48 protein-coding genes and 1 riboswitch are annotated in these 54,736 nt (G+C 59.8%); of the genes, 28 read left to right on the top strand and 20 right to left on the bottom strand.

Translation table 11 applies throughout. From position 1 onward, the window contains the following. A partial coding sequence (locus L972_RS10330; protein ID WP_231560913.1) for a metallopeptidase TldD-related protein occupies positions 1–340 on the top strand: 340 nt, incomplete at its 5' end. 84 nt (positions 341–424) lie between these two features. Here the strand turns inward: L972_RS10330 and L972_RS10335 are convergent. After that, positions 425–919 (bottom strand): zinc ribbon-containing protein, encoded by a 495-nt coding sequence (locus L972_RS10335; protein ID WP_005335155.1) that lies wholly within the window; start codon positions 917–919, stop codon positions 425–427. Positions 920–1,064: 145 nt separating this feature from the next. On the opposite strand from L972_RS10335, the gene leuS reads away from it, so the two are divergent. The 14 genes from leuS to lipA all read left to right on the top strand — a co-directional run bounded on the left by leuS (position 1,065) and on the right by lipA (position 15,527). After that, positions 1,065–3,641 (top strand): leucine--tRNA ligase, encoded by a 2,577-nt coding sequence (gene leuS, locus L972_RS10340; RefSeq protein ID WP_047438049.1) that lies wholly within the window; start codon positions 1,065–1,067, stop codon positions 3,639–3,641. A gap of 113 nt (positions 3,642–3,754) precedes the next feature. Then, on the top strand, positions 3,755–4,237 hold the full coding sequence (locus L972_RS10345) for an LPS-assembly lipoprotein LptE (protein ID WP_005335160.1): 483 nt from the start codon (positions 3,755–3,757) through the stop codon (positions 4,235–4,237). Next, positions 4,237–5,274: a DNA polymerase III subunit delta gene (gene holA / locus L972_RS10350; protein WP_047438052.1), complete on the top strand. Its 1,038-nt coding sequence runs from the start codon at positions 4,237–4,239 to the stop codon at positions 5,272–5,274. The genes L972_RS10345 and holA overlap by 1 nt, the downstream gene beginning before the upstream one ends. Continuing rightward, positions 5,268–5,918 (top strand): nicotinate-nucleotide adenylyltransferase, encoded by a 651-nt coding sequence (gene nadD / locus L972_RS10355; RefSeq protein ID WP_047438054.1) that lies wholly within the window; start codon positions 5,268–5,270, stop codon positions 5,916–5,918. Before holA ends, nadD begins: the two co-directional genes overlap by 7 nt. 103 nt (positions 5,919–6,021) lie before the next feature. Then, complete coding sequence (gene rsfS, locus L972_RS10360) at positions 6,022–6,363, top strand: ribosome silencing factor (RefSeq protein ID WP_005335165.1); 342 nt, start codon at positions 6,022–6,024, stop codon at positions 6,361–6,363. Between the two features lie 19 nt (positions 6,364–6,382). Continuing rightward, a complete protein-coding gene (gene rlmH / locus L972_RS10365; protein ID WP_005335166.1) occupies positions 6,383–6,850 on the top strand; it encodes a 23S rRNA (pseudouridine(1915)-N(3))-methyltransferase RlmH in 468 nt (155 codons plus the stop codon). Positions 6,851–6,953: 103 nt separating this feature from the next. Continuing rightward, positions 6,954–8,870 (top strand): penicillin-binding protein 2, encoded by a 1,917-nt coding sequence (gene mrdA / locus L972_RS10370; RefSeq protein ID WP_040066816.1) that lies wholly within the window; start codon positions 6,954–6,956, stop codon positions 8,868–8,870. Further along, positions 8,863–9,966, top strand: coding sequence for a rod shape-determining protein RodA (gene rodA / locus L972_RS10375; protein ID WP_005335170.1), 1,104 nt, complete (start codon positions 8,863–8,865; stop codon positions 9,964–9,966). Before mrdA ends, rodA begins: the two co-directional genes overlap by 8 nt. After that, a complete protein-coding gene (gene mltB / locus L972_RS10380; RefSeq protein ID WP_047438059.1) occupies positions 9,966–10,964 on the top strand; it encodes a lytic murein transglycosylase B in 999 nt (332 codons plus the stop codon). The genes rodA and mltB overlap by 1 nt, the downstream gene beginning before the upstream one ends. Further along, entirely contained in the window at positions 10,906–11,886 is a 981-nt protein-coding gene (locus L972_RS10385; protein WP_047438061.1) for a septal ring lytic transglycosylase RlpA family protein, read from the top strand. The genes mltB and L972_RS10385 overlap by 59 nt, the downstream gene beginning before the upstream one ends. 186 nt (positions 11,887–12,072) lie before the next feature. Further along, complete coding sequence (locus L972_RS10390; protein WP_005335176.1) at positions 12,073–13,269, top strand: D-alanyl-D-alanine carboxypeptidase family protein; 1,197 nt, start codon at positions 12,073–12,075, stop codon at positions 13,267–13,269. Between the two features lie 292 nt (positions 13,270–13,561). After that, complete coding sequence (ybeD, locus tag L972_RS10395) at positions 13,562–13,825, top strand: DUF493 family protein YbeD (RefSeq protein ID WP_005335178.1); 264 nt, start codon at positions 13,562–13,564, stop codon at positions 13,823–13,825. 62 nt (positions 13,826–13,887) lie between these two features. Then, complete coding sequence (gene lipB / locus L972_RS10400; protein ID WP_047438063.1) at positions 13,888–14,565, top strand: lipoyl(octanoyl) transferase LipB; 678 nt, start codon at positions 13,888–13,890, stop codon at positions 14,563–14,565. Then, the gene (lipA, locus tag L972_RS10405) at positions 14,562–15,527 is read left to right on the top strand and encodes a lipoyl synthase (protein ID WP_005335190.1); all 966 of its coding nucleotides are present in this window, start codon (positions 14,562–14,564) and stop codon (positions 15,525–15,527) included. Before lipB ends, lipA begins: the two co-directional genes overlap by 4 nt. A gap of 107 nt (positions 15,528–15,634) precedes the next feature. Here the strand turns inward: lipA and L972_RS10410 are convergent, their stop codons facing one another. Further along, positions 15,635–16,195, bottom strand: a complete 561-nt coding sequence (locus L972_RS10410) for an NUDIX domain-containing protein (protein ID WP_043822183.1) — start codon at positions 16,193–16,195, stop codon at positions 15,635–15,637. Positions 16,196–16,202: 7 nt separating this feature from the next. Next, complete coding sequence (locus tag L972_RS10415) at positions 16,203–17,003, bottom strand: DUF2989 domain-containing protein (protein ID WP_047438067.1); 801 nt, start codon at positions 17,001–17,003, stop codon at positions 16,203–16,205. A gap of 211 nt (positions 17,004–17,214) precedes the next feature. On the opposite strand from L972_RS10415, the gene L972_RS10420 reads away from it, so the two are divergent. Continuing rightward, the gene (locus L972_RS10420; protein WP_021229728.1) at positions 17,215–18,648 is read left to right on the top strand and encodes a glyceraldehyde-3-phosphate dehydrogenase; all 1,434 of its coding nucleotides are present in this window, start codon (positions 17,215–17,217) and stop codon (positions 18,646–18,648) included. Positions 18,649–18,711: 63 nt separating this feature from the next. Further along, positions 18,712–19,005: a YeaC family protein gene (locus tag L972_RS10425; RefSeq protein ID WP_005354139.1), complete on the top strand. Its 294-nt coding sequence runs from the start codon at positions 18,712–18,714 to the stop codon at positions 19,003–19,005. Positions 19,006–19,240: 235 nt separating this feature from the next. Here L972_RS10425 and ansA read toward each other — a convergent pair whose 3' ends face one another. After that, a complete protein-coding gene (gene ansA, locus L972_RS10430) occupies positions 19,241–20,248 on the bottom strand; it encodes an asparaginase (protein WP_005354141.1) in 1,008 nt (335 codons plus the stop codon). Between the two features lie 446 nt (positions 20,249–20,694). Between ansA and gltS the strand changes: the two genes are divergently transcribed. Further along, positions 20,695–21,894: a sodium/glutamate symporter gene (gene gltS / locus L972_RS10435; protein WP_005348115.1), complete on the top strand. Its 1,200-nt coding sequence runs from the start codon at positions 20,695–20,697 to the stop codon at positions 21,892–21,894. A 241-nt stretch (positions 21,895–22,135) separates the two neighbouring features. Here the strand turns inward: gltS and L972_RS10440 are convergent, their stop codons facing one another. After that, positions 22,136–24,007 (bottom strand): methyl-accepting chemotaxis protein, encoded by a 1,872-nt coding sequence (locus tag L972_RS10440; RefSeq protein WP_047438069.1) that lies wholly within the window; start codon positions 24,005–24,007, stop codon positions 22,136–22,138. A 256-nt stretch (positions 24,008–24,263) separates the two neighbouring features. Between L972_RS10440 and prfB the strand changes: the two genes are divergently transcribed. The 5 genes from prfB (at position 24,264) to L972_RS10465 (ending at position 31,412) form a co-directional block, all read left to right on the top strand. Further along, a protein-coding gene (gene prfB, locus L972_RS10445) for a peptide chain release factor 2 (protein WP_100645262.1) occupies positions 24,264–25,362 on the top strand; the annotation gives its coding sequence in 2 pieces (ribosomal slippage) (positions 24,264–24,338 and positions 24,340–25,362; 1,098 coding nt in all). A 16-nt stretch (positions 25,363–25,378) separates the two neighbouring features. Then, positions 25,379–26,914 carry a lysine--tRNA ligase gene (gene lysS / locus L972_RS10450; RefSeq protein ID WP_047438071.1) on the top strand — a complete coding sequence of 512 codons (1,536 nt, stop codon included), beginning with the start codon at positions 25,379–25,381 and terminating at the stop codon, positions 26,912–26,914. A 211-nt stretch (positions 26,915–27,125) separates the two neighbouring features. Continuing rightward, complete coding sequence (locus L972_RS10455) at positions 27,126–28,916, top strand: assimilatory sulfite reductase (NADPH) flavoprotein subunit (RefSeq protein WP_047438072.1); 1,791 nt, start codon at positions 27,126–27,128, stop codon at positions 28,914–28,916. Next, complete coding sequence (gene cysI, locus L972_RS10460) at positions 28,916–30,640, top strand: assimilatory sulfite reductase (NADPH) hemoprotein subunit (protein WP_047438074.1); 1,725 nt, start codon at positions 28,916–28,918, stop codon at positions 30,638–30,640. The genes L972_RS10455 and cysI overlap by 1 nt, the downstream gene beginning before the upstream one ends. Beyond that, complete coding sequence (locus tag L972_RS10465) at positions 30,630–31,412, top strand: phosphoadenylyl-sulfate reductase (protein ID WP_047438077.1); 783 nt, start codon at positions 30,630–30,632, stop codon at positions 31,410–31,412. The genes cysI and L972_RS10465 overlap by 11 nt, the downstream gene beginning before the upstream one ends. Positions 31,413–31,491: 79 nt before the next feature. On the opposite strand, the gene folA is transcribed toward L972_RS10465, so the two are convergent. The 4 genes from folA to L972_RS10485 form a co-directional block, all read right to left on the bottom strand. Then, positions 31,492–31,983 (bottom strand): type 3 dihydrofolate reductase, encoded by a 492-nt coding sequence (folA, locus tag L972_RS10470; RefSeq protein WP_047438078.1) that lies wholly within the window; start codon positions 31,981–31,983, stop codon positions 31,492–31,494. Positions 31,984–32,001: 18 nt separating this feature from the next. Further along, entirely contained in the window at positions 32,002–32,469 is a 468-nt protein-coding gene (locus L972_RS10475) for a threonine/serine exporter family protein (protein WP_026035076.1), read from the bottom strand. Then, positions 32,466–33,263: a threonine/serine exporter family protein gene (locus L972_RS10480; RefSeq protein ID WP_005348133.1), complete on the bottom strand. Its 798-nt coding sequence runs from the start codon at positions 33,261–33,263 to the stop codon at positions 32,466–32,468. Before L972_RS10480 ends, L972_RS10475 begins: the two co-directional genes overlap by 4 nt. A 235-nt stretch (positions 33,264–33,498) precedes the next feature. Next, positions 33,499–33,834 carry a DUF3135 domain-containing protein gene (locus L972_RS10485; RefSeq protein WP_047438081.1) on the bottom strand — a complete coding sequence of 112 codons (336 nt, stop codon included), beginning with the start codon at positions 33,832–33,834 and terminating at the stop codon, positions 33,499–33,501. A 393-nt stretch (positions 33,835–34,227) separates the two neighbouring features. Here L972_RS10485 and mog point away from each other — a divergent pair, with 393 nt between their 5' ends. Beyond that, on the top strand, positions 34,228–34,758 hold the full coding sequence (gene mog, locus L972_RS10490) for a molybdopterin adenylyltransferase (RefSeq protein WP_005348144.1): 531 nt from the start codon (positions 34,228–34,230) through the stop codon (positions 34,756–34,758). A gap of 83 nt (positions 34,759–34,841) precedes the next feature. Here the strand turns inward: mog and L972_RS10495 are convergent, their stop codons facing one another. The 6 genes from L972_RS10495 to trmB form a co-directional block, all read right to left on the bottom strand. Continuing rightward, on the bottom strand, positions 34,842–35,243 hold the full coding sequence (locus L972_RS10495) for a DUF2541 family protein (protein WP_047438083.1): 402 nt from the start codon (positions 35,241–35,243) through the stop codon (positions 34,842–34,844). Positions 35,244–35,410: 167 nt separating this feature from the next. After that, positions 35,411–35,620: a YgdI/YgdR family lipoprotein gene (locus L972_RS10500; protein ID WP_005335219.1), complete on the bottom strand. Its 210-nt coding sequence runs from the start codon at positions 35,618–35,620 to the stop codon at positions 35,411–35,413. Between the two features lie 203 nt (positions 35,621–35,823). Further along, positions 35,824–37,119, bottom strand: a complete 1,296-nt coding sequence (locus tag L972_RS10505; protein ID WP_047438085.1) for a sulfurtransferase — start codon at positions 37,117–37,119, stop codon at positions 35,824–35,826. Between the two features lie 29 nt (positions 37,120–37,148). Then, positions 37,149–38,069: a glutaminase B gene (gene glsB / locus L972_RS10510; protein ID WP_047438087.1), complete on the bottom strand. Its 921-nt coding sequence runs from the start codon at positions 38,067–38,069 to the stop codon at positions 37,149–37,151. Between the two features lie 122 nt (positions 38,070–38,191). Further along, a complete protein-coding gene (locus tag L972_RS10515; RefSeq protein ID WP_005348158.1) occupies positions 38,192–38,524 on the bottom strand; it encodes a YggL family protein in 333 nt (110 codons plus the stop codon). Positions 38,525–38,572: 48 nt separating this feature from the next. After that, complete coding sequence (gene trmB / locus L972_RS10520) at positions 38,573–39,286, bottom strand: tRNA (guanosine(46)-N7)-methyltransferase TrmB (protein WP_005335228.1); 714 nt, start codon at positions 39,284–39,286, stop codon at positions 38,573–38,575. 352 nt (positions 39,287–39,638) lie between these two features. Here trmB and L972_RS10525 point away from each other — a divergent pair, with 352 nt between their 5' ends. Beyond that, positions 39,639–40,820, top strand: a complete 1,182-nt coding sequence (locus tag L972_RS10525) for an aminotransferase-like domain-containing protein (RefSeq protein WP_047438089.1) — start codon at positions 39,639–39,641, stop codon at positions 40,818–40,820. 73 nt (positions 40,821–40,893) lie between these two features. On the opposite strand, the gene L972_RS10530 is transcribed toward L972_RS10525, so the two are convergent. Continuing rightward, positions 40,894–42,423, bottom strand: coding sequence for an EAL domain-containing protein (locus L972_RS10530; RefSeq protein WP_047438208.1), 1,530 nt, complete (start codon positions 42,421–42,423; stop codon positions 40,894–40,896). A gap of 252 nt (positions 42,424–42,675) precedes the next feature. Here L972_RS10530 and L972_RS10535 point away from each other — a divergent pair, with 252 nt between their 5' ends. After that, positions 42,676–43,581, top strand: coding sequence for a TIGR01777 family oxidoreductase (locus L972_RS10535; RefSeq protein ID WP_047438091.1), 906 nt, complete (start codon positions 42,676–42,678; stop codon positions 43,579–43,581). A 127-nt stretch (positions 43,582–43,708) separates the two neighbouring features. On the opposite strand, the gene L972_RS10540 is transcribed toward L972_RS10535, so the two are convergent. Further along, entirely contained in the window at positions 43,709–46,156 is a 2,448-nt protein-coding gene (locus L972_RS10540) for an ABC transporter permease (protein WP_047438093.1), read from the bottom strand. A 36-nt stretch (positions 46,157–46,192) separates the two neighbouring features. Then, positions 46,193–46,888: an ABC transporter ATP-binding protein gene (locus L972_RS10545; RefSeq protein WP_047438095.1), complete on the bottom strand. Its 696-nt coding sequence runs from the start codon at positions 46,886–46,888 to the stop codon at positions 46,193–46,195. 56 nt (positions 46,889–46,944) lie between these two features. On the opposite strand from L972_RS10545, the gene L972_RS10550 reads away from it, so the two are divergent. Further along, positions 46,945–47,556 carry an arylesterase gene (locus tag L972_RS10550; protein WP_047438097.1) on the top strand — a complete coding sequence of 204 codons (612 nt, stop codon included), beginning with the start codon at positions 46,945–46,947 and terminating at the stop codon, positions 47,554–47,556. A 182-nt stretch (positions 47,557–47,738) separates the two neighbouring features. On the opposite strand, the gene L972_RS10555 is transcribed toward L972_RS10550, so the two are convergent. Both L972_RS10555 and L972_RS10560 read right to left on the bottom strand, forming a co-directional pair. After that, positions 47,739–48,683 carry a chemotaxis protein CheV gene (locus L972_RS10555; protein ID WP_047438099.1) on the bottom strand — a complete coding sequence of 315 codons (945 nt, stop codon included), beginning with the start codon at positions 48,681–48,683 and terminating at the stop codon, positions 47,739–47,741. Between the two features lie 139 nt (positions 48,684–48,822). Next, positions 48,823–51,852, bottom strand: a complete 3,030-nt coding sequence (locus L972_RS10560; protein WP_052200047.1) for a glycosyl hydrolase family 18 protein — start codon at positions 51,850–51,852, stop codon at positions 48,823–48,825. Positions 51,853–51,967: 115 nt separating this feature from the next. Continuing rightward, positions 51,968–52,050, bottom strand: a riboswitch (cyclic di-GMP riboswitch). A 294-nt stretch (positions 52,051–52,344) separates the two neighbouring features. Here L972_RS10560 and L972_RS10565 point away from each other — a divergent pair. Beyond that, a complete protein-coding gene (locus L972_RS10565) occupies positions 52,345–54,528 on the top strand; it encodes an ExeM/NucH family extracellular endonuclease (protein WP_047438101.1) in 2,184 nt (727 codons plus the stop codon). Positions 54,529–54,736 lie beyond the last annotated feature (208 nt).

A 54,736-nucleotide genomic window follows, 5' to 3' on the forward strand; every position in this document is an offset into this window, starting at 1 on the left:
CCGCAGCGCCCTCGATGTGACCGCTCGCCATCTGGTGTTTGGCGCGGGCCCCCATAGCGAAGCGGAGGTGCAAAGCGGCGACTATCTGGAGCTGGTCAAGCTGGATGGCCTGCATTCGGGTGCCGATGCGGTGAGCGGCGACTTCTCCTTTGGCGCGTCGGGTTTCCTCTGCCGCGATGGGGTGCGACTGCAGCCGGTGCGCGGCATCACGGTAGCAGGCAACTTCTACCGCCTGCTGGGCGAGCTGGAAGCAGTCGGTGACACCCTGCATCACAACGACGGCAAGGGCTTCTACGCCCCGCAGATCCGTTTTGGCGGCCTCTCCGTCGCGGGCAAGTAAACGCCCCGACGAAACCTGCAAGCAAGAAAAAGGCGCCTGATGGCGCCTTTTTGCTCGTTATCTCGTCCGCCTTGATGGCATGACTCAGGGCGAGAGCGGCTCGCGATGATACTCGGCGCAGCCGCACTCGGGGCAAGTATCAAGCTGCTGGGGATGCAGCACGGTATGGCGCCAGCCACACTGGTCGCACACCATGACCCCGAGCCCTACCCAATCACCCGCTTCGTAAACACCCTTGTGCTCCAGCTCGTCGGCCAGCTCGCGCCACTCCACCTGGGCGCGGTCGGTCACATCCGCCAGCCAGGACCAGGCGGTGTCTTTGAGGGCCAGCATAAAGGCAGACTCTTCCACCTGTGCACTATCGTCATGGCGCCCCTCGTCATAGTTGCCCAGATCCCGCTTCACGTACTCGGCAATGAGCGCCAGTTCGTCCTGGGTCAGGTCGCTGGCAGCCTCCAGATAGGCCTGCACCTTGGCAATCATCCGGTTGAGGCGCTCCCCCTGGAACTCTTCAGTCTCTTGCCACTGTTTTTGCAGCTCGGCAATGAAGGCTTCGTACCCTTTTTGACGTTTGTCCATGGCTCTAACTCCTCTACTAAACCCTGATCTGGCCCGGCTTAAGGCCCAAGGGACGCTGGCGGTTGTTGCCGCCGCAGGATATGGGTATTCTATTGCGATTTCCCAGCTGATTTATCTATTCATTTCACAGATCCGGATGTCACCAATGCAAGAGCAATACGTTCCCCAATCAATCGAACCAGCAGTGCAAAAGCACTGGGATGCCAAGAAAACCTTCAAGGCCGTGGAGAAGGTAGACAAGGAGAAGTTCTACTGCCTGTCCATGTTCCCCTATCCGTCTGGTCGACTACACATGGGGCACGTTCGTAACTACACCATAGGTGATGTGATCTCCCGTTATCAACGCCTCAATGGCAAGAACGTGCTGCAACCCATAGGTTGGGATGCATTCGGTCTGCCGGCCGAGAACGCCGCGATCAAAAACAATACCGCACCGGCGCCCTGGACCTACGAAAACATCGAATACATGAAGAACCAGCTGAAGATGCTGGGTCTGGGTTATGACTGGGATCGTGAAGTCGCCACCTGCAAGCCGGATTACTACCGCTGGGAGCAGTGGTTCTTCACCAAGCTCTACGAGAAGGGTCTGGTCTACAAGAAGACCTCCTCCGTCAACTGGTGCCCGAACGACATGACAGTGCTGGCCAACGAGCAGGTGGTCGACAACTGCTGCTGGCGCTGTGATACCCCGGTGGAGCAGAAAGAGATCCCCCAGTGGTTCATCAAGATCACCGACTACGCTGAAGAGCTGCTCAACGACATCGACAATCTGGAAGGCTGGCCGGAGATGGTCAAGACCATGCAGCGCAACTGGATTGGCCGCTCCGAAGGGGTCAACATCAGCTTTGCCATCGAGGGTCAGGCTGAGCAGCTGGAGGTCTATACCACCCGTCCGGACACCTTCATGGGCGTCACCTATGTCGGTATCGCTGCCGGTCACCCGCTGGCGCTGCAAGCGGCCCAGAACAATCCGGAGCTGGCCGCCTTCATCGAAGAGTGCAAGAACACCAAGGTAGCCGAAGCTGAACTGGCCACCATGGAGAAGAAGGGCATGGCCACCGGCCTCTATGCCATTCACCCGCTGGATGGCCGCAAGGTACCGGTCTGGGTCGCCAACTTCGTGCTGATGAACTACGGCACCGGCGCCGTAATGGCGGTTCCGGCCCACGATCAGCGTGACTTCGAATTCGCCACCAAATATGGCCTCGACATCAAGGCGGTGATCAAGCCGGTTGATGGCGACGTCGACGTGAGCGAAGCGGCTTACACCGAGAAGGGCGTGCTGTTCAACTCCGGCGAGTTTGACGGTCTCGACTTCCAGGGCGCCTTCGATGCCATCGCCAGCAAGCTGGAAGGGCTGGGCAAGGGCAAGCGCACCGTCAACTACCGCCTGCGTGACTGGGGCGTCTCCCGTCAGCGTTACTGGGGCGCCCCCATCCCGATGCTGACCCTGGCTGACGGCACAGTGGTGCCGACACCGGAAGATCAGCTGCCGGTACTGTTGCCGGAAGATGTGGTGATGGATGGTATCCAGAGCCCGATCAAAGCTGATGCCGAGTGGGCCAAGACCACCTACAACGGTCAGGAAGCGTTCCGCGAGACCGATACCTTCGACACCTTTATGGAGTCCTCCTGGTACTACGCGCGCTACTGCTCCCCGGACTACGACAAGGGCATGCTGGATCCGGCTGCTGCCAACCACTGGCTGCCGGTGGATCAGTACATCGGCGGCATCGAGCACGCCTGTATGCACCTGCTCTACGCCCGCTTCTTCCACAAGCTGCTGCGTGACGCTGGCCTCGTGAACAGTGACGAACCGTTCAAGCGCCTGCTCTGTCAGGGCATGGTGCTGGCCGACGCCTTCTACTACAAAGACGAGAAGGGCGGCAACGTCTGGGTCAGCCCGACCGACGTCAAGGTAGAGCGTGACGAGAAGGGTCGTATCACCAAGGCCATCGACAACGAAGGCCGTGAGGTAATGCACTCCGGCATGACCAAGATGTCCAAGTCCAAGAACAACGGCATCGACCCGCAGCTGATGGTCGAGCGTTACGGCGCCGATACCGTCCGTCTGTTCATGATGTTCGCCTCTCCGGCCGAGATGACACTGGAGTGGTCCGACTCCGGCGTAGAGGGTGCCCAGCGCTTCCTGCGTCGCCTGTGGCGCGTCACCTTCGAACACGTCTCCGGTGGCGCCGTTGCCGCGCTGGATGTGGCTGCTCTCACCAACGAGCAGAAAGCGGTACGCCGTGAACTGCACAAGACCATCGCCAAGGTGAGCGATGACGTGGGTCGCCGTCAGACCTTCAACACCGCCATCGCCGCCATCATGGAGCTGATGAACAATCTGGCCAAGCTGGGCAACGACGAGCAGGACCGCGCCCTGATGCAGGAAGCGCTGGAAGCTGTCGTTGTTATGCTCTACCCCATCACCCCGCACATCGGCTTCGAGCTGTGGAAGATGCTGGGCAAGGGCGACGACATCGATCACGCAGCCTGGCCGGTGGCCGATGAAGCGGCCATGGTCGAGACCGAGAAGCTAGTGGTGGTGCAGATCAACGGCAAGATGCGCGGCAAGCTGACCGTGCCGGCCGAGATCAGCCAGGCCGACGTCGAGAAGCTGGCGATGGCCGATGCCTCGGTACAGAAGTTCACCGACGGTCTGACCGTGCGCAAGGTGATCTATGTACCTGGCAAGCTGCTCAATATTGTCGCTAACTAATTGGCTGCCAACTGATTGGTTACCAACTGATCATTGCCAATCTGTGACAGCAAACGGATGATAACGGCGGGCCCTGCGCCCGCCGCTTTCCCTTAATGCAAAGAGGATTTTCTATGGGCACCATCTTCACCCGCTGGATGGCCATCGTGCTGGCTGGTCTGCTGCTGCAAGGCTGCGGCTTTCACATGCGCGGCAACGGCATTCCGAGCGAGCTGATGACCATGAAGGTCGTGGGCGACAACAAGAGCGACTTCTACCGGATGGTTACCACCCGCCTGAAGGCCTCTGGCGTGACCCTGGCCGACAAGGAGGGCATTCCGGTGCTCACTCTGGGCGGCGTAGGCAGCACCAGTCAGGTCGCCTCGGTCAACGCGCTGGGGACGGACACCGAATATGTGCTGGGCTTTGGTACCCAGTTCACCATCTCGGTACCGGGCAAGCCGACTCAGGTCTTCCCCATCAACTTCAACCGCAGCTTCCTCAACAAGCCGGATGCAGCGCTCGCCTCCTCCCGTGAGCAGGAGCAGCTCAACCGCGAGATGCAGGAGCAGGCGGCCAATCAGGTGATCCGGCAGTTGAGTCAGGTCAGCTTCTGATGCGGATCTACCCGGAACAATTTGGTGACCACCTCAAAGCAGGGCTTCGGCCCTGCTATCTCGTTTTTGGCGACGAGCCCCTGCTGCGACTGGAGGCCATCGATGCCATCCGTCAGGTCGCCCGCAAGCAGGGTTTCGATGAGCGCCACACCTTCGTGGTGGAACAGGGGCTGGACTGGAATCAGGTCTACGATGCCTGTCAGGCCATGAGCCTCTTCTCCGCCCGCCAGATCATCGAGCTGGAACTGCCCGCCAAGGTGGACAAGGATCTCGCTGCCCGCATCAGCGAAATTGGCAAGCAGCTTCATCCCGACCTGCTGCTGGTGCTGAGCGGTGGGCGCCTCAACCAGACCCAGATGAAGGCAGCCTGGTTCGACAAGCTCTACCAAATTGGCACCTATGTGCCGGTCAACCATCCGGAACCCAAGTTCTTCCCGCGCTGGATGAGCGCCCGTTTTGCGCGTTTCGGCCTCAAGGCGCTGCCGGATGCCATCAACTTCATGTGCCACTCCTACGAGGGCAACCTGCTGGCCGCCAGTCAGGAGATCGAGAAGCTGACCCTGCTCTCGCCGCCCCAGCCCATCAGCGTCACCTATCTGCAAGAGACCATTATCCGCCACGCCCACTTCACCCCGTTCCAGCTGGTCGATACCCTGCTGGAGGGCAAGGTGAACCGGGCCCAACGCATTCTGGCCGCCCTGCGGGCCGAAGGCACCGAGCCGGGGATGCTGGCCTGGACCCTTTGCCGCGAGCTGGAGCAGCTGACCGAGCTGTCGTTGGCGATGCGCAACGGCCAGCCGCTGGGTGAGCACTTCAGCCGCCTGCGCATCTGGCAGAGCCGCCAGCAGCTCATTCAGCAAGCACTGACCCGTCTGCCGTTTGCCAAGTTGCAGCAACTGTGGCAACTGATGGCCCAGCTGGACGATGCCCAGCGCCGCTTCGATACCGAACAGGCGTGGCTGATGCTGCAGACCATTGCCCTCGGCTTTCGTGATGGCACCCAGCTGCCACTGGTGATGGAGAGCAGCCCGTGCTGAAGGCGCCCATTGGCCTGCTGGGGGGCACGTTCGATCCTATCCATATCGGCCATCTGCGCCCGGCCATCGAGGCGCGCGATGCCCTCGGGTTGGCCGAGATGCGGCTGATCCCGAACCATATCCCGCCCCACCGTGCCAATCCGTTCTGCTCCAGCGAACAGCGCCTTGCCATGGTCAAACTGGCGGCGGCGGAGAACCACCACTTTGTGGTAGATGAGCGGGAGCTGAGACGGGACAAGCCCTCTTACACCATCGATACCCTGATCGAGCTGCGTCGTGAACTGCCCGATACGCCGCTCTGTTTTCTGATGGGGATGGATTCCCTGCTGAGCCTGCCAAGCTGGCATCGCTGGCAGGAGCTGCTCGACCATGCCCATCTGGTGGTGAGCGTGCGGCCGGGCTGGCAACCGGAGTATCCGGCCGGGGTGGCGCAGCTGTTGGCGCGCCATCACACCACGGATGCCTACGCGCTGCATCAGCGTCTGGCCGGTCATATCTGGCTGGCGGACAACCAGCCCATCGAACTGTCAGCCACCCGACTGCGGGCCTTGCTGGATGCGGGGCAAGACACCCGCTACCTCTTGCCCGAGTCGGTTGCGCACTATATTGATCAACAGGGGCTCTACCGCGCCAACCGCCGCTAACCCCTGTCGTAATCCCGCCCCACCCGATGGGAAACGGGAGTGACCATGATATAATCCGCCGCCCTGACGCAAACGCTGCGCGCCGGAATACAGGAGAGACTCATTGCAAGGCCAAGAATTGCATGCCTTTATCATCGACAAGATCGATGACATGAAAGGCCGCGACATCATCACCCTCGATGTACGCGGCAAATCCAGCATTACTGACACCATGATCATCTGTTCCGGCAACTCCAGTCGTCACGTCAGCGCCATTGCCCACCATCTGGCCAGCGAGGCCCGCCACGCGGGTCTGGATCTGCTGAGCGTGGAAGGGCAACTGAGCGGTGAATGGGTGCTGGTAGATATGGGCTCGGTGATCGTGCATGTGATGCAGGATGAACACCGAGACTTCTACCAACTGGAAAAGCTGTGGAGCGGTGCCGCTCAAATGAATACGCAATAAGAGCACAAGTGTAACGACCATGAAGATCCAGTTGATTGCGGTGGGCACCAAGATGCCCGCCTGGGTAGAGCATGGCTTCGAAGAGTATCGTCGCCGCTTCCCCAAAGACATGCCGTTTGAACTCGTCGAGATCGGCGCAGGCAAACGGGGCAAAAATGCCGACATTCCCCGCATCCTGCAGAAGGAAGGGGAAGCCATGCTGGCGGCTGCGGGGCGCTCGCGCATCGTCACCCTCGACATTCCGGGCAAACCCTGGACCACGGAGCAGCTGGCGACCCAGCTGGAGGCTTGGAAACTCGATGGCCGCGATGTCGCGCTGCTGGTAGGCGGGCCGGAAGGCTTGTCACCCGAGTGCAAAGCTGCCGCCGAACAGAGCTGGTCACTGTCACCGCTCACCCTGCCCCATCCGCTGGTGCGGGTGCTGGTGGCAGAGAGCCTCTATCGGGCCTGGAGCATCACCACCAATCATCCGTATCATAGAGAGTGAGCCATGCGTCTCTGGAATCTCACCTCTCATATTCACCCCTATCACAGAGAGTGAACAATGCAGTTCCTGCTCTTATTGCCCCCAAGGGTCTTGAGGTAAAGGCATGCTGAAACAACGCATCGAAATGCGCGATCACAGTGCCGAGGGCAATCTGTTCTTCCGGCGCACCCTGGTAGCCTACATCGGTATCGTCGTGCTGATGCTGGTGCTGCTGGGCAATCTCTATTATCTGCAGGTCGAGTCCTACGACACCTACCAGACTCGCTCCAACTCCAACCGTATCCGCGTGGTACCGGTGGCGCCGCCACGGGGCCTCATCTATGACGCCAACGGCGTGCTGCTGGCGGAAAACCGCCCGGTCTACAGTCTGGAAATTGTGCCGGAAGAGACCAAGGATCTCGAAAAAACCGCCGACCAGCTGATCACCCTGCTGGGTCTGCCAGAGGGCACCAAGGAGAAGTTCCTCGCCGAAGTGAAGCGCCAGCGCCGCTTCAAGCCGGTCCCCCTCTACGAGAAACTGACCGAATATCAGGTAGCCCTCTTCTCGGTCAATCAGCATAACTACCCGGGCGCCAGCATCGAGGCCTACCTCAAGCGCTACTACCCGTTTGGTGACACTCTCACCCACGCTTTGGGCTATGTGGCCAAGATCAATACCCGTGACGTGGAGCGCCTCGAGAAGGAAGAAAAACTCGCCAACTACGCGGCCACCAAGGATATCGGCAAGCAGGGGGTGGAGAAGTATTACGAGGATGAGCTGCACGGTGTGGCGGGCTATCAGGAGGTCGAGGTGAACAACCGCGGCCGGATTGTCCGCACCCTCAAGTTCCAGCCGCCTATTCCCGGCAAGGATATCTACCTCAATATCGACGTGCGGATGCAGCTCAAGGCCCAGCAACTGCTGGCTGGCCAGCGCGGCGCCATCGTGATGATGGACCCGAGAACCGGCGCCATCATCGCCATGGAGTCGAGTCCGAGCTATGACCCCAACCTGTTCGTGACCGGCATCTCCAGCGCCAACTACTCGGCGCTCCTCAACGATCCGGCGCGGCCGCTGGTGAACCGCACCACTCAGGGCATTTATGCCCCCGCCTCCACCGTCAAACCCATGATGTCGGTAATGGGGCTCAACGAGGGGGCCATTACCCCGGGCTACCGCTATTTCGGCGGCCCGAGCTTCTCCATTCCCGGCACCACCAAGAAATTTCGCGACTGGCGTCGCTGGGGACACGGCTGGCTCGATGTCTATCGCGCCATCGAGGTCTCGGCAGATACCTACTTCTACGATCTCGCCTATCGGGTCGGCATCGACAAGATCCACAGCTACATGACCAAGTTCGGCTTCGGTCAGTACAGTGGCGTTGACCTCTATGAAGAGACCAAGGGGGTCATGCCATCCCGTGACTGGAAAATGGCCCGCTGGCGTCAGCCCTGGTATCAGGGGGACACCATCTCCATCGGTATCGGTCAGGGTTACTGGAGCGCCACGCCAATCCAGCTGGCCAAGGCGATCAGCATCCTGACCCAGAATGGTCACGATGTGACCCCGCACCTGCTCAAAAGCACCGCCTCCCAGGCGGGGGTGGTCGATGCACCGATCAACCCGAACATGGCGCTCAAAACCAAGAGTGACAGCTACTGGCAGGTGGCGCGTGAGGGGATGTGGCGAGTGATCAACGGCCACGAGGGTACCGGCCGTCGCGCTTTTGCCAACACCCCCTATGTGGCGGCAGGCAAGTCCGGCACCGCCCAGGTGGTCAACATGAAAGAGAATCAGGTCTACAACGCCAAAACCATGAAGGTAGAGCATCGCGACAATGCCCTGTTTGTCGCCTTTGCCCCCTATGAAACACCCAAGGCAGTCGTGGCGCTGGTGCTGGAGAACGCCGGTGGTGGCAGTACCAATGCGGCCCCCGTTGCTCGCCAGATGCTGGATGCCTATCTGCTACCCCCTGATCCGCAACTGCCACCGGCACCGGAAAAGCCGTCCCAACCGAGTGAGGTCGCTCCCAATGAGTAATTCTGCCCGCCAGCAGAGCATCTGGTACAAGCTGCATATCGACTTGCCCCTGCTGCTCGGTCTGCTGGCCGTGATGACCCTCTCCATGGTGGTGCTCTACTCCGCCTCCGGTCAGGATATGGACTCCATCGTGCGCCAGCTGGTGCGCGGCGGTCTCGCCTTTGCCCTGATGATCGGCCTGGCCCAGCTGCCCCCCTCCCTCTACGCTCGCTGGTCCGTGCCGCTGTTCGCCGTGGTGGTGCTGATGCTGATTGCGGTGGACGTGTTCGGCCACATCGGCAAGGGGGCCCAGCGCTGGCTCGATCTGGGCTTTATGAAGTTCCAGCCCTCCGAGGTGATGAAGCTTTCCATGCCGATCATGGTGGCCGCCTGGCTCAGTCGCCACTCGCTGCCCCCCAAGTTCAGCCATGTGGTGATCGCCCTCATCATGGTGCTGCTGCCCACCCTGCTGATCGCCGCCCAGCCTGACCTTGGCACCTCCATTCTGGTGGCCGCCTCCGGCTTCTTCGTCATCTTCCTGGCGGGGCTCAGCTGGTGGCTGATCGGCTTGGCGGTCCTGCTGATGCTGGCCTTTATGCCGGTGCTCTGGTTCTTCCTGATGCACGACTACCAGCGCCAGCGGGTGCTGATGCTGCTCGACCCGGAGAAAGACCCGCTCGGCCGCGGCTACCACATCATCCAGTCCAAGATTGCCATCGGCTCCGGCGGCGTCTTTGGCAAGGGGTGGCTGCAAGGGACCCAGTCCCAGCTTGAGTTTTTACCAGAACGGCATACCGACTTTATCTTCGCGGTATTTAGCGAGGAGTTCGGTCTGGTGGGGGTTGCCCTGCTGCTGGTGCTCTACCTCTACGTCATCAGCCGTTGCCTGTTTATCTCGATGCAGGCCCAGAACAGTTTCGAGCGACTGCTGGGTGGTGCTATCACCCTCACCTTCTTCGTCTATGTGTTCGTCAACATGGGCATGGTGAGCGGCATCTTGCCGGTGGTGGGGGTGCCCCTGCCGCTGGTGAGCTATGGCGGTACCTCCATGGTGACCCTGATGGCCGGATTCGGTATCCTGATGTCCATCCAGACTCATAGAAGACTGCTCGCCTGATGAGACGGGTTGGATTGCTGCTCTCGCTCGCCACCACGATGGCGACCGCCGCCGTGTCGCCGGATCGGTTGGCCCTGCTCGCCGAACAGCAGCAGGTGCCGCTGGCGGAGCTGCAGGCCGCCGTCGCCCGCGCCCAGTTGCGCCAAGAGGTGCTCGACACCATCAGCAAGCCGTGGGAGGCCAAACCCTGGCATCGCTACCGGCCGCTGTTCGTTACCCCGGATCGGATCCGTGATGGCCAGCAGTTCTGGCAACAACATGCCGAGACGCTGGCCCGCGCGGAGCAGACCTATCGGGTGCCCGCCTCGCTCATCGTGGCCATCATAGGGGTCGAGACCTTCTATGGCCGCCAGATGGGCCGTCATCCGGTGCTCGATAGCCTCTACACCCTGGGATTTCACTACCCGGAGCGCAGCGACTTCTTTGCCAAGGAGTTTGCCCAGCTGGTGGTGCTGGCCAAAGAGGAAGGGTGGCAACTCGATACCCTCAAGGGCTCCTATGCCGGCGCCATGGGGATGGGGCAGTTCATGCCCTCCAGCTATCGCCACTACGCCGTCGATTTTGACGGGGATGGCAAGCGGGATCTGTTTGCCAACCCGGTCGATGCCATCGGCAGCGTGGCCAACTATTTTGCCAGCCACCAGTGGCGCTGGGGCGAATCCGTGGTGGAACCTGCCCAGATCGGGTTGATGGCAGTCGACCCTCTACTCAGGCCTGAGCCCGAGCTAACACAACAGTGGTCAGAACTGGCGGCGGCAGGGATTGAGCTCGCCACGCCGCTGGCCCCACAGACGCCGGTCAAGTTGCTGGCGTTTGCCCAAGCCGATGGACCGGAATACTGGGTCGCACGGCATAACTTTTATGTGATCACCCGCTACAATCGCAGCCCACTCTATGCGATGGCGGTGTATCAACTTAGCCAAGCCATTCAGGAAGCGTATGCATCTTCGTCACAAACTCCTCCCGCTCAGCCTGAGCTTGTTGCTGGCCGCCTGTAGCAGCCAGCCGGAACAGAGCGTCCCCGTCGAGCCACAAGCACCGGTCAGCAAGCCACCCGTTATCGAGATCCCGCAAGCCACCGGCGCCATTCCGCGCCCCGAGCCCCTGAGTGCCAGCGGCAACCGGGACTACTGGATCGGCAAGCAGAAGCACGAGGTGTGGCGCGACATCAAACACTACAGCGAAGAGGGCACCGCCAGCTGGCTGTCGCCGGATCTGGACGGCCAGAAGACCGCCAACGGCGATGTGCTGGACAGCAAGCTGTTCAGTGCCGCCCACCGCAACCTGCCCATCCCGAGCTATGTGCGGGTCACCAATCTGGACAACGGGCTGGAGACCATAGTGCGGGTCAACGATCGCGGTCCCTTCAACAGCCCGCGCCTGATCGACCTCTCCTACGCAGCGGCCAAGCAGCTGGAGATGGTCGATAGCGGTGAGGCCCGAGTACGGCTGGAGCTGATCAGCGACACCCCGGACCAGATGGTGATCATGGAACCGATGAAGCCCATCGAAATGACTCCGACCACTCCGGCTGCGGCCTCCAACACGCTGTCGCAAGATGGCTTCCTGGGTGAACCAACCGCACTGGCGATGGCCACTCCCGCCGCCGAACCCGCCCCCGTCAAGGCGCCCGCGGCCACACCCGCCAAAGCGGCACCTGTCAAACCAGCGCCAGCCAAGGCTGCAGCGCCCGCCAGCAGTGGTGATGGCAAGATGATCCAGGTACTGGCCAGCGGCTCCCGGGATCGGGCCGAGGCGATGGGCAAGGTGATGACCCAGCGTTACGGCGTGCCTTATCGGATCGATGCTCATGGCGCCATTTTCCGGGTGCTGATTGGCCCGGTCGCCGCCGACCAGCAGGCAAGTGTGCTGGAAAAAGTACGTCAGGGCGGGCTGGAACAGGCCTTTATCGTGCCCTGATCGCCCCACTTTGCCGCGGATGTGACTAACCGCTTACTCACTGTCATCACGTCGTTTTATGGCGTGATGACAGTGAGTGATGGATAAAAAACCAGTTCTGATCGCCATCTCGGGCTATAACCTGCGGGCGCATCTGGTATAGTTAGGCCCGCATTTTATCCCCATCTGGCTCGCAGGAATTTCAAGATGTCCAAATTTGCCCGTTCAGTTCTTCTGGCCTCACTGATCAGCGTAACCGCCCAGGCCAATACGCCGGTGCCGACACCGACCCCGAATGCCATGCCCATGGTGGTTCCCGCCGCGCCGGAGATCTCCGCCAAGGCTCATATTCTGATCGACTACTACTCAGGTCAGGTGCTGGCCGAGCAGAACGCCGAAGAGCGTCTGCCGCCCGCCAGTCTGACCAAGATGATGACCTCCTACATCATCGGCCAGGAGCTGCTGAAGGGGAACATCAAGCGCACCGACATGGTAACCATCAGCCAGAACGCCTGGTCCAAGAACTACTCCGACTCTTCCAAGATGTTTATCGAGGTGGGCAAGCAGGTCTCCGTCGATGATCTCAACAAGGGCATCATCATCCAGTCCGGCAACGACGCCTGCGTCGCCATGGCCGAATTCCTGGCGGGCAGCACCGACTCCTTCGCCAGCCTGATGAACAGCTGGGCCGCCAAGCTTGGCATGAACGACAGCCACTTCATGAACCCGCACGGCCTGGATGCGGAAGGTCACTACAGTACCGCTCACGACATGGCCCGTCTGGGTCAGGCGCTGATCCGCGACCTGCCGGAGGAGTACAAGATCTACTCCCAGAAATCCTTCGTGTTCAACGGCATTACCCAGCACAACCGCAACCGCCTGCTGTGGGATCAATCCCTGCAAGTGGATGGCATCAAGACCGGCCACGTCAGCCAGGTCGGCTATAACCTGGTCTCCTCTGCCACCAACAACGAAGGCATGCGCCTGATCGCCGTGGTACTGGGCGCCAGCAGCGAAGCCTCCCGCGCCGCCGAGAGCAAAAAACTGCTCACCTATGGCTTCCGCTTCTTCCAGAGCCTGACCCCGTACAAGGCAGGCACCGAGCTGGTCACCCAGAAGATCTGGATGGGCGACAAACCGGAAGTGAAACTGGGCGTCGACAAAGATGTCTCCGTGCTGGTCACCCGCGGTCAGGGTAACAACCTGAAGGCTGACTTCCAGCTCGACAGCGAGCTGAAAGCGCCGCTGGCCAAGGGTCAGCGCGTCGGTACCGTGTTCCTGAAACAGGGTGACAAAGAGATCAAGCAGGTGCCGCTGGTCGCCCTGGAAGAGGTGCAGGAAGGTGGCTTGATGAGCCGTCTGTGGGACTATCTGGTACTGCTGGTCACCAGCTGGTTCAAGTAATCCAACGCACAATCCTCACCAAACAGCGGCGCCAACAGGCGCCGCTGCTGTCTGTGACCGGCAAAGGCAGTGAATAACCCTGTAAACTGCAGGTTCCGCCTTACCCTGATTTGTGGTAAAAAGCAGCACTTCCATCCTTGTCTGACCGATCCTGGCCTTGATCCCGGTCCGGGCTGCGCCCATATAGTTATGAGCCGTGCCCATATAGACTTGAAATGGCGGCCTCCACGGGCCATCGGCCACTAGCCATCCAAGATGAAGTCATCCCGGTGATGACGCAAAAGGTGAGTAAATGAATACCAAGTTTGATGAACTGCTGGAGTTTCCCTGCAAATTCCCGTTCAAGGTACTCGGCGTTGCCGACCCGGCACTGCCGGAAATGGTGGTTGAAGTGCTGCAGCAGCACGCCCCCGGCACTTACAGCCCGACAGTCCAGCCCAGCTCCAAGGGCAACTACCACTCGGTCCGCGTGACCGTGACCGCCCAGAGCAAAGAGCACATCGAAGCGATGTACCACGCCCTTGGCAAGATCGAGCTGGTGAAATACGTACTGTAATTTCTCTCTCGCCCCGTTCTGCGGGGCGACTGTTTTTGGCCGCAGCACGCCGCGAGGACGCCATGTCATCCCAGATCCCCGCCCAGTCCAGCCTGATTGTCAGGCAGCTGGGTCGCCGCCCCTACCAGTCGGTATGGGACGCCATGAAAGCCTTCACCGACAGCCGCACCAGCGACACCCCGGACGAGTTCTGGGTGGTCGAGCACGATCCCGTCTACACCCAGGGTCAGGCCGGCAAGGCCGAACACCTGCTCAATCCGGGCAATATCCCGGTGGTGCAGAGCGATCGAGGCGGTCAGGTGACCTATCACGGCCCGGGCCAGCTGGTACTCTACGTACTGGTGGATGTCCGCCGCTGCAAATTCTCGGTTCGCGAGCTGGTGACCGCGCTGGAGACAGCCATCATCAACACCCTCGCCAAAAGCGATATTCAGGCTTATGCCAAGGCCGATGCCCCCGGGGTCTATGTGAAAAATGACCTTGGCATGGAGGCAAAACTGGCCTCGCTGGGTCTGCGCATCCGCAAGGGGTGCTCGTTCCACGGGCTGGCCCTCAACATCAACATGGACATGACTCCCTTCCTGCACATCAATCCGTGCGGCTATGCGGGCATGGCCATGACCCAGACCAGCGCCCTGGGCGGCCCGCAGAGCGTGGCCGAGGCGCAATCCATTCTGGTGGCCGAACTGGCCCGCCTGATTGGCTACCAAACAATAACAAACACCGAGAGTGAATCATGAGCAAACCCGTTCGTATGGAGCCGGGCGTCAAGCTGCGCGATGGCGACAAGATGGCCCTGATCCCGGTGAAATTCATGCCGGATCCCAACGAGGAACTTCTTCGCAAGCCGGACTGGATGCGGATCAAGCTGCCTCCCTCCAGCCAGAAGATCGAGCACATCAAGAGCACCCTGCGCAAGAACAAGCTGCACTCGGTATGTGAAGAGGCCTCCTGCCCCAATCTGGCGGAGTGCTTCAACCATGGCACCGCCACCTTCATGATCATGGGCGCCATCTGCACCCGTCGCTGCCCCTTCTGCGATGTGGCCCACGGCCGCCCGCTGGCACTCGATCCGGAGGAGCCGAAGAAGCTGGCGCTGACCATCAAGGAGATGAACCTCAAGTATGTGGTGATCACCTCGGTGGACCGCGACGATCTGCGCGACGGCGGTGCTCAGCACTTCGCCGACTGCATCCGCGAGATCCGCGAGCACAGCCCGCAGACCCGCATCGAGATCCTGACCCCGGACTTCCGTGGCCGGATGGAGCAGGCACTGGAGGTGTTCCGCGAGACCCCGCCGGACGTCTTCAACCACAACCTGGAAACCGCGCCGCGCATGTATCGCGTCGCTCGCCCGGGTGCCGACTACAAGTGGTCGCTGGAGCTGCTGCGCCGCATCAAGGAGATGCACCCCCACGTACCGACCAAATCCGGTCTGATGATGGGCCTTGGCGAGACCAACGAAGAGATCGTTGAGGTGCTCAAGGATCTGCGCGCCCACGGCGTCAACATGCTGACCCTGGGTCAGTATCTGCAGCCGAGCCGCCACCACCTGCCGGTCAAGCGCTACGTGCCGCCAGCAGAGTTTGACGAGCTGAAAGATGTCGCCATGGAGCTGGGCTTTACCCACGCCGCCTGCGGTCCTTTCGTGCGCTCCTCCTACCATGCTGATCTGCAAGCCAAGGGCGAAGAGGTCAAATGATCTCGCACGACAGAGTGGCCAAGTAACCGCCACCCTCGCAATAAAAAAGAGCGCCTATTGGCGCTCTTTTTGTTGGTGTCACTGACCGTTGCGGCTTGATGTACTCATCAGCCATGGTCGAAGATCCCCTGCTGATGCCAGCGTTGCAGCTGGGCCAGTACCCGGGTCTCTCGCGCCGTCCACTGGGGACAGGGTCCCGCCAGCTGGGTCTTGTTGGTCTGCAGCGCCTCGTCGAGGGCAAACCAGCCGGGCACGAAGCCAAGGCGGATCTCGTAGGGCTGTGGCTGCGGGGCCACCAGCTGATCGCCAATCCGGCACAAGTAGTAGAGCGAACGGATGCAGTAAGCATCGAACCCCGGCTCGCGGGCGGCGCGGTATTCACGGGTCTCGCCAAGCAGGCCCCCCACTTCCCGCAGCTCGGCACCACACTCCTCCAGCAGCTCGCGAGCGAGCGCCACATGGTGGCTCTCCCCCGCTTCAATGCCGCCCCCGGGGAACATCAGATCGCCGTTGACCCGGGAGTGGACCAGCAGCAGCTCGTCGCCACGGGGCACCACGGCACGCACCGTGAGGCGCTCCAGAGTACGGCCATCGGTACGTACCTCGCCATGAACGAAAGAGAGATCGAACGGATTGGGCCAGCAGCTGGCCGGAGATAGCGTCGTCATCACTGCATCAGGGCCGGTAGTTGCCATGCTTTAGCTGCTCGACAATTTCGGCAGCCCGCACATCGTAACCATCCTGCTCTGTCTTGCTCAGGGTGTGGTAGATGCCAAAACGCTTGGCTGAGACCTCGGGGCTATCCTGAAACGACTCGCTCACCTTGCCCCACAGATAGGCCAACCCGTACTGTTTCTGACCCATATAGAGGGTGCTGAGGGAGGTGAACATGCGGCTGTTCACCTTGTCCCCCTCCTGATAGAGGGAGAGCCCGTGCTGCAGGGTGGCGATGGCCTTTTCCGGGTCGCTCTTGGCGTAGATACCGCCGAGCGCCAGTTGCAGCTCGGGTTCATCCAGCGCCTTGGTGCCTTCCAGCGCCATAAACTGCTGGCGAGCCAGCTCGTTGGTGTTGTTGGTCCAGTGCCAGAGCAGCAGGTAGGGATCTTGCGAATTGCGGGTCACTGCATCGAGCTGGGCCAACTGCTCCCCGGCCGCCAACATTCCCTCTACCCTTGGGCTCTTCTGCTCGCGGGCATTCTTGTATTCAATGCTGGTGGAACGCTCGGCACATTTGAGATAGCGCTCAAGGTTACGCATCAGCTCGTACTTGCGCCGATCCGTCCCCTCTTCCTTGAGATAGAAGCGACTGCGGATCACATCGGTACGCTCGTAGCGACACCAGCCATCGTCCACCAGATCCTGGCAGAGCTCGGGATGATTGCCACAGATGTTGTGGATCCGGTCGTCATTGCAGCCAGCCACGGCAAGGCCGACTGAAAGCATGATGAAGGTCTGTCGCAGGGGGAAATTGGCCATGGTTCACATCTTGTTGGTAACGCGGGTTGGTAACAACTGGCGCCTTTACGGGCCACCTCCGGCTAGCAAACCGGTTACATATCCATTACAATGCGCGCGCCATATAAGGCCGCGATTGCAGAATAATATAACGAAATATACACCCCTACACTGATCTGCATTCGACGAATTTTCTATTTACACCAACAACGTGAAATAAAGGATCTGGTCAATGACCCACGAGCACTACTTGCAAGCGTGGCAGGAGAGCCAGGAGCTCGCCGAAGCCATGCAGCCCTTGATTGGTCGCCTCTACCGACAACAAGGGGTCGAGATCACCCTCTACGGCCGCCCGCTGCAAAACGCCTCCACCATCGATATCCTCAAGGCCCACCGGGTCGTCCGCCGCCACCAGGGCGCCCCCCTCCCCATCCAGCAAAGCTTCCCCCTGCTTCAGGCCATCGTTGCCCTCAAACCCACCGCCGCCGAGGTAGACCTTGGCAAGCTGGCAGTCGGCTACTGGCAGGATCATCAGGATGAAGCGGGGATCGAGGACTATCTGCAAGCGCGACTGGCACCGGCCCTTGGCCGCAGCCAGATGCCGCAGCCGACCGACGTGGTGCTCTACGGCTTTGGTCGTATCGGCCGCCTGCTGGCCCGCCTGCTGATCGAGCGCACCGGCGCTGCCAATCCGCTGCGCCTGCGCGCCATCGTGGTACGTGGCGGTCGCGACGGGGATCTGGAGAAACGTGCCAGCCTGCTGCGCCGCGACTCGGTGCACGGCCCCTTCAACGGCTCCATCGAGGTGGATGTGGAGCGCAGCGCCATCATCGCCAACGGCACCTTCATTCAGGTGATCTACGCCAATAGCCCGGCCGACATCGACTACACAGCCTACGGCATTCACGATGCGTTGATCGTCGACAACACTGGGGTATGGCGTGACGAGGCAGGCCTCTCCGAGCACCTGAAAGCGCGCGGTGCTGGCAAGGTGCTGCTGACCGCTCCCGGCAAGGGGGAGATGAAGAACGTGGTGTTCGGGGTCAACCATGAGGTAATAGGCCCGGATGACAGGATCATCTCCGCCGCCTCCTGTACCACCAACGCCATCACCCCGGTGCTCAAAGTAATGCAGGAGCGGTTCGGCATCCGCCACGGCCACGTGGAGACGGTCCACTCCTACACCAACGATCAGAACCTCATCGACAACTATCACAAAGGCGAGCGCCGCGGTCGCAGCGCGGCCCTCAATATGGTGATGACCAGCACCGGCGCCGCCAAGGCGGTGGCCAAGGCGCTGCCGGAACTGAAGGGCAAGCTGACCGGCAACGCCATCCGGGTGCCGACCCCCAATGTCTCGCTGGCAATTATCAACCTGTCGCTGGAACAGGCCACCGATCGGGAGAGCCTCAACGCCTATCTGCAGCAGATGGCGCTAAGCTCGGCCCTGCACCGCCAGATCGACTTCAGCGCCAGTACCGAGCTGGTCTCCTCCGACATGGTAGGTTCCCGTTATGCGGGCATCGTCGACTCCCAGGCGACCATCGCCGAGGGGGATCACTGTGTGCTCTACGTATGGTATGACAACGAGTTCGGGTACAGTTGTCAGGTAGTGCGGGTGATGGAGCAGATGGCTGGCGTAGTCCGCCAGGATCTACCGGCATAGCCTGCCAGGATCTGCCGGGCTGACCCCGAAGTTTATGGCTCAATAGTTCAAGGAGAAGGCCGGATGTCGTTTCAACAGGGTGAGTTTTTACAAGCAATCAGGCAGATGCCCGAAGAGGTGTACGAGCGGCTCAAGACCGCAGTCGAGCTGGGCAAGTGGCCCGATGGCAAGCACCTCACCGACGAGCAGAAGGCCACCTCCCTGCAAGCCGTGATGGCCTGGCAGGCGATGCATCTCGACAACCCGGAGCATATGAACATCGGCCGCGACGGCGAGATCGTGATGAAGAGCAAGAGCGAGCTCAAGCGTCAGTATCGCGACGAGGAAGAGATAGTCCGGGTCGACCTCAACCACTGAACCTGACCCGGCAGGCCGCTCGCAGCGGCCACAGCAAAGAGGGGAGCAATAATGGCTCCCCTCTTTTTCCACTCTCCCCATGGTAGGGAGGTCAGAAGCTGTTCACGACCTGTAGCGAGAAGACGTCAGCAAGGTGAAGAGCAGCGCAGGAACCGGAGTGTATATACATACATGAGGATTCCGAGCAGCACATGAGCCTTGATCACGGCTTCGTAGTAAGGTCGCGGACAGTTTCTCAGGGCGTCAGCTCCCCACGCAACGACTGCTGCATCAACTCGCGAATGCGGTGGGATGGCAAGTCCTGACTCAGCAGGAAGTGCAGCTTGGTGAGCGCCGCTTCGGCGGTCATGTCAAAGCCCGAAATCACCCCAGCCCGCGACAGGGCGTTGCCGGTGGCATAGCCCCCCATGTTGACCTTGCCGTGCAGGCACTGGCTCAGGTTGACGATGATGACGCCACGGGCCGAGGCCTCGGAGAGCAGCGCCAGCATGGCCGGGTTTTGCGGCGCATTGCCGACCCCGAACGACAGCAGGATCAGCGCCTTCACCGGCTGTTGCAGGATGTTGGCGATCACCTCGCTGGAGATCCCCGGATAGAGGGTCACCACGCCGATGGGCTGGGGGGTGATGTCATGCAGCACCAGCGGCCGCTCGGACGGCACGCCCAACTCGCCCGCCTCCAGCGAGATGGCGATCCCGGCGTTGAGCAGCGGCGGATAGTTGGGGGAGTCGAAAGCGTGGAAGCCGTCGGCATGCACCTTCTTGCTGCGGTTGCCGCGATAGAGCTGGTTGTTGAAGAACAGCGTCACCTCGTGGATCGGGTAGTTGGCCGCGATATAGAGGGCGTTGAGCAGGTTCTGCTGACCGTCGGAGCGCAGCTCGGCCAGCGGGATCTGGGAGCCGGTGATGATGACCGGCTTGTGCAGATCTTCCAGCATGAAAGAGAGCGCCGAAGCGGTGAACGACATGGTGTCGGTGCCATGCAAAATGACGAAACCGTCGTACTTGTCGTAGTTGTCGCGAATATCCTCGGCGATGCGCTGCCAGTCCGCCGGGGTCATGTCGGAGGAGTCGATGAGAGGGGCATATTCGTGGATATGGTAATCCGGCATCTCGGGGCGGTGGAACTCGGGCATCCGCGCCAGACAGTCTTCCATAAAGCCCGCCATCGGCACGTAGCCGTGATCGGAACGCTGCATCCCTATGGTGCCGCCTGTGTAGGCAATGTAGATAGACTTCTTCACACCCTCTCCTCTTGATGAAGTGAACACCGCCAAAACATGAACCATGTTTGGGTGAACCACAATGTCAACGCCCGCCAGCGCCTCTGCGTGCAGCGGAAACCGGCGAATTATAGAGACTGGCGCCCCAAATGACAGCCGTTCCATGCACCCTTTTCGGCTTTTCTGCCCTCTACCTACATAGTGTTAAATGTCACAATAAACGACTAAAACGAGCATTAATACGACAAAGATGGAATTAAACGATGCTTTTTGCTACAATCCGCCGGATTTTACTAAAATCTCATCTGGATGCCTGAGCATTTCAGGCCCGCACAAGCCCCATCTTTCCTGGGGCGGGGAGATGTTTCCCCTTCTTTGCTGGCACATAAGCCACACTGTTTTCATCCCGGCTGAATCTGTAAGTCTTTTGCTATGAAAGACACAGCCAATCAACATGGGAGTACTGAATGTTACAACTTGATTCCTACGCAACGCTGGTCGCTGCCACTCTGGTATTGCTGCTTGGCCGGGTGTTGGTTACCCGAGTCGGGCTGCTGCGTACCTTCAACATCCCCAAACCGGTAGCCGGCGGCCTGGTGGTCGCGCTGGTACTGCTACTGCTGCGCTCCACCCTGCAAATGGAGCTGCAATTTGATACCAGCCTGCAAACCCCGCTGATGCTGGCCTTCTTCGCCTCTATCGGTCTCTCCGCCGATCTCGCCAGCCTGAAACGCGGCGGCAAGGCGGTGGTTACCTTCCTGATGGTGGTCACCGGCCTGCTGCTGGTGCAGAACAGTCTGGGTGTCGGTCTGGCGACCCTGCTCGGTCTGGATCCCCACATGGGGCTACTGGCCGGCTCCATCACTCTCTCCGGCGGCCACGGCACCGGGGCGGCCTGGAGCGCTACCTTCTCCGAGAAATACGGGGTGCAATCCGCCGCTGAGCTCGCCATCGCCTGTGCCACATTCGGTCTGGTGCTGGGCGGCCTGATCGGTGGCCCGGTGGCTCGCTATCTGGTGAAGAAAGTGCAGGTGCCCGGTGAGGAGCACAATCAGGATGAGGCCCCACAGGGCTTCGAAATGCCCGACATGGAGCGCCCCCTCACCACTTTCAGCGTTATCGAAACGCTGGCGCTGATCGCCATCAGCCTCAAGGGCGGCGAGCTGCTCTCTGCTTCCCTCAAAGGGGGCGCCTTCGAGCTGCCGATCTTTGTCTGCGTGCTGTTTGTCGGCGTGCTGCTGCGCAACGTCCTGACCCTGCTGAACTGGCATGAGGTGAGCGATCGCGAGGTCTCCCTGCTGGGCAACGTCAGCCTGTCGCTGTTCCTCGCCATGGCACTGATGAGCCTGAAACTGTGGGATCTGGCCAGCCTGGCGCTGCCCATCTTCATCCTGCTGGCCGCCCAGACAGTGGCGATGGCGCTCTACGCCATCTTCGTCACCTTCCGGGTCATGGGCAAAAATTACGATGCGGCCGTGCTGGCGGCAGGTCACTGCGGCTTTGGCCTGGGGGCCACCCCGACAGCCATCGCCAACATGCAGGCCATTACCCAGCGCTTCGGTCCCTCCCACCTGGCGTTTCTGGTGGTGCCCATGGTGGGTGCCTTCTTTATCGACATCATCAACGCCATGGTGATCAAGCTGTTTATGGCGATGCCATTCCTGTAATTCCCTTTCCGTCAGACGTATATGATCAGAGCCCACCTTTCGGTGGGCTCTTTGTTTGTTCTCTACTCGCCAGTTGACGCAGGCAGAGCCGTGGCACGTATCCGGTACCAGGGTGACCCGCGAGCAACCCGGACGGAGCTTAATCCCCACATCCCGCACTCCCCCCGAACAACAAAAAGCCCCGCACTCGACAGAGGGCGGGGCTTGTTTATCTCAGCCGGAACAGACCGGGACGTGCACCTTACAGGATAAAGGTCGACACCTGCTGGTTAAGGTCAGCAGCACGCCCTTTGAGGCTGTGGGCCTGATCCAGATCGCGCATGGCAGATGCGGTGATCTCATCACTCACATCCTTGATGGCGGTGGTGTTCTGGGTGATCTCGCCGGTCACCTGAGTCTGCTCCTCGGCGGCAGTGGCGATCTGACCCGCCATGTCGGAGATGAGGGAGATGGCGCTGGTGATCTCTTCCAGTGCGCGCACCGCCTGATCCGCATCCTGCACGCTGTTGTCCGCCAGCCCCTGACTGGTCTGCATTAGGCTCACCGCACGGGCGGTAGTCTGTTGCAGGGTCTCGATGGTGGACTGGATCTGCTGGGTGGAGTCCTGGGTACGGCGCGACAGCACCCGCACCTCATCAGCCACCACCGCAAAACCACGACCCTGCTCACCGGCACGGGCCGCTTCAATGGCTGCGTTCAGCGCCAGCAGGTTGGTCTGCTCGGCAATCCCCTGAATGGTGGAGAGAATGCTGGTGATGGCCTGCGCGTGACGGCTCAGCTCGCCGATCACCTCGGTCGCCTGCCCCACCTCTTCGGCCAGACCATTGATGGACTGGCGGGTCTTGTTGACCAGCATCTTGCCCTGCTCACTGCTCTGGGCAGATTGCTGGGCAGCAGCGGCGGTGTTCTCGGCGTTGCCGGCGATCTCCATGGTGGCGCTCGCCATCTCGGTGACCGCAGTGGCGACCATGGTCACCTCCTGCTGCTGACGCTGCAACTCGTCCACCGCGGCCTGGTTGGTCACCAGACTGCGCTCGGCATCGGCGTTCAGCTCGTTGGCCAGCTGACGGATATTGCCGATCAGCTGATGCTGGCTACCGACGAAACGGTTGAAGCTGTTGGCCAGTTGGCCCACTTCGTCGTTGGCGTCGATCTTGATGCGCTGGGTCAGATCGCCATTACCATCGGCAATACGAGCCAGTGCCTGGGAGACCTTGGTGAGCGGGCCAAGCAGCATGCTGACCAGCCAGGATATAGCGAGGATGCTGCCCACCAGCACCAGCAGCGCCATGCCCAGCTGGGTCATCAGCAGAGAGGAGAGCGGCGCTTCCAGCGCGGCCTTGTCCAGCACCAGCACCAGCTCCCAATCCGTGTCGGGGATATCAGCCGCCCACAGCAGCTTGTCGCGACCTTCGCTGTCAAAATAAGCTGGTACCAAATCCTTGCTCGACTTGCTCTGCTCGATCAGCGCATTGGTCAGATCGTTGTCGATCTCGCTGGCCGGTTTCATCGCCTTGGCGGCATCCTTGTAGGCGATGATGGTGCCATCCTTGTGCATCATGATGGCGAAACCGTCGGCAGGCAGCTGCATCTTGGTCACGTCTTCCACCAGCGAAGCGATGGAGAGGTCACCACCGACTACCCCGCCAGAAACCGGCTGGGCCAGGGTCACCACCATGATGTTGTAAGCCACGTCGAGATAGGGTTTGGTGACAATCAGGCCACCTTTGCTCATCGCCTCCTGATACCAGCCACGGGAGCGCGGGTCGTAGCCATCGCGGTTGATGGAGGGATCGGAGTCATTCATCTTGCCGCTGCTCTCACCGAAATAGGTGAGCTGGAAACGGCCGGAAACTTGTGCCTGTTGCAAGGCATTGAGGGGTTCGGCACCGGCCTTGTTGCCGAGCGCCTGGATCACGTCGCGACGGGCGGCGAGCCAGTCGCTGACACGCTCGGCCTGCTGGGTACCCAGCCGTTGCAACTGCTCCTGGCTGCCTTGCAGCAACAGGGACTTCTGGCTGCTATAGCTCTGCCAGGAGAGCAACAAAATCACCAACGAAAGGGCGATCACCACTGACAACAGTATCTTCTGCTTGAGTGACAGGTTTTTCATCATGTGTTCTTCTTATTGAGGTGAGGAGCGGGTTTTTCCCTGAATTGCACAACACTACACGTAGTCATTAGCGACCCGAATGGCCAAAACTGAACCTGAAAATGGGTTTGCGGGCGATATTTTCTACCGAGGTGGAGAAAAGTGCACCAGAAATTGACGGCATGAGCCGCACAAGCCAAGGCAACCCTGTTTATTCCTTCCACAATTGGCTAGAATATCCCGTTTTTAAATCACATCGACCCTGAGAGTTTTCACGATGTTCGAAGTTAATCCCGTATTAAATAAACTTAAGGAGCTGTCTGAGCGGACCGAGCTTCTTAGGGGGTACCTTTGACTATGACGCCAAGAAAGAGCGTCTAGAAGAGGTCAACGCCGAGCTGGAACAGCCGGACGTATGGAATGAACCCGAGCGCGCACAGGCGCTGGGCAAAGAGCGCGTCGCGCTGGAAAACGTGGTCGGCACCATCGACACCCTGACCCAGGGCGTGGATGACGTCGAGATGCTGGTGAGCCTGGCCGTGGAAGGGGAAGACGAAGAGACCTTCAACGAAGCCATCGCCGAATCCGAACAACTGGAAGCCAAGCTGGTGGATCTCGAATTCCGCCGCATGTTCTCCGGTCAGCACGACGGCTCCGACTGCTATATCGATATTCAATCCGGCTCCGGTGGTACCGAAGCACAGGATTGGGCCAACATGGTACTGCGCATGTACCTGCGCTGGGGCGATGCCCACGGCTACAAGCCCGAGCTGATTGAATGCTCCGAAGGCGACGTGGCTGGTATCAAATCCGCCACCATCAAGTTCACCGGCGAATATGCGTTCGGCTGGCTGCGTACCGAAACCGGCGTACACCGTCTGGTTCGCAAGTCTCCGTTCGATTCCGGTGGCCGCCGTCACACCTCCTTCTGTTCTGTGTTCGTCTACCCCGAGATCGATGACGATATCGATATCGAGATCAACCCGGCGGATCTGCGGATCGACGTCTACCGCGCCTCCGGTGCCGGTGGTCAGCACGTTAACCGAACCGAATCCGCGGTGCGTATTACCCACGTTCCGACCGGTGTCGTGGTACAGTGCCAGAACGACCGTTCCCAGCACAAAAACAAAGACCAGTGTATGAAGCAGCTGAAAGCCAAGCTCTACGAGCTGGAAATTCAGAAGCAGAACGCTGAGAAACAAGCCCTGGAAGAGACCAAGTCTGATATCGGTTGGGGCAGCCAGATCCGTTCCTATGTGCTGGATGACTCCCGTATCAAGGATCTGCGCACCGGCGTCGAAACCCGTAATACCCAATCGGTGCTCGACGGTGACTTGGACAAGTTTATCGAAGCCAGCCTGAAATCAGGTCTGTAAACAAGCAGGAATCACCATGTCTGAACAAACCATCACTCCGGAAGTCGACCAAACTCTCGAACTCAACAACGAGATGACCGAGCGTCGTTCCAAGCTGGCCGCCCTGCGCGCCCAGGGTAATCCTTTCCCCAACGACTTCCGTCGCGACAGCCTCTCTGGCGATCTGCACGCAGAGTTCGACGACAAAAGCGCCGAGGAGCTGACGAGCCTGGGTAAACGGGTGAAGATTGCCGGTCGCATCATGACCCGCCGGATCATGGGCAAGGCTTCTTTCGCCACACTGCAGGACATGGCCGGCAAGATCCAGGTCTACGTCACCCGTGACGACCTGCCGGAAGGTTTCTACAACGAGCAGTTCAAGAAGTGGGATCTGGGCGACATCGTGGGTGTCGAAGGTACCCTGTTCAAGACCCAGACCGGTGAGCTCTCCGTTCACGTTTCCGATATCCGCCTGCTGACCAAGGCGCTGCGTCCGCTGCCCGAGAAGCACAAAGGCCTGACCGACCAGGAGGCTCGCTGCCGCCAGCGCTACCTGGATCTGATCGCCAACGAAGAGTCCCGCAAGACCTTCATGATCCGCACCCAGGTGGTTGCCGGTATCCGCAAGTTCTTCAACGAAAAGCGCTTCATGGAAGTGGAGACCCCGATGATGCAAGTCATCCCTGGTGGTGCCTCCGCGCGTCCGTTCGTCACTCACCACAATGCGCTGGACATCGACATGTACCTGCGTATCGCTCCGGAGCTCTATCTGAAGCGTCTGGTGGTCGGTGGTTTCGAGCGTGTCTACGAGATCAACCGCAACTTCCGTAACGAAGGTATCTCGGTTCGTCACAACCCCGAGTTCACCATGATCGAGTTCTACATGGCCTACGCCGACTACATCGATCTGATGGACCTGACCGAAGAGCTGCTGCGCACCCTGGCGCAGGACATCCTGGGCGACACCAAGATCCGTTACGCCAAAGAGGGCGAAGAGGGCCTGACCATCGATTTCGGTCAGCCGTTCCAGCGCCTCACCATGGTCGAGTCCATCCTGAAGTTCAACCCGGATGTAACCCTGGACGATCTGGCTACCCTCGAGAGCGCCAAGGCCATTGCCAAGCGTCTGCACATCGAGCTGATGAAGGGTTGGGAGCTGGGCCACGTGATCACCGCGATCTTCGAAGAGACCGTGGAGCACATGCTGCTGCAACCGACCTTCATCACCGAGTACCCGGCTGCCGTATCTCCGCTGGCCCGTCGCAACGACGTGAACCCGGATGTAACCGACCGCTTCGAATTCTTCATCGGTGGCCGCGAGCTGGCCAACGGCTTCTCCGAGCTGAACGATGCAGAAGACCAGGCCAAGCGCTTCCAGGATCAGGTTGATCAGAAAGAAGCTGGCGACGACGAAGCCATGTTCTACGACGCCGACTTCGTCACCGCGCTGGAACACGGCCTGCCGCCGACTGCCGGTCAGGGTATCGGTATCGACCGTCTGGTCATGCTGTTCACCAACAGCCACACCATCCGTGACGTCATTCTGTTCCCGGCCCTGCGTCCGCAGAAATAAAGCCCACAGAAGTCAGCTACATCCCTTGGGTCAATCCCGAGCGTGATAGCCAATAAAAACGCCCCGCGACTGCGGGGCGTTTTTCTATCTCCTTTACCGCCAAATCACTTTATAAATTCAATAATGGAATAAAGAAGATATTTTTATTCTTTGTTGTTATCCAACACGCCCTTTAATCTGGCCAAAAATCAGACCATGGAAGACGCGTGTGATGCAATTGAAGGATTCCCCATTCAACCTCTCCCCCCTCTCTGACGAGCAGCAACGTCAGTTGGGTCAGGTACTCTCGACCCTCAATACCCAGCAACTGGCCTGGGTGAGCGGATATCTCTACGGCCTCTCCCAGACCGGTCAGCAGAGCGTTGCAACCAGCGCCGCCGTGGCTGCACCCAGCGGCAGCCTGACCATTCTCTACGGCTCCCAGACCGGCAACGCCAAAGGTGTCGCCACTGCCATCAAGGCGCAGGCAGAGGCCCGCGGCCTACCCGTCACCCTAGCGTCGATGGCCGACTACAAACCCAAGCAGCTCAAGAAAGAGAGCCACCTGCTGGTGGTAGTGAGCACTTACGGGGAGGGTGAACCGCCGGAGAGCGCCGTCGATCTGTTCGAGCAGCTTAAAAAAGGCAAGGTTGGCAAACTGGACGGCCTCAAGTTCGCGGTGCTGGGGCTGGGTGACAGCTCCTACGAATTTTTCTGCCAGACCGGCAAAGATTTTGACAACTTCCTCGCCACCGCTGGAGCCGAGCGCATTTATGAGCTCGCCAGCCTTGATGTGGATTATCAGGATGCAGCCAAGGCGTGGGGCGAACAGGCACTCAACGCCATCACCGCAACCCTCTCTACCGGAGCGGCCAGCAGCAGCGTAGCCAGCGCGGTGCAGCAGGCGGTTGGCCACAGCCAGTACAGCAAGGAGAACCCCTTCCCTGCACGCCTGTCGGTCAATCAGAAGATCACTGGCCGGGATTCCACCAAGGATATCCGCCATATCGAGATCAATCTGGCCGACTCCGGCATTACCTATCAGCCGGGTGATGCCCTCGGTGTCTGGTTCGACAATGACGCCGAACTGGTGGGCGAAGTGCTGGCCCTGACCGGCCTCTCTGGCGATGAAGCCACGGCCCACGGCACCTTGCGCGCGGCCCTGACCAGTCACTTCGAACTGACCCGGCTGCACGGCGGCTTTATCACAGGGCTCGCTGACATATCGGATAATGCGGCGCTGAAAGATCTGGCTGGCGACAAGGCCCAGGTCAATGCACTGGTCGCCTCTGCCCAAGTGGTGGATGTACTGAAACGCTTCCCGACCGCGCTCACGGCCGAGCAGCTGGTTGGCCTGCTGCGCCCCCTCACCCCGCGCCTCTACTCCATCGCCTCTGCCCAGAGCGAAGTGGAAGAGGAGGTGCACCTGACCGTCGGCGTGGTGCGTTACCCGCAGGAAGATGGCACTGTGCGCTCTGGCGCCGCCTCCTCCTATCTGGCGGATCGGCTGATTGAGGATGGCGAGGTGCGGGTGTTTGTCGAGCACAACGACAACTTCCGCCTGCCTGCCAACCCAGATACCCCCGTCATCATGGTGGGCCCGGGCACCGGCATCGCCCCGTTCCGCGCCTTTATGCAGGAGCGGGAAGCTCAGGGCGCGGAAGGCAAGAACTGGCTCTTCTTCGGCAACCCCCACTTTACCCAGGATTTCCTCTATCAGGTGGAGTGGCAGCGTTATGTGAAATCGGGGCTGCTGTCGAAGATCTCGCTAGCCTTCAGCCGGGATCAGGCCAACAAGATTTATGTGCAGGACCGCCTGCGCGAGGCAGGGCTTGAGCTCTACCAGTGGCTGGAAGCAGGCGCTCACTTCTATGTGTGTGGCGACGCCAACAAAATGGCCAAGGATGTGCAGGAGGCCCTGCTGGATGTAATTGCCGAACACGGCCACAAGAGCCGTGAGGAAGCAGAAGAGTATTTGAGCGAATTGCGTCGTGCCAAACGTTATCAAAGGGATGTCTATTGATGAGCAAACAACCTCTTTCTCACCCAAAAGCGGGACCGGTCGAAGGGCCGCTGGCCGACAACGAGCGCCTCAAGCGCGAGAGCAACTTCCTGCGCGGCACCATAGAGCAAGATCTGCAGGACCCGCTCACCGGCGGCTTTAACGGCGACAACTTCCAGCTGATCCGCTTTCACGGCATGTACCAGCAGGATGACCGCGACATCCGCCCGGAGCGCGCCGCCCAGAAGCTGGAGCCGCTGCACAACGTCATGCTGCGTGCCCGCCTGCCGGGTGGGATCATCACCCCGGCCCAGTGGCAGATCATCGACAAGTTCGCCGAAGAGCACAGCCTCTACGGCAGCATCCGCCTGACCACCCGTCAGACCTTCCAGTTCCACGGGGTATTGAAGCGCGACATCAAGCTGATGCACCAGACCCTCAACAGCACCGGCATCGATTCCATCGCCACCGCCGGCGATGTGAACCGCAACGTGCTCTGCACCAGCAACCCGGTGGAGTCCGAGCTGCATCAGGAGGCCTACGAGTGGGCCAAGAAGATCTCCGAGCACCTGTTGCCCAAGACCCGCGCCTACGTGGAAATCTGGCTGGACGGTGAAAAACTGGGGCAGGATGAGGAGCCGATCCTGGGCTCCAACTACTTGCCGCGCAAATTCAAGACCACAGTGGTGATCCCGCCCCACAATGACGTGGATATCCACGCCAACGATCTCAACTTCGTAGCCATTGCCGAAGGTGGCAAACTGGTGGGCTTCAACGTGCTGGTGGGCGGCGGCCTAGCCATGACCCACGGCGACACCAGCACCTATCCGCGCAAGGCGAGCGACTTTGGCTTTATTCCGCTCTCTCACGTGCTGGAGGTGGCGGCCGCCGTGGTCAGCACCCAGCGCGACTGGGGCAACCGGGTCAACCGCAAGAACGCCAAGACCAAGTACACCCTTGAACGGGTTGGCGTCGAAGCCTTCAAGGCCGAGGTGGAGAGCCGCGCCGGCATCCAGTTCGGGCCGGTTCGCCCCTATGAGTTCACCAGCCGTGGCGATCGCTTCGGTTGGGTCGAGGGGATCGACGGCAAGCATCACCTCACCCTGTTTATCGAGAATGGCCGCCTGCTGGACTTCCCGGGCAAGCCGCTCAAAACCGGCATGCTGGAGATCGCCAAGGTGCATCAGGGGGATTTTCGCCTGACAGCCAACCAGAACCTGATCATCGCCGGGGTACCTGCCAGCGAAAAAGCCCGCATCGAAGGGCTGGCACGCCAATACGGCCTGCTGGATGACAGCGTAAGCGAGCAGCGCAAGCAGTCCATGGCTTGTGTGGCCCTGCCCACCTGCCCGCTGGCGATGGCCGAGGCGGAGCGCATGCTGCCCGCCTTTGTCACCGACATCGAGGGCTTGCTAACCAAACATGGGCTGGCGGATGACGCCATCATCTTCCGGGTCACCGGCTGCCCCAACGGCTGCGGCCGCGCCATGCTGGCGGAAGTGGGTCTGGTGGGCAAGGCGCCCGGCCGCTACAACCTCCATCTGGGGGGCAACCTGGAAGGCACCCGCATTCCGCGCCTCTATCAGGAGAACATCACCGAGCAGCAGATTTTGGCCGAACTCGACGCGTTGATCGGCCGCTGGGCCACCGAGCGAAAGCAGGGTGAGTGCTTCGGCGACTTCGTGATCCGGGCTGGAGTGATTGCGCCCGTTATCGATTCTGCGAGGGACTTCTATGCCGCTTAATGTCACTGAAGATGGCCGCCTTGACCTGCAGGCGCTGCTAGCCCTCGGCCGTGAGGAGCAAGTCGAGGCGCTGGCGCCCCTCAACCGGGAGCTGGATACCATGAGTGCCCCCGAGCGGGTGCGCTGGGCCCTGGCAAATCTGCCGGGGGAGCATGTGCTCTCATCCAGCTTCGGCATTCAGGCGGCGCTGATGCTCCATCTGGTGAGCCGCGAGCGGGCCGATGTGCCGGTGGTGCTGACCGATACCGGTTATCTGTTCCCCGAGACCTACCGCTTTATCGACGAGCTGACCGAGCGCCTCGCGCTAAATCTCAAGATCTATCGGGCCGAGCTCAGCCCTGCCTGGCAGGAGGCACGATTTGGCCTCTTGTGGGAGCAGGGGGTGGAGGGGATCACCCGCTACAACCAGCTCAACAAGGTAGAGCCGATGGACCGCGCCCTGCGTGAGCTGGGGGCCCAGACCTGGTTCTCCGGCCTGCGCCGGGAGCAGTCCGGCAGCCGTGGCAAGCTGCCGGTGCTGGGCATCCAGCGCGGCCGCTTCAAGTTCCTGCCGGTGATCGACTGGAGCAACAAGGATGTCTTCTACTACTTCAAGGAGTTCGACCTCCCCTACCACCCGCTGTGGGAGCAGGGTTATCTCTCGGTGGGCGATGTCCACACCACCGCCAAGTGGGAGCCGGGCATGAGCGAGGAGCAGACCCGCTTCTTCGGCCTCAAGCGCGAGTGCGGTTTGCACGAGGAAAATGGCGAGAACGACGGCTCAGGCATCTAATCCCGTCTTGAAAACCCAACAGAACAACAAGGGCATCCGAAGATGCCCTTGTTGTTATTTGCCCATTGGCATTCGTCCGTCAGCGGCGCTGCCAGGTCTCGAAGCTATAAGGGTGCGGGTTCTTTTCATCGGCAGGGTGGCTCTCGCAATCAACGCGTTGCCACTGACCATCGTCAAAAGCGGGGAAACGGGTATCACCCTCCACCGCCAGATCGATGCGGGTCAGGTAGAGACAATCCGCGCTCGGCAACATCTCGGCATAGAGATGACCGCCACCGATCACCATCAACTCCTCCACCGAGCTACCTGCCAACAGCGCCAGCGCCGCCTCGACGGAGCCCACCACCTCAATGCCCTCGGCCTGATAGTCGGGATTGCGGCTGATCACCAGATTGCGCCGTCCGGGTAGCGGTCGACCAATGGATTCGAAGGTTTTGCGCCCCATCAATACCGGTTTACCGAGGGTGACACGCTTGAAGTGAGCCAGATCGGCAGGCAGATGCCAGGGCATCTGGTTGTCCTTGCCGATCACCCTGTCGTGGGCCATGGCGGCAATCATGGAAATCTTCATGGGGCCTCTCACCGTCTGTCAGATTATGGGGCGGTTACGGTACACGACCAGAGAGGGGATCGCCAAACCGAAACTGAGGGCACCGACGATAAAGAGCGCCTTGAGGCCGTTCTCCACCGCACTCTGAATCAACTCCATGGTCACGCCGTTGATGTTGAGCTCCACCACCGCAATCATGGTCTTGAACGCATAACTGCCCGGGATCATCGGAATGATGGAAGCCACGCTGAACACCGGACGCGGTGCCAGCAGACGGCGCGACCAGTAGACGCAGACAAAGCCGACCGTGGTCGCCGCCGCCAGCGTCGCCCACTCGATGGGCATGCCGTAGTGGATCAGCAGGGTACGCAAGCTGTGGGCCAGCGCGCCGCCCATGGCGCAATACTTCAGCATCCGTGGTGGCACGTTGAACAGCATGGCAAACCCCACCGCTGGAATGGAGGACCAGAAGGCATCCTTGGCCAGTAGCCAGAGCAAATCCATCATACTTTCCACCCCCAGATCCCCGTGACCGACATGGCCAAAATGATACCTATGGCGGCGCTGATGGTCAGCAGGGTCGCGGTCCCCCAGCGGGCCAAGCCCATGTTGAAGTAGCCCTTCACCATGTCGGAGACCGCATTGATCAGCGGAAAGCCCGGCACCAGCAGCAGCACGCTGGCCGCCATGGCGAGATAGGGCTGGTCACCCCAGTTAAAAAAGGTGGCGCTGGAGGAGAGCAAGGTGGCAATAAAGCCGGTGGCGGCAAAGTTGATGAGCGGGCTATGGTGATGGCGGGCCATCAGCTGGCGCACCCGCATCGCCACGGCAGACGAGAAACAGGTCACCAGGAAGATGGGCCAGTCACCGCCAAACAGCAGGCTAAAGGCACCACAGGAGAGCCCCACCATGGGGACCACCAGCCAGGGGTGATAGTGGAAAGGGACGATGGCCTCGAGCCGCTGGCGCACTTCACGGGCACCGATCAGCTCTTTTTCCGCCATGATGCAGATCCGCTGGATCTCGCACACCACCTGCATATTGATGCCATGTTCGCGCACCCGCCGGGTAGTGGTGACGCAACCCCCCTGATAGAGGCTGGTGAGCACGATGGCACTGGAAGAGATGGCCATTTCGACACTCTCCAACCCCAGCGCCATCCCCAGCCGCACCGTGGTCTGCTCGATGATCCGGCTCTCCGCCCCGAACTGGGCCAACATCTGACCCACCTTGACGATAATGCGGGTGATCTCTGTCTGTTGTTCCCGCGACAACACCCGTCTTGGTGTGATACTTCTCATAATCCCTTCGAGTCGTAGCAATAAAAATTTCGGCCATATTAGCCTAACTTTTACTGTTATTCATCCACCCCTATCACAACCTGACTAATTAGTTATTACAAGAAGGAGAAAAGAGATTACATCACAAATACATTACGACTAACATTAAAAACCATAACAATCAGGTCGCCAGCAATTCCCTTTATTATGGCTTCACCGATTTGGCTGAAATATCAACCAAGGGGGTTATTGCAGATTATTTGCGACGTCGATAGTCCGTCAGATGGATTATTTTACCACTGCCATCGCTTTCAGGCGGAGGGTCCCCCTCTTCTCTGAACTGGCTCATTTCGCTGCGCATCAAATAAAAAGATTCCCGCATCATGTTGGTAATCCGGATACAGCTATCAAGATTGTTTTTCGCCAGCCGGCGCTGACCATCAATCTTGAACTGCAACCCGCGCAGACGGCGCTGCTGATCGGGGCTCGCACGGGCCATCAACTGGTCGATCTGCTGCTCCAGAATCGCATCAAGCCGGGAGGGCTCACTCGCAGCCAACTCCTTCAGGGTGTCAAAATCAGGCAACTCCATATGCCCTCCTTGGCGACTATTGCTGGCAACACACTGCGGTACCACACCATCACGTCCCAGCCATATAAATCTGTATATACGACGCGGCTAAAAAGGGTTCAATCCATCCACTGGCGACTAAACCGGACAATGGTCACTACGAGGGTGTCTATCTATTTTAATTGTGTTTGGAAACAAGCGATTGTTTTTAATTCAGGCGAGATAAAACACTTATACATTTTAGGTTGTGATTTTCTGTTTTTTATTGCAAATAAAAATCCGGGTGGCCTTATTTTGCTTCATTCGACACTTTATTCTTCCCTCACCGACCCGCGTCATCTCCTGACGGTTTAACATATCTCACTGATTATGTTATTTTAATTGCCACTTTTATCGGACATTCAAGAGCAGACCATGAGCAAGGCAAAAATCGGTATCGTCACCGTCAGCGATCGCGCCAGCGCGGGCATCTATGAAGACCTCTCCGGCAAGGCCATCATCGACACCCTGAACGCCTATCTGACCTCGGAGTGGGAACCTGTCTATCAGGTGATCCCCGATGAGCAGGAGCAGATTGAAGCGACCCTGATCCGGCTGGCGGATGAGGAGCAGTGTTGTCTCATCGTCACCACAGGCGGCACCGGTCCGGCCAAGCGGGATGTCACGCCGGAAGCGACCGAGGCGGTGTGTGATCGCATGATGCCGGGCTTTGGCGAGCTGATGCGGGCCGAATCCCTCAAATTTGTGCCGACTGCCATTCTATCGCGCCAGACTGCCGGGCTGCGCGACGATACCCTGATCGTCAATCTGCCGGGCAAGCCCAAATCAATCCGCGAATGTCTGGATGCAGTTTTCCCTGCCATCCCCTACTGCATCGATTTGATGGAAGGGCCGTATCTTGAGTGCGATGAAACTGTCATCAAGCCGTTTCGGCCGAAAAAATAGCGAACCCGACCATAAAAAATAATGGCGAGCCACGGCTCGCCATTATTTTTAACTCATCTGTCTGCGCAGAAAAACCGCATCAATTATTTGCGGCCGAATACTTTTACGCCCGCTTTGCTGCGCTCTGAATTACCGTACACTTCGATTTTTTTCACACAACGGCGCGAGCCCAGTGATTTCCACTCGGTTTCTTTATCACTGCTCATTTCCCGATCGAAACGAATGGTCTTGGTACGATCACCACCATAGGTCACCACCACCCGATCCAGAGTCAAATCACGCTCCGCCTTCACCTTGATATATTTGGTCTGACGGCAAACCACCAAAGGAATTGTCGCGCCATGATCACCGGCTCCCAGCAAAATAGTCCGCCCCAGCGTGAACTGATCGTCACCGGCATGGCTGGCTGACGCCACCACCAGCAAGGCACCACCCAGCAAGCTGCGTGCAGAAAAACCGGAATTCCAGATAGACATCAAGGACATAACACCTCCAATAAAAAATGGAGTGTGATGATAAGGGTTAAACCATAACGGAAGCTGTATCAAAGCTGAATTTGCTGCGAATGTGCGGGGATCAACAGAGAAAACAGCGCGACTTTTCGGCAAAAAGAGAAGAGCCGCAGATAGCGGCCCTTGCGGCAAGAGAGCGCTTAGCGCTCCATGATTTGGGTCACGTCATCTTTCTTGATCATTACCTCGCGCCCTTCATGATCGTAATAGCGATACATGCCGGTGCTCTCATCCAGCTTGGGTTTGCTCTCTGTGGTGATCATCTTGCCATCCTTGGTGCTCATGATGTATTGGGAGCTGCATGCCACCAGCCCCAGGGCACACACCAGGATCATCATCAGTTTTTTCATTGCGGCCTCTTCTGCGATCATCCTCACCACGAGGATGTTTCTTGAAGCCTAGTTCAATCGCACGGCACGGGATGGTGCGATGAGCAAAGCGGGATCGCCGTCAATAATCAGCGACTTAGCCTAGTTATCTGGCCGGGTGGCGAGCGCAATGAAAAAGGCCGGACATCTCTGTCCGGCCTCTTCTTTCAAGCGCAAGAACGCAATCATGACTTGGCAGGCTGACGCTCACCGGTCACGGTCGGGTTCTTGGGATCGGAACTCCACTCGTACCAACCGCCGTCGTAGACGCTGATCTGCTTCCAGTCCATCAGCCAGGCGTAGAAGAAGGCCTCGGAGGCGCGCCAGCCGGTACCGCAGTAGAACGCAGCCTGCTGGGTTGGCTCGATATTCCACTGCTCCCACATGGCGAGGATCTCGCGGGCCGGCTTCATGGTGCCGTCCGGGTTGTGGAAGTCGCTCATGCTGTTGGCATCGACGCCACCATGACCCCACTTGGCTCCCGGGATATCGCCCTTCGGCTTGATATAGCTGTAACCTGAGGTGTTGCCGACAAACTCGTCCCAGGTGCGCACGCTGACCAGTGCGCTATCGGGCTGCTTGAGCAGCTCTTTCGCCTGACTTAGCGTGGTGTAGTACTCGGGGTGAGCGGGAATGGCCACGCCAAACTCCTTCACCGGCTCATATTTGTTGGGAAGACCGGTTTCGGTGCGCAGGTGCTGGATAAACCAGGCATCCAGGCCACCGTCCAGCAGGCGCACATCTTCCACCCCCGCATACATCATCAGGTGCGCGGCACGGGCGGCCGCCATGGTGTTGCGACCATAGAGGATGACGGTGGTGTCGTGACGGATGCCGTTATCCAGCAGCAGCTTCTTGAGTGCTTCGTCAGAGACCTTGTTCCACAGCGGCTCCTCTTCGAGGCTGTTGGTATCGATATAACCGGCCCCCGGGATGTGGCTGATGAGGTAGGCCTTGGGTGAACCCCAATCCACTTCAAACAGCTTCCAGTCCCCCTTGGGCGCCGCGGCAACCGGCTTGCCCTCTTGCAGGTCAGCCAACCAGCGCGGATAGACCAGCTGCTGCCAGCGTGCCAGCGACTCGCGCGGTGCGGCTTGCCACCCTTGCAGCTCGAACAGCTGCTTGATCCCCTGCTTGCGCAGCAGACGGGCCACCTCGGCCACTTCGCGGGACGCACCGTAGAGGGCAACCGGACGATCGGCCTTCAGCCCCTTGCTCTCGAGCGCCTTTGGCCACTCTTCATCGCTGTATTTCCACTCGGCAGAGAGGTTCTCGGCGCCCGCCACATGACCGCCCTGCTTCTCCCCTTCCATCGGCCACCCCTGATAGAAGTAGCTGGCGCGGGTATCCAGGATGACAGCCTGTTTGGCCTTGGCATCGGCCAGCGAGAGCGGTGGCAACTCCCCTGCCACGGCGGGCAGGGCACACCAGAGCAGTAAGGTCGCCAGCGCGGCCTGCAGGAAGCGAAGATGTCGTTTCATGGTGATTTCTCGATTCATAGTGAACAAGGTTAAAAAATGGAGCGACCCAGCCGCTCGGCCAGCAGCTCCAGCACCGCCGTGCCCGCCAGCGAGTTGCCGGCTTTGTTGAGCTCGGGCGACCAGACACAGACGCAGAGCTCGCCCGGGATCAGGGCGATGATACCGCCGCCGACACCCGATTTGCCCGGCATGCCGACCCGATAGGCAAAATCGCCCGCCTCATCATAGAGGCCGCAGGTGGCGAGCAGGGCGTTGACCTGCTTGGTGGTGCGGGCGGGCAGCAGCGGCACGCTCTCGCCCAGTGGCACACCACGGTTGGCCAGATAGATGAATGCCCGCGCCAGATCAACGCAGCTCATGCGGATGGCACAGGCATTGAAGTAGCTTTGCAGCACCTTGTCCACTTCGTTTTCGAAGTTGCCGTAGGCCTTCATCAGATAGGCGATGGCGGCGTTGCGGGCAGAGTGCTGATATTCGGAGCGGGCGACCACCTGATCCGCCATGATGGCCGGATTGCCGGAAAGGCGGCGCACCAGCTCGAGGGTACGTTGACGCGGCGCAGTGAGGCGGGTCTCCAGCAGATCGCTCACCACCAGCGCCCCGGCATTGATAAAGGGGTTGCGGGGAATTCCCTGCTCGAACTCGAGCTGCACCAGCGAGTTGAAGGGCTGGCCGGAGGGCTCCTTGCCAACACGGGCCCAGATCTCCTCCTCCTGATAGAGAGTGAGTGCCAGGGTCAGGCTCAGGGCCTTGGAGATACTCTGGATGGAGAAGGGTTCAAAAGCGTCACCGGCGGTGAACAGCTCCCCCTCAACGGTACAGACTGCGATACCGAGCCGATCGGCCGGTACCTGAGCCAGTGCCGGAATGTAGTCGGCCACCTTGCCTTGTCCCAGCAACGGGCGCACCTCTTCAAGGATGCTGGCCAGTAATTCGGATGACAACACCATAAGCAATAAGCGATTCCATGACTAAAACAGCGGTGGAGATCCCATCCCCACTGACAAAAATCCCGCCAGCGGCGGGATTTTTCAGTTACCCACAACAAGGCGCCAGATGCGGCAGCCTTGTATCAGGCCGGTTCACCGTACCAGAGGTCGAACAGCTCGGTAACGACCACGGCTTCCATCCCCTTGCCTTCCAGCCAGGATTTGACGGCGGCGCGGTCTTCTTCGGTACACTTGCCCAGTTGCTGGGTGCAGATCATCCCTTCCCAGGCCAGGTGACCGGAGCCGGCAAAAGCCAGTTTACGGGGTTCAACAACCTCATCGATCATCGCATCGACTACCGCATCGATGGTCTCTTCGGCAGTGCCGACCGGGAAGTTGAAACTGATGTCGAAACCCATTTCCTGGAATTCATCGACGCGCAGTTTCTTGCGCAGGCGGCGGCTACGATTGGCCATGATAGCTCCTCAAGTTAGTTGATACGCTAGGTGTGTTGACGTGCCAGCTTAGCTGACACGCTTGAAAATCAGATCCCAAACCCCGTGGCCGAGACGGTGGCCACGTTGTTCAAATTTGGTCAGCGGACGCCAGTCCGGACGAGGCACCCAGTTGCCGGTGGCAGAGGTGTTCTCGTAACCCTCGGCGGCGCTCATCACTTCCAGCATATGCTCGGCATAGTTTTCCCAGTCGGTCGCCATGTGGAACACGCCACCGATGGCCAGCTTCTGGCGAATATCCTGGGCAAATGCAGGCTGTACGATGCGGCGCTTGTGGTGACGGCTCTTGTGCCAGGGATCCGGGAAGAAGAGCTGCAGGCAGGAGAGTGAACCGTTCGGGATCATGTGCTCCAGCACTTCCACCGCATCGTGGCAGATCACCTTCAGATTGGTGACGCCCGCTTCCTGAGCGGTACCCAGACAGGCGCCCACGCCCGGGGAGTGCACTTCAATGCCGATGAAGTTCTTCTCGGGGGCATTCTTGGCCATCTCCACCAGAGAGGCGCCCATGCCAAAGCCGATCTCCAGCACCACAGGTGCCTCGCGGCCAAACAGCGCGACCAGATCGAGCTGCTTTGGCTCGAAATCGATGCCCATGACCGGCCAGAGCTCTTCCAGGGCCTTCTCCTGCCCTTTGGTCAGGCGGCCTTCGCGACGGACAAAGCTGCGGATCTTGCGCATGAACTTGCCGTCTTCGTTAAATACATCTTGGGTCACAGGCATAATGGTCTCGTTATTTCATCAATCCGGGTAATACATCTATTTGTGTCCGATCCCGAGCGGGACCGCTCGCGGCTCGGCATTTCATCGACCCGCGAAAACAGGGGAGCGAATTATCCCAAGATAGGCCCAAGGCGCAAGTGTTTCGCGCAACAAATATTCCGGCCATCCACTTCCCTGCTCCCTCACTGGCATCACCACACCGACTAACCGTCCAATATAATCCGCAGTAGAGTCGTTCCAGCCCTTTTTTGGCGATTTTTGTGACAATCATTGCCTCATTTCTGAAATCTGATACAAACGGATAACCTGGCGGTCGAATGGAGCGACCGCCCACATGCCGAGAGAATTGTCTATGCAGCCGTTTTTTGCCCAGCGCTTCGAGAAGGTCGAGCCTTCCTTTATCCGTGAAATCCTCAAAGTTGCCGCCAATCCGGAGATCATCTCCTTCGCTGGTGGCCTGCCCAATCCCCACCTGTTTCCGGTCAAGGCGATCGATCAGGCCTGTCAGGATGTACTGCGCGAACAAGGGGCTGCTGCCCTGCAATATGCGGCGACCGAGGGCTTCGCCCCGCTGCGCCAATATATTGCCGACCGCTATCTGGCCCGCCACGGCATGCAGGTCAATCCGGACAATATCCTCATCACCAGCGGCTCCCAGCAGGCGCTGGATCTGCTGGGCAAGGTGCTGATCGACGAGGGTCAGGATCTCATCATCGAAGAGCCGGGTTACCTTGGCGCCATTCAGGCCTTTTCTGTCTACCAGCCCACCTTCAAGCCGATCACCCTTGAAGAAGAGGGACTGGACCTGGCGGCGCTGGATGCGCTGCTGGCAAGCGGCTCCAGTGCCAAGCTGCTCTACGGCGTGCCCAACTTCCAGAACCCGAGCGGTGTCTCCTACAGTCGTGCCAACCGCGAGGCACTGGCGGAGCGGCTGATCAGCCACGAGCTGTTGATGGTGGAAGATGATCCCTACGGCGAGCTGCGTTTCGAGGGCGAACATATGCCCCCCATTGCCAAGCTGGCGCCAAACAATACCGTGCTGCTCGGCTCGTTTTCCAAAACCGTGGTGCCCGCCTTCCGTCTGGGCTGGATGGTAATGCCGGACTGGCTGCGCAAGAAGGTGACTATCGCCAAGCAGGCGACCGATCTGCACAGCAACGCCTTCAGCCAGCAGGTGCTGCACCGCTTCCTGAACGACAACTCTCTCGACGCTCACCTGGAGAAGATCAAGGAGGTCTATGGTCGCCAGCGTGCCGCCATGGAGGCCGCGCTGGCCCGTCACTGCCCGCCCGGCGTCAGCTACACCCGACCGGAAGGGGGTATGTTCCTCTGGCTGACTCTGCCAGCCCACATCAGTGCCATGGCGCTGTTTGACGAGGCGATCAAGGAGAAGGTGGCCTTCGTACCCGGCGCCCCCTTCTACGTGCGCCCCGAGATCAAGAACACCCTGCGCCTGAGCTTCTCCTGCGTCGATGAAGCGACCATCGAGGAGGGGGTCAAACGCTTGGCCCGCGCCCTCCAGCGCATGCTCTGAACGCCCAAGCCAAACGGTATCAACAAAAAACCAGCGAGTGATCGCTGGTTTTTTATGCTCCCCATTCAACCATTCAGCCAAACAGGGTCTTGCAAAACTGCTTCATCGGGATGGGGCGGCTGTAACGATACCCTTGCAGATAGTCAACGTGGCGCGCCCGCAGGTAGTCCGCCTGCGACTGCTTCTCGACCCCCTCCGCGATCAGGATCAATTCAAGTCGCTTCGCCAGATCAATCACGTTTTCAACGATATGACTGGAGAGTGCATCCGTGCCGATCATCTCTACAAAGCTCCGGTCAATCTTGATTGCATCGACCTGAAACTGTTGCAGATAGGTGAGACTGGAGTGACCGGTGCCAAAATCATCGATAGAGATCAACACGCCCAGTTTGCGCAATTCGGCAAACATCTGAGCCGTTGTCTCATCAGCCACCAGCAGTTCACGCTCAGTCAGCTCCAGCCCCAAATCAACGGGATTGTCCTTAAACGCGTCGAGAAACGCCTTGCAGTCAGCCAACAGGTCGAGATCCTGAAAGTGCTTGGCGCTGATATTGAAGCAAAAATGGAACTTGGCCGGCAGCTTGCGGGCATAAGGGGAGAAGTGGTCGCGCACCTGCGCCATCAACAGGCTGGTCATGGGCACGATCAGCCCGCTATCTTCCGCCAGCGGAATAAAGCGATCCGGCGAGATCATCCCCTGCTTGGGATGCTGCCAGCGCATCAGCACCTCACAGCCACGCCACTGCTCATCCTCACCGGAGACCACCGGCTGCAGGTAGGGGATAAACTCCTCTTCGATCAACGCCCGCTTTAGCTCCTCCGCTGGCGAGCTGCTACGCCCCATCAGCCTGAAGGTGCCGAATCCAATCAGCAGTGCCAGCAACAGAGAGAGGATCAAGGTATATCTGGAGTATCGCCATGCGTGGCTCCAGTAGTCATGCACCGTGACCTGGGTGACGACCTGATAGGGGAAATCAGCCGAAGCGAGGGCAATATAACCCTCTTCTGTCGGAGAGGGCGCCGCCCCAACCTGACCTGAGCCAAACAGTGCCCTCTGCCCCACCACCAGAGCCATCGGGGAGTTCTTGCTGGAGATCTCCAGGGTATTGCGCAGGTAGTAGCCATCTACACCGATCAGCACACTCCCCTTGTCCGTTTCATGACGCAGCACGATCAAGGGGCGATCCGGTGTGACCTCATTGCCAGGCAGCAGTTGCAACCTGCCATCCACATAGCGGTCGGGATTGAAGGGGCCATCGTAGTCACCATAGAGCGAGGTGCAATAGATGTGGCTGCCTACAGCCAGATTGGCGGAACGGACATAAGGCACCGTGGCCACCTGTTCGCGCAGCAGTTGTGCCGCCTCCTTGCAGGAGTGACCAAGCATCCCCTCCACATTGATGGCCGCCTGCTGGGCATGGCCGATGGAGCGCTCAAACATCACACGGGCATGCTGCAACCGTGAATCGGCATCACGCTCTGTCTCCGTCACCGTCTGCCAGATAACGGCAACAACCCCCAGCAGCAGGATCCCGCCCCCCATCAGCAGCGCCAAGAGAATCCTCGAGTAAAGCTGGCGAAGTTTCAAACGACGAAATGGCATGGCGGCCTCTTTGATGCTCGGATAATGGGTGACAGCCTCGGTGGACAGGCGAAAAGGGTCGCCATAATAGCGATTGTTCAACAAATGTCCACCCAACAAAAATCAATCAATTCAAACTATTGTTCAACAATATGTCGTAAGAAGAGGATAGAGTTAACAAACGTCAAACAGAAAACTCCCGAAGCACGTCTCACTTGTTGAAGGGAAGCCACACCATTAAAGTTGAGCAAACGGCAGCAGGAGCATGCAGCGATGAAGATTCTTATTACCGGAGGAACCGGCTTTATCGGCCGCAAGCTGGTTGCCCATCTCAAGGTCAATCATGAGGTCGTGGTCTTGAGCAGGCAGGGGAGCCGCGCCTACTCCCTGCTCGGCCACGATATCAAGGTATTGGATAACCTCGACCGGCTTGATGACCTCAATGATGTGGATGCGGTGATCAATCTGGCCGGTGAACCCATCGCCGCCGGACGCTGGAGCGAGTCGCGCAAACAGCTGCTCTGCGATAGCCGCTGGCTGTTGACCGAGCAACTGGTGGATCTCATCAAGCTATCCAGCACGCCGCCCAAGGTGCTGATCAACGCCTCCGCCATCGGCTGGTATGGCAGACAGGGCACCGAAACCCTCGACGAGCAGTGTCGCTCTCCCAACGACGAGTTTACCCACCAGCTCTGCCAGCAGTGGGAAACCCTGGCGCAGGAGGCCCAGAGCCGCCAAACCCGGGTCTGTATCGTGCGGATCGGACTGGTGCTTGGTATGGATGGCGGCGCCCTGCCCAAAATGCTCCCCCCCTACCGACTCGGACTCGGCGGCCCTATGGGATCGGGCAGCCAAATGATGAGCTGGATCCATGTGCAGGATCTGGTACGCGCCATGCTCTTCCTGCTGGAACACGAGGAGTGCAGCGGCATCTTCAACGGCACTGCGCCCCATCCGGTCAGTAACCGGGAGTTCAGCCAGACCCTTGCTACCACGCTGCACCGTCCACACATCTTCTTCGTCCCGGCGCCGCTGTTGCAACTGGTGATGGGGGAGGCGGCAGATCTGCTACTCACTGGACAAAAGGTGATACCAGCGCGGCTGCAACAGGCCGGTTTTCACTTCAGCTATCCCGAGCTGCCGAGTGCCCTCACCAATCTGCTGCGCGAGCCCCGCTAACTCACACCCGCTCGCTGCGTCCACTCGTCAGCACCTCGCATAACAAGAAGCCCAGCCAATGGCCGGGCTTCTCGTTTATTGTGGCTGCGCTATTGCACCTTGTGTGCATCGGCTCGCGTTGGCGGGATTACAACAACCCCTGACCCAGCCCTCGCAGCCGATCGCTCAGGGTGCCAGCCAGCAGCTGGCGCTGCATCCCCTGCCCCGCCAGCGTCACCAGCAGTGCCCCCAGCGTCGGCAGGCCGAGCCAGATAGCCCAGTGGAACTGCCACTGCCCCTCGAACCACCACCACTGCAGGCCAAAGGAGCAGAGCTCCACCACCATGGCGGCACAGAGCCCCGCCAGCGCACCACTGGCCACCAGCTCCCAGCGCAGCATCTTTTTCAGTAGTTCGCTGCTGGCACCCAAGGTACGCATCAACAACAGCTCGCGCCGACGCTGGGCCATGCTGGCCTGGGTCTGGGTCAGGAGCACCAGCAGCGCGGCCACTGTCACCAGCCCCAGCATCAGCGCCAGCGCCCTACTCACCTGCTCCGATACCTGAGTGAGCCGCGCAATCAGGTCATCCACATCGATAAGACTCACCGTGGGGTGGCGGCGGATCAACTCCACCTCGGCAGAGCGCCCCGCCTCGGGCAGCCGGTAGCTGCCAAGCCAGGTTCGGGAGAAGGGTTCCAGCAGATCCTCGGAGAAGATCATATAGAAGTTGGGGCGCATGTTGTCCCACTTGATGCTGCGCAGACTGGTGACCCTGGCGCCGAAGCTGTGCCCCTCGATGGTAAAGGCGAGCATGTCCCCCAGCTTGATATCGAGTCGCTTGGCCAACTCGCTATCCACTGACACCTCGCCGGGCCCGGCAAGCCATTTCCCGGCCACCAGCTTGTTGTCGATTGGCAGGGTTGCCGTGGTAGTGAAGTTGAGCTCCCGATCGACCCCCTCGCGGCCACTGCTGGCACCCTCGCCAACCGCCTCACCGGCGATATGGGTCAGCCTGCCACGCACCATGGGATAGAAATCGGAAGTGGTGGCCCCGGCTGCCGCCAGTTCGCTCAGGATCCCCTCCCGCTCGTTCTCGGCCACATTGACCAGAAAACGGTTGGGTGCATCGACGGGGAGACGTGCCGAAAACTCATCCAGCAGATCGACCCGGGCCGCCCAGAGCAAGCCAAACAGCATCAGCGCCAGCGCAAAACCCGCCAGCTGAAATAGGCCGCTGCTGCGCTCGCGCGACAGATGGGCCAGCGCCAACCGCAAGGCATGAGGCCCGCTCACTCTCGCTCCCAGCCGCAACATCAGTGCCGCCAGCAGGGCCAGCAGCCCCATCAGCAAGCCCATGCCACCCACCAGACCCAGCGCCAGCCGTACATCGGCGGTAAAGCCCCAGACCAGCGCAAACAGCCCGAGCAGACCGACAGGCAGGGCCAGCCAGGGGGGAATCCCCGCCTCCAGCTCCCGGCGCAATACCCGCAGCGGCGGCACCTTCAGCAACCGCAAGAAGGGCACAAAAGCGAGCAGCAGGGTGATAAAGAGCGCCACCGCCACCCCCAGCGCAAAGGGGCGCCAGGAGGGGAGCGGCAGATCCGGCGGCAGCAGGTCCCCCAGCAGCTGCAAGGTGATCCACTGCATGGCTGTGCCCGCCACCAGACCCAGCAGCGCACCGATCAGCGTCAGCGACAGCAGCAGGGTTCCCATCAGTTGCCAGAGCGAGCGACGGGATGCCCCCAGCGTCTTGAGCAGCGCCACCATATTGGTCTGGCGCTCGGCAAAGTGGCGCACCGCAATCCCCATCGCCAACGCCCCCAGCAACACCCCGCTTAGCGAGGCAAGCCGGAAGAAACGCTCGGCATTGGCCAGCGAGCGACCCACTTGGGATTCGCTGTCATCCGGTTTGATCCACTTCTGTCCGGCCTGCAATTGCGGCAACAACCATTGCTCGTAACGGGCTAGCGATTCCCGCGGCCCCTTGAACAGATAGCGCCACTGCTGGCGGCTGCCGGGAAGCAGGGCGCCGGTCGCCTCGATATCGGCACTGTGGATCAGCGCCCGCGGCGCCAGCAGGAAGGGGCTGAAGCCCTGATCCGGCTCCTCGCCAAGCAGGCCTGCCACCTTGAGCACCGTATTGCCTACCTCCAGCTCATCCCCCGTTTTGGCCTTAAACAGCTGCATCACCCGGGCGGAGAGCCAGATCTCGCCGGGAGCAGGGGCACGGGCAGGTTCCAGAGTGAGCTTGCCGTAGAAGGGGAAACCATCGGGCACCGCCCGAATGGAGGCAAGCTGCAACGCATCACCGTGAAACAGCATGCTGTTGAAGCTGACGGTGGTCTGCACCGCCAAGCCATCCTGTTTCGCTCGTTCCAGCCAACCATTCGGCAGCGCAGCGGCAGTACGCAGCACCCGATCCGCTCCGATAAAGTCGCGGCCCGACGCCTTGAGTCCGGCATCGAGCCGATCCGCCACCAATGCCACACTCAAGACGCACGCCACGCTCAGGGCCAGCGCCAGCACAAACCAGCGCAGCTCGCCGCTGAAACCTTCCCGGCGAAGCAGTCGCCATCCCAAGCGCCACTGCATCATCCCTTGCATCTCCCGCCTGACCCGCAGCTCACCCCGTTACACCACATCATGGGCCACCTCGCGATCCAGTCTGCCCGCCGTCATGACCAGTTGCCGCTGGCAACGCTCGGCCAGCTGATGGTCATGGGTCACTACCACTAGCGTGGTGCCGTGCTTGCGATTGAGTTCAAACAGCAGCTCGATCACCTTCTCGCCGGTCTTGCTGTCGAGGTTGCCGGTCGGCTCGTCCGCCAGCAGCAGGCTTGGGCGGGTCATAAAGGCACGAGCGATGGCCACCCGCTGCTGCTCACCGCCGGAGAGCCGTGGCGGCAGATGGTGCAACCGCTCGCCAAGCCCGACCGCGGCCAGCAGCTCGCGAGCTCTTGGTTCGCAATCACGCTCCCCGCGCAGCTCGGCGGGCAGCATCACATTCTCCAGCGCCGTCATGGTCGGGAGCAGCAGGAACGACTGGAACACAAAGCCGATCTGCTCGGCGCGCAATCGGGCCCGCCCCTCCTCATCCAGCTCGCCAAGGGATTTGCCGAGGATCTCGATGTCTCCCTGACTCGGCAGATCGAGCCCGGCCAGCAGCCCCAGCAGGGTGGACTTGCCGGAGCCGGAGGCGCCGACCAGCGCCACCGTCTCGCCACTATTGACTTGCAGATTGATCCCTTCAAGGATGGTGAGGCTTTCCTGGCCGAGGCGAACCGATTTGCCGAGGCCCTTGACGACAATAATGGGGGTTGAACTCATGCTCTGTATCCTTTGTTCCAATCCCTTGATGACAATCCATAGCGGGAGTTGAATTGATGGTGCGTATTCTGTTTGCCTTGTTCGTTGGCCTCGGCAGCCTGCTCTCGTCGGCTCAGGCCCAGACCCTGCTGGTGCTGGGAGACAGCCTGAGCGCCGGCTATCAAATGCAGGTTGAGCAGAGCTGGCCTGCCCTGCTCAACCAGAAATGGCAGGAGGAGGGGGGCAAACACACTCTGCTCAATGCCAGCATCAGCGGTGAAACGACCCAGGGGGCGCTGGCCCGTCTGCCCGCGCTGCTGAATGAGCACAAACCGGACTGGCTGCTGATCGAACTGGGGGGCAACGATGGCCTGCGCGGCTTCGCACCGACCATTACCCGCCAAAATCTGGCCAGCATGATCGCGCTCGCCAAGGAGCAGCAGACCCGTGTGGTGTTGACCCAAATCCAGCTGCCCCGCAACTACGGTGCCCGCTATCTGCGCCAGTTCGAACAGATCTTTCCCGAGTTGGCCCAGGCTAACGATCTGCCACTGCTGCCCTTCTTTATGGATGATATTGCGCTGCGCCCTGAACTTATGATGAACGATGGCATTCATCCCACCCCGGCGGCCCAGCCCCAAATCCGCGATAAAGTCGCCCGCTTTATGGAGCCGCTGCTCAGCCAATAAGCCCGCCGTCTATCACCAATATCCCATAACAAAATATCCCGCCAAAATCGGATGTTTTGAATGGGCGACGATCTCTGCGTGGCACCTTGATTCAACCAATCCATCGCCAATACCCAATAACAACACATCCCGCCGAAGCGGGATGTGTTGTTATTGATTTAGCATAACCGGCAGGCAACTTCTCAGCTTTGCAGCACCTGACGCAGCCGCTCCTGGGCCACCCCCACCAGCAAGTCGGGCTGGAACTTGGAGATAAAGCGGTCACACCCCACCTTCTTGACCATGGCTTCGTTGAAGTTGCCGCTCAGGGAGGTGTTGAGGGTGATAAAGAGATCGGACATACGCGGATCGCTGCGTACCTCGTGGGTCAGGCGGTAGCCGTCCATCTCCGGCATTTCGGCATCGGTGATCATCAGCAGGATCTCGTCAGTCACCTTCTTGCCAGCATCGCACCACCCCTTGAGCAGGGTCAGCGCCTGCAAACCATCCTGACACTCGATCACCTCAAGCCCAAGCTGGCCCAGGGTCTCGCGCACCAGATTGCGGGCGGTGCTGGAGTCATCGACGATCAGCACTTTGCGTCCATGCATCTCGGGCAGGATCTCCCGATCCAGCACCTCTTCGGAGATGCGGATGTCATAGGTAATGATCTCCGCCAACACCTTCTCCACATCGATGATCTCGACGATCTGATCCACTCCATCTTCGGGAATGCGGGTGATGGCGGTGAGGTAGTTGGCACGCCCGGCAGAGCGCGGCGGCGGCAGGATATCCTTCCAGGTCATGTTGACGATGTTGGCCACCTGCCCCACCAAAAAGCCCTGAATGGTACGGTTGTACTCGGTGATGATGAGGTTGGATTCACTGTCGATGGGCATGGGGCGCATACCGATGGCGCTGCGCAGGTTAATCACCGGGATCGAGGTACCGCGGATATTGGCTACCCCGCTGATATTGTGATGGGAGCCCGGCATCTTGCTCAGATGGGGCAACTTGACCACTTCCCGTACCTTGAAGACGTTGATGGCGAACATCTGACGGGTGCCGAGACGAAACATCAACAACTCGAGGCGGTTTTCCCCCACCAGTTGAGTTCGTTGATCAACGGAATCCAATATACTCGCCATACGCTGATATCCATCTGATTATTAATCGACTCTATTATAGAGGCTGCCCGCCAGGAAAGGCAGGCGCATTTTCAACCAGAGCGACCAACCAGACAAAAAAAGTGAGGCCGAAGCCTCACTTATCTCATTGATTTTAAAATCAATAGCTACAGACAGACTTCCAGCTGCCATCGGTTGCCTTGGGCTCGCTGCTGGTCCACCAGTTTGCTTGCCACACCACCTTGTTATGGGTGATGCGATCACCGCCATTGGCATGATCCCCCTGCGGCCAGCTCGGATAGGCCTTGTAGGCCGCCGGATTGACGTTCTGGCTGCTGCAGCTGGTGCCCGGATTCTCGCCGCCACCCGAACCCAGCACGGCCTCCGGCAGGGTCGGGAACTCGACCTTGAGACCAATGGTCTGGCTGCCACTGATGATGCGCATACCGCTCGGCACGCCAGCGGCGGGCAGGTAGTAGGTCATGGCGACTTCAATCTCGGCCCCCGGCGCCAGAGTCTGCCAGCCCGGCAGGTTCATGGCGACCTTGTGGAAGTCCTTCTCGCCCGCAATGCCTTCCGAGTTATCGTTGCCACCGCTCTCCACCACTTTCAGGCCCATGCCACTCTGATCCGTGATGGTGTCAGAGGTGGAGGTGGGCACCAGAAACTCGATGCGAGCGCCGCCCGGAATGGTCTGGGTCGACTTGTTGACCAGCTTGAGTTTCGGGTTGATCGGGTAGTTGGAGTCCCCTTCCTTGAAGCCGGAGAGGCTGACCTGGATATCGAGCTGGGCGCTCGGCGCGGCCAGATCGTTTTGCTTGGTGTTGTACGGAGTTGCCTTGGCAAACTTCTCATAAGCCAGGGTGGTCAGGGTACTGCCCATGCCGTACTCGTTCTTGGCCGGATCGAAGGCGTAATCACCCGCCATCTCCCAGAACATCACGCCACCCAGACCACGCTTGATGATGTAGTCGAGCTTGTGGCCCATGGACTCTTCATCTTCTGTTGAGAGAAACACCTTCTTCTCTTCGTTCCACAGCCAGGGCGCGTGGGCCTTCTCATCGTAGTAACGCACATACTTGCCCTGCATCACGTGAGCCGGATTGTTGGGATCCAGACCCCAGGCAGTGCCATAACTCGGCAGCGTGGTGATGCCGAGGCTGGCTGCATGCTCCAGGTTTTTGGCATGCCACATGGGCACGGCGCCACCGCCGATCTCTTTGCCGTTCTTGTCCAGATCATGCCAGATGTTGTCGATGCCGACCGCCCCGTTGCCGCACGGAATGGTGCTGCCACCTGTGCCCGGCTGGCACTCGTTCTGGCTCGGCAGGGCTGCCTTGCCACCCAGCCCGTGACTGCCACCGCTCACCCCCTGCCAACCGCGGGTGTAATAGGGCACGCCAACGTTGATCTTGCCAGCCGCCAGCGCACCGCGGAAGTAGTGGGCAGACCAGGCGGCGTTGAGGTAACCGATACCGCCAAACTGGGTCTGGGTATAGACGCCCCAATGGGAGAGCTCGGGGTCAGCATTGTTGTCGAACAGGGCCGCATTGTGACCGACAAAGTGGTTCCAGGCGCCGTGGAAGTCATAGGTCATCAGGTTGACGTAATCGAGGTACTGGGTGACCTGGAAGTTCTCCATCCCGCGCAGCAGATAGGCCGAGGCCGGTGAGGCGATGGTCAGCATATACTTGCGGCCATCTTCGTTACCGGCGTTGTCGAGCCGCGCCCGCAAGGTCTTCATCAGAACCTCGTAGTTGGCAAACAGCTTGGCCCGGCACTGGTTGGATAGCGGGAAGTCGTTGGGGTTGCCCGCATCCTTCATCGAGGTGGGGTATTCGTAGTCGATATCGACCCCGTCAAAGCCGTACTGGCGGATAAAGCTCACCGCCGAGTCAGCCAGGGTGTTGATACCGGCAGTATTGACCGAGCAATCGCCCTTGGTGGTGGCGGTGTAGAAGCCGCGCGTATCGGCCCAGCCCCCGACCGAGATGAGGGTCTTCACGTCCGGATACTGCTTCTTGTACTTCGACAGCAGGTTGAAGTGGCCCTTGTAGGCAAATTCAGGATCCATCTCGGCACCCGGCACGCCATCCCAAGTCATCTTGGTGGCTGCATCGTCCACCTTGATGGTGTGGCTCTGCTCATCCACCGCCGCGAAGGCGTAGTTGATGTGGGTGATCTTGTTCCATGGAATATCGCTCACCAGATAGGCGGGCAGGCCGTTCTTGCCGGTGCGCCAGGAGGTGAAGTAGCCGATAACCCGACGGGCATGGTCATCCCCCATGCACTCGTAACCATCCGGACGATAGATCTGGCGAATGTCACAAGAGAGGTTGCCACCGGTGGGCGGCAGCGCGGCCTCCTCGACATTGACGGTCACCGCCGCCGACTCACCGCTCAGATTGGTCTTGTCTGTGGCCACCAGCTTGAGGGCGGCACTCCCTTTGGCATCCGGCGTCCAGTTCACCTGCCAGGGGGCAGTAGTGTCTTCACCAATCTTCTTGCCATCGACATAGAGCTCGACTTTGGCCACATCGTTGTTGGCATCTGTGACGTTGCCGCTCACCGCCACACTGCGACCCAGCGTCACCTTGGCGCCATTGGCCGGGCTGCTGATGCTCGCCTTGGGCGCCTCTGGCGCGACCACGGCGGCGACGTTGAAGCTGGAATCCGCTTCGCTCAGCACCTTGCCATCTTTATCCAGCGCCCGTGCCTTGAGGGTATGGGCCCCCACTCCGGCGGCGCTCCAGCTGGCACTCCAGGGCGAGGCGCTCGCCGTGGCGACCAGCGTGCCGTCGACAAGATATTCCACCCGGGCCAAGGCCGTTACCGGGCCGCTCAGGCTCACCGCCAGCGCCACGCTGGCTCCTTCGTTGAAGCTGGCACCTACAGCCGGCGAGCTGACGGCCACACCGAGCGCAGGAGGAGGCACCTCGCCACCATAGGGCTTCCAGGCATCTGCCCAGACCACACCTACCCCCGGCTCATAGTGATAGGGGGATGCCCCGCACCAGCCTGAATAGGGAAATTCTTTGCACTCGTAGAGGGCACCGACGTTGCTGACGATATCGCCAGCCTTGTAGGCAGTACCGGATTTATAGGCGGGATAAGCGGCCTGAGCCCAGGCGGGCGCAGCCGCAAGGGCGACCAGCATGGCAAGCCTGCTGGGTCTGAAGAGCTGTTGCATATTGTTATCTTCCTTGTTTTGTCTTGGCTTGGTCACCAAGGCAAAGAACAACCGCAACCTGCATGATGGGCGCAGACAACTGGCAATGGACCTGCCACACAAACCACCCCTCACCCAGGGAAACCCCGCTATCTGGATCCACGATCGAGACCGGAGGCATTGCGCCCCGACATCACTGCCGGTTTGCCCTTTACCTGGGTTCCGTGAGGAACGAACCCAGTATAGGAAGGCGACAAGATCCCCTCAATCTTTATTCTCAAAGAGAATTATCCCCTGCCACGAAAGCGTCATGATCACAGGGTTAAAATTGATTGAATTATCAAAAAAAATCATATCGTTACTGGGATCATAAAAACGCTTTTCCTCATCTTCCCAGATTCGTTTAATGTGCGTTGGCTCACTGGTATGACATGCCAGAAATGTGACAATGCGCGCCCTTGGTCAACGAGCCAAGGCTATGGAATCACTGGCAAAAATAAAAAAGGAACACCTATGAAAGGTACTCGTACCCTGCTGTCGCTGGCCGTGGGGCTGGCACTTGCATCCTCAGGCGCCCATGCGGCATTTGTCTGCCCGTCCGATCCGGCTCAACTCACCCCCATCCCGACCATTCAGGGTACAGGCTCCGCCAGCGCGCTGGCTACCCAGACCGTGACCGACAAGAACGGTAACGTGACCGGCAAAATCAGCCCGGGCACCTTCAACGTTCGCGGTATCGTGACGACGCTGGGCCAAAGCCTGACCAAGGGGTTCTATCTGACCGACCCGGTGGGCGATGGCAATCCGGCCACCTCTGATGGCATCTTTGTCTATCTGAACGACAAGGACTTCGCGACCAAATATAAAGACATCAAACCGGGGTCTGAACTCTGCCTCGAAGCCAAGGTCGAGGAGTATTACGGCGGCACCCAGCTCAAGCCCACCTTCGAATCCAGCAAAGCCCGCCTGCAAGTCACCGCACAAGGGCTGAATGTGCCGACCAGCGTACTGCAGGTCAATGAAGGGGAGACGCTGGCGCAGGCACTCAATCGCCACGAAGGGATGCGGGTACGTCTCGACAGCAGCAGTGACCTGCACCTGACCCGCAACTACGGCTTCGACTACAAGGTCTATCGCAACAACGTAGAGTTGGCCCACAAAACCCCGCTGATCAAACCGACCCAACTTCATGTTGCCAGCAGTGCGGACGCTGTCGCACTGGCCACGAAAAATGGCAGCAACCGTCTGGTGGTTGAGTCTGATTACAAAGCACCGGATGGCGTACTGCCCTGGTTCCCAAGCTGGGATGCCGATCAGGGATATCTGCGCATTGGTGATCAGCTAAATGGATTGGAGGGAGTGATCGTCTACAACAAGGATGCCTTCCGTCTGGTGGTACCGAGCGATGTCACCCTGACTGCCGGCGCCCTGCTGCGCAGCCCTGAAGAGGATCGTCAAGACGCGCCGGCTCGCCTCGCTGGCAGCGATCTGCGGATCGGCAGCTTCAACGTACTCAACTACTTCACCAGTCACTCCAGCATTGGCGGCGCACTCAATATCCTGTGCAAGGATCAGGCGGATGCCGACAACGCCAAAGGTTGCAACCGGGGTGCCAAGAGCCAGCCCGAGTTCGAGAAACAGCGCACCAAGATCGTCAATGCCATCACCGCAATGGATGCCGATCTGCTTGGCCTGATGGAGATGGAGAACAACGGCTTCGAGGATAACTCGGCCCTCCACAATCTGGTGACCCGCCTCAACGAACAGCAGAAGGATGCGAGCAAACACTACGCCTATGTGCGTCTGCCGGTCACTGCCCTTACCGATGGCAAGTTCTTCGGCGGAGACGCCATCATGGTGGCGATGATCTACCGTCCTGCCCTGCTCACCCCCAGCGGAGATGCCAGCGTCATCAAGCTGCCTGAGCAGCGCTACACCACTGGTGGTGTGGCCAAGACAGCCGGTCAGCGCGATTCTCTGGTTCAGACCTTCACCCTCGCCAAGAGCAAGGAGCCGCTGACACTGGTGGTCAACCACCTCAAATCCAAGGGGTCAGGCTGCTACGAAAATGGCGATGGCAAGACAGAACCGGCCGACCTGCAGGGCAAGTGCACCGAGTTCCGGGTCTCTGCCGCCAAGGTGCTGGGTGAGGCGGTCAGCAAACTGCCGGGCCAGGTGCTGCTGGTGGGCGACTTCAACTCCTACGCCAAGGAAGATCCGATCCGGGTGCTGACCGACTACAACCCGGCCACCAGCGAGCGGAAGATCGTATCGGCCTCCCACACCTTTATCGGTGATCAGTCCTATGAACAGCTCGGTCGCGAAGTGACTCGCAGCTACGGCCTGATCGATCTCAACGTCAAATTCAACAAGGAGAAAGCCATCTCCTACAGCTACGACGGGGAGCTGGGCACCCTGGACTATGCCCTCGCCAACCCGGCGCTGGCCAGCAAGGTGGCAGGTGTCGCCGACTGGCACATCAACTCCTTCGAGAGCTCCCTGTTCGAATACGGCAGCCAGTACACCGGCTCCCTGCTCAAGTCTGACAACCCCTTCAGTGCCTCCGACCATGATCCCATCATCGTCGACCTGAGACTGGAGAGCGATGCCACCAAACCGGACACATCCTCAGGCGGTGGTGCACTGGGACTCGGCCTGCTGGCCCTGTTGCCACTGGCCTGGCGACGTCGCCGTTAATCACAGGCGCATCTGAATAGTGCAAGCAAAGCCCGCGAGTCTCGCGGGCTTTTTCATTCAGGTCATTGGATTTACAAATGAAAGGCGCGGACGTATGGAGAAAATAAATGATGGAGAAAGCAAAAAGGCCACCGCGATGCGGTGGCCTTTTGCTTCTTGTAACAAGAATTTGGTGGAGCTACGCGGGATCGAACCGCGGACCTCTTGC

The sequence above is a fragment of the Aeromonas sp. ZOR0001 genome (genome assembly GCF_000801015.1).
In the GTDB taxonomy this organism is placed as follows: Bacteria; Pseudomonadota; Gammaproteobacteria; order Enterobacterales; family Aeromonadaceae; genus Aeromonas; species Aeromonas veronii.

Excerpts from the sequence above, each read along its gene's own strand:
- L972_RS10555 (WP_047438099.1), bottom strand. The coding sequence starts at position 48,683 with ATGGCGAGTATATTGGATTCCGTTGATCAACGAACTCAACTGGTGGGG.
- L972_RS10465 (WP_047438077.1), top strand. The coding sequence starts at position 30,630 with ATGCCGCTTAATGTCACTGAAGATGGCCGCCTTGACCTGCAGGCGCTG.
- mrdA (WP_040066816.1), top strand. The coding sequence starts at position 6,954 with ATGCTGAAACAACGCATCGAAATGCGCGATCACAGTGCCGAGGGCAAT.
- trmB (WP_005335228.1), bottom strand. The coding sequence starts at position 39,286 with ATGCCTGTGACCCAAGATGTATTTAACGAAGACGGCAAGTTCATGCGC.
- mog (WP_005348144.1), top strand. The coding sequence starts at position 34,228 with ATGAGCAAGGCAAAAATCGGTATCGTCACCGTCAGCGATCGCGCCAGC.
- mltB (WP_047438059.1), top strand. The coding sequence starts at position 9,966 with ATGAGACGGGTTGGATTGCTGCTCTCGCTCGCCACCACGATGGCGACC.
- L972_RS10505 (WP_047438085.1), bottom strand. The coding sequence starts at position 37,119 with ATGAAACGACATCTTCGCTTCCTGCAGGCCGCGCTGGCGACCTTACTG.
- L972_RS10540 (WP_047438093.1), bottom strand. The coding sequence starts at position 46,156 with ATGATGCAGTGGCGCTTGGGATGGCGACTGCTTCGCCGGGAAGGTTTC.
- gltS (WP_005348115.1), top strand. The coding sequence starts at position 20,695 with ATGTTACAACTTGATTCCTACGCAACGCTGGTCGCTGCCACTCTGGTA.
- L972_RS10485 (WP_047438081.1), bottom strand. The coding sequence starts at position 33,834 with ATGGAGTTGCCTGATTTTGACACCCTGAAGGAGTTGGCTGCGAGTGAG.
- glsB (WP_047438087.1), bottom strand. The coding sequence starts at position 38,069 with ATGGTGTTGTCATCCGAATTACTGGCCAGCATCCTTGAAGAGGTGCGC.
- L972_RS10385 (WP_047438061.1), top strand. The coding sequence starts at position 10,906 with ATGCATCTTCGTCACAAACTCCTCCCGCTCAGCCTGAGCTTGTTGCTG.
- lipB (WP_047438063.1), top strand. The coding sequence starts at position 13,888 with ATGTCATCCCAGATCCCCGCCCAGTCCAGCCTGATTGTCAGGCAGCTG.
- L972_RS10530 (WP_047438208.1), bottom strand. The coding sequence starts at position 42,423 with ATGCCATTTCGTCGTTTGAAACTTCGCCAGCTTTACTCGAGGATTCTC.
- L972_RS10410 (WP_043822183.1), bottom strand. The coding sequence starts at position 16,195 with ATGACGACGCTATCTCCGGCCAGCTGCTGGCCCAATCCGTTCGATCTC.
- L972_RS10390 (WP_005335176.1), top strand. The coding sequence starts at position 12,073 with ATGTCCAAATTTGCCCGTTCAGTTCTTCTGGCCTCACTGATCAGCGTA.
- L972_RS10335 (WP_005335155.1), bottom strand. The coding sequence starts at position 919 with ATGGACAAACGTCAAAAAGGGTACGAAGCCTTCATTGCCGAGCTGCAA.
- L972_RS10535 (WP_047438091.1), top strand. The coding sequence starts at position 42,676 with ATGAAGATTCTTATTACCGGAGGAACCGGCTTTATCGGCCGCAAGCTG.
- cysI (WP_047438074.1), top strand. The coding sequence starts at position 28,916 with ATGAGCAAACAACCTCTTTCTCACCCAAAAGCGGGACCGGTCGAAGGG.
- rodA (WP_005335170.1), top strand. The coding sequence starts at position 8,863 with ATGAGTAATTCTGCCCGCCAGCAGAGCATCTGGTACAAGCTGCATATC.
- L972_RS10495 (WP_047438083.1), bottom strand. The coding sequence starts at position 35,243 with ATGTCCTTGATGTCTATCTGGAATTCCGGTTTTTCTGCACGCAGCTTG.
- L972_RS10440 (WP_047438069.1), bottom strand. The coding sequence starts at position 24,007 with ATGAAAAACCTGTCACTCAAGCAGAAGATACTGTTGTCAGTGGTGATC.
- L972_RS10475 (WP_026035076.1), bottom strand. The coding sequence starts at position 32,469 with ATGATGGATTTGCTCTGGCTACTGGCCAAGGATGCCTTCTGGTCCTCC.
- rlmH (WP_005335166.1), top strand. The coding sequence starts at position 6,383 with ATGAAGATCCAGTTGATTGCGGTGGGCACCAAGATGCCCGCCTGGGTA.
- L972_RS10500 (WP_005335219.1), bottom strand. The coding sequence starts at position 35,620 with ATGAAAAAACTGATGATGATCCTGGTGTGTGCCCTGGGGCTGGTGGCA.
- L972_RS10415 (WP_047438067.1), bottom strand. The coding sequence starts at position 17,003 with ATGGCCAATTTCCCCCTGCGACAGACCTTCATCATGCTTTCAGTCGGC.
- L972_RS10545 (WP_047438095.1), bottom strand. The coding sequence starts at position 46,888 with ATGAGTTCAACCCCCATTATTGTCGTCAAGGGCCTCGGCAAATCGGTT.
- L972_RS10525 (WP_047438089.1), top strand. The coding sequence starts at position 39,639 with ATGCAGCCGTTTTTTGCCCAGCGCTTCGAGAAGGTCGAGCCTTCCTTT.
- holA (WP_047438052.1), top strand. The coding sequence starts at position 4,237 with ATGCGGATCTACCCGGAACAATTTGGTGACCACCTCAAAGCAGGGCTT.
- folA (WP_047438078.1), bottom strand. The coding sequence starts at position 31,983 with ATGAAGATTTCCATGATTGCCGCCATGGCCCACGACAGGGTGATCGGC.
- L972_RS10420 (WP_021229728.1), top strand. The coding sequence starts at position 17,215 with ATGACCCACGAGCACTACTTGCAAGCGTGGCAGGAGAGCCAGGAGCTC.
- L972_RS10345 (WP_005335160.1), top strand. The coding sequence starts at position 3,755 with ATGGGCACCATCTTCACCCGCTGGATGGCCATCGTGCTGGCTGGTCTG.
- L972_RS10455 (WP_047438072.1), top strand. The coding sequence starts at position 27,126 with ATGCAATTGAAGGATTCCCCATTCAACCTCTCCCCCCTCTCTGACGAG.
- L972_RS10565 (WP_047438101.1), top strand. The coding sequence starts at position 52,345 with ATGAAAGGTACTCGTACCCTGCTGTCGCTGGCCGTGGGGCTGGCACTT.
- lysS (WP_047438071.1), top strand. The coding sequence starts at position 25,379 with ATGTCTGAACAAACCATCACTCCGGAAGTCGACCAAACTCTCGAACTC.
- L972_RS10560 (WP_052200047.1), bottom strand. The coding sequence starts at position 51,852 with ATGCAACAGCTCTTCAGACCCAGCAGGCTTGCCATGCTGGTCGCCCTT.
- L972_RS10550 (WP_047438097.1), top strand. The coding sequence starts at position 46,945 with ATGGTGCGTATTCTGTTTGCCTTGTTCGTTGGCCTCGGCAGCCTGCTC.
- ybeD (WP_005335178.1), top strand. The coding sequence starts at position 13,562 with ATGAATACCAAGTTTGATGAACTGCTGGAGTTTCCCTGCAAATTCCCG.
- L972_RS10515 (WP_005348158.1), bottom strand. The coding sequence starts at position 38,524 with ATGGCCAATCGTAGCCGCCGCCTGCGCAAGAAACTGCGCGTCGATGAA.
- leuS (WP_047438049.1), top strand. The coding sequence starts at position 1,065 with ATGCAAGAGCAATACGTTCCCCAATCAATCGAACCAGCAGTGCAAAAG.
- L972_RS10480 (WP_005348133.1), bottom strand. The coding sequence starts at position 33,263 with ATGAGAAGTATCACACCAAGACGGGTGTTGTCGCGGGAACAACAGACA.
- lipA (WP_005335190.1), top strand. The coding sequence starts at position 14,562 with ATGAGCAAACCCGTTCGTATGGAGCCGGGCGTCAAGCTGCGCGATGGC.
- L972_RS10425 (WP_005354139.1), top strand. The coding sequence starts at position 18,712 with ATGTCGTTTCAACAGGGTGAGTTTTTACAAGCAATCAGGCAGATGCCC.